28 protein-coding genes are annotated in these 40,420 nt (G+C 49.1%); 25 read left to right on the top strand and 3 right to left on the bottom strand.

Features of this window, described 5'->3' with window-relative positions:
* Nucleotides 1-679: 679 nt before the first annotated feature.
* Entirely contained in the window at nucleotides 680-2,125 is a 1,446-nt protein-coding gene (locus LKK83_RS28490) for a glycoside hydrolase family 13 protein (protein ID WP_324634840.1), read from the bottom strand.
* A 720-nt stretch (nucleotides 2,126-2,845) separates the two neighbouring features.
* Here LKK83_RS28490 and petM point away from each other — a divergent pair.
* Complete coding sequence (gene petM / locus LKK83_RS28485; RefSeq protein ID WP_324634839.1) at nucleotides 2,846-2,947, top strand: cytochrome b6-f complex subunit PetM; 102 nt, start codon at nucleotides 2,846-2,848, stop codon at nucleotides 2,945-2,947.
* A gap of 164 nt (nucleotides 2,948-3,111) precedes the next feature.
* Here petM and LKK83_RS28480 read toward each other — a convergent pair whose 3' ends face one another.
* On the bottom strand, nucleotides 3,112-4,176 hold the full coding sequence (locus LKK83_RS28480) for an AI-2E family transporter (RefSeq protein ID WP_324634838.1): 1,065 nt from the start codon (nucleotides 4,174-4,176) through the stop codon (nucleotides 3,112-3,114).
* 554 nt (nucleotides 4,177-4,730) lie between these two features.
* Here LKK83_RS28480 and LKK83_RS28475 point away from each other — a divergent pair.
* The 6 genes from LKK83_RS28475 (at nucleotide 4,731) to LKK83_RS28450 (ending at nucleotide 12,849) form a co-directional block, all read left to right on the top strand.
* Complete coding sequence (locus LKK83_RS28475; protein ID WP_324634842.1) at nucleotides 4,731-5,480, top strand: MotA/TolQ/ExbB proton channel family protein; 750 nt, start codon at nucleotides 4,731-4,733, stop codon at nucleotides 5,478-5,480.
* A 44-nt stretch (nucleotides 5,481-5,524) separates the two neighbouring features.
* A complete protein-coding gene (locus LKK83_RS28470; protein WP_324634837.1) occupies nucleotides 5,525-6,058 on the top strand; it encodes an ExbD/TolR family protein in 534 nt (177 codons plus the stop codon).
* Between the two features lie 22 nt (nucleotides 6,059-6,080).
* The gene (locus LKK83_RS28465) at nucleotides 6,081-7,430 is read left to right on the top strand and encodes a class I SAM-dependent methyltransferase (protein WP_442957380.1); all 1,350 of its coding nucleotides are present in this window, start codon (nucleotides 6,081-6,083) and stop codon (nucleotides 7,428-7,430) included.
* Nucleotides 7,431-7,538: 108 nt separating this feature from the next.
* A complete protein-coding gene (locus LKK83_RS28460; protein ID WP_324634836.1) occupies nucleotides 7,539-8,072 on the top strand; it encodes a type IV pilin-like G/H family protein in 534 nt (177 codons plus the stop codon).
* A 254-nt stretch (nucleotides 8,073-8,326) separates the two neighbouring features.
* On the top strand, nucleotides 8,327-10,522 hold the full coding sequence (locus tag LKK83_RS28455; protein WP_324634835.1) for an O-linked N-acetylglucosamine transferase, SPINDLY family protein: 2,196 nt from the start codon (nucleotides 8,327-8,329) through the stop codon (nucleotides 10,520-10,522).
* A 77-nt stretch (nucleotides 10,523-10,599) separates the two neighbouring features.
* On the top strand, nucleotides 10,600-12,849 hold the full coding sequence (locus LKK83_RS28450; protein ID WP_324634834.1) for an O-linked N-acetylglucosamine transferase, SPINDLY family protein: 2,250 nt from the start codon (nucleotides 10,600-10,602) through the stop codon (nucleotides 12,847-12,849).
* Between the two features lie 19 nt (nucleotides 12,850-12,868).
* On the opposite strand, the gene LKK83_RS28445 is transcribed toward LKK83_RS28450, so the two are convergent.
* Nucleotides 12,869-13,879: an FkbM family methyltransferase gene (locus LKK83_RS28445; RefSeq protein ID WP_324634833.1), complete on the bottom strand. Its 1,011-nt coding sequence runs from the start codon at nucleotides 13,877-13,879 to the stop codon at nucleotides 12,869-12,871.
* A gap of 401 nt (nucleotides 13,880-14,280) precedes the next feature.
* Between LKK83_RS28445 and LKK83_RS28440 the strand changes: the two genes are divergently transcribed.
* From LKK83_RS28440 to LKK83_RS28355, 18 genes are all read left to right on the top strand, one after another.
* Complete coding sequence (locus LKK83_RS28440) at nucleotides 14,281-14,817, top strand: class I SAM-dependent methyltransferase (protein WP_324634832.1); 537 nt, start codon at nucleotides 14,281-14,283, stop codon at nucleotides 14,815-14,817.
* A gap of 149 nt (nucleotides 14,818-14,966) precedes the next feature.
* Nucleotides 14,967-16,112 (top strand): glycosyltransferase, encoded by a 1,146-nt coding sequence (locus tag LKK83_RS28435; RefSeq protein ID WP_324634831.1) that lies wholly within the window; start codon nucleotides 14,967-14,969, stop codon nucleotides 16,110-16,112.
* Nucleotides 16,113-16,127: 15 nt separating this feature from the next.
* The gene (locus tag LKK83_RS28430) at nucleotides 16,128-16,934 is read left to right on the top strand and encodes an aminotransferase class IV (RefSeq protein ID WP_324634830.1); all 807 of its coding nucleotides are present in this window, start codon (nucleotides 16,128-16,130) and stop codon (nucleotides 16,932-16,934) included.
* Nucleotides 16,935-17,118: 184 nt separating this feature from the next.
* On the top strand, nucleotides 17,119-18,954 hold the full coding sequence (gene ftsH3 / locus LKK83_RS28425) for an ATP-dependent zinc metalloprotease FtsH3 (RefSeq protein WP_442957379.1): 1,836 nt from the start codon (nucleotides 17,119-17,121) through the stop codon (nucleotides 18,952-18,954).
* A 1,197-nt stretch (nucleotides 18,955-20,151) separates the two neighbouring features.
* Complete coding sequence (locus LKK83_RS28420) at nucleotides 20,152-22,626, top strand: FG-GAP-like repeat-containing protein (RefSeq protein WP_324634828.1); 2,475 nt, start codon at nucleotides 20,152-20,154, stop codon at nucleotides 22,624-22,626.
* A gap of 483 nt (nucleotides 22,627-23,109) precedes the next feature.
* Nucleotides 23,110-27,948, top strand: coding sequence for a TIGR03032 family protein (locus LKK83_RS28415; protein WP_324634827.1), 4,839 nt, complete (start codon nucleotides 23,110-23,112; stop codon nucleotides 27,946-27,948).
* A 617-nt stretch (nucleotides 27,949-28,565) separates the two neighbouring features.
* Nucleotides 28,566-29,027 carry an ATP synthase subunit I gene (locus tag LKK83_RS28410; protein WP_442957378.1) on the top strand — a complete coding sequence of 154 codons (462 nt, stop codon included), beginning with the start codon at nucleotides 28,566-28,568 and terminating at the stop codon, nucleotides 29,025-29,027.
* A gap of 47 nt (nucleotides 29,028-29,074) precedes the next feature.
* Nucleotides 29,075-29,827, top strand: coding sequence for a F0F1 ATP synthase subunit A (gene atpB, locus LKK83_RS28405; protein ID WP_324634825.1), 753 nt, complete (start codon nucleotides 29,075-29,077; stop codon nucleotides 29,825-29,827).
* A gap of 151 nt (nucleotides 29,828-29,978) precedes the next feature.
* On the top strand, nucleotides 29,979-30,224 hold the full coding sequence (gene atpE / locus LKK83_RS28400; protein WP_324634824.1) for an ATP synthase F0 subunit C: 246 nt from the start codon (nucleotides 29,979-29,981) through the stop codon (nucleotides 30,222-30,224).
* 107 nt (nucleotides 30,225-30,331) lie between these two features.
* Nucleotides 30,332-30,820: a F0F1 ATP synthase subunit B' gene (locus tag LKK83_RS28395; RefSeq protein ID WP_324634823.1), complete on the top strand. Its 489-nt coding sequence runs from the start codon at nucleotides 30,332-30,334 to the stop codon at nucleotides 30,818-30,820.
* 106 nt (nucleotides 30,821-30,926) lie between these two features.
* Nucleotides 30,927-31,463 carry a F0F1 ATP synthase subunit B gene (locus LKK83_RS28390; RefSeq protein WP_324634822.1) on the top strand — a complete coding sequence of 179 codons (537 nt, stop codon included), beginning with the start codon at nucleotides 30,927-30,929 and terminating at the stop codon, nucleotides 31,461-31,463.
* Nucleotides 31,460-32,008: an ATP synthase F1 subunit delta gene (gene atpH, locus LKK83_RS28385; RefSeq protein ID WP_324634821.1), complete on the top strand. Its 549-nt coding sequence runs from the start codon at nucleotides 31,460-31,462 to the stop codon at nucleotides 32,006-32,008. The genes LKK83_RS28390 and atpH overlap by 4 nt, the downstream gene beginning before the upstream one ends.
* A 113-nt stretch (nucleotides 32,009-32,121) precedes the next feature.
* Nucleotides 32,122-33,639: a F0F1 ATP synthase subunit alpha gene (gene atpA, locus LKK83_RS28380; protein ID WP_324634820.1), complete on the top strand. Its 1,518-nt coding sequence runs from the start codon at nucleotides 32,122-32,124 to the stop codon at nucleotides 33,637-33,639.
* A 119-nt stretch (nucleotides 33,640-33,758) separates the two neighbouring features.
* Complete coding sequence (locus tag LKK83_RS28375; protein ID WP_324634819.1) at nucleotides 33,759-34,712, top strand: F0F1 ATP synthase subunit gamma; 954 nt, start codon at nucleotides 33,759-33,761, stop codon at nucleotides 34,710-34,712.
* 383 nt (nucleotides 34,713-35,095) lie between these two features.
* Nucleotides 35,096-35,401 (top strand): AAA family ATPase, encoded by a 306-nt coding sequence (locus tag LKK83_RS28370; RefSeq protein ID WP_324634818.1) that lies wholly within the window; start codon nucleotides 35,096-35,098, stop codon nucleotides 35,399-35,401.
* On the top strand, nucleotides 35,352-35,909 hold the full coding sequence (locus LKK83_RS28365; protein ID WP_324634817.1) for an AAA family ATPase: 558 nt from the start codon (nucleotides 35,352-35,354) through the stop codon (nucleotides 35,907-35,909). Before LKK83_RS28370 ends, LKK83_RS28365 begins: the two co-directional genes overlap by 50 nt.
* The gene (locus tag LKK83_RS28360; RefSeq protein ID WP_324634816.1) at nucleotides 35,902-36,678 is read left to right on the top strand and encodes a hypothetical protein; all 777 of its coding nucleotides are present in this window, start codon (nucleotides 35,902-35,904) and stop codon (nucleotides 36,676-36,678) included. Before LKK83_RS28365 ends, LKK83_RS28360 begins: the two co-directional genes overlap by 8 nt.
* Before the next feature lie 388 nt (nucleotides 36,679-37,066).
* Nucleotides 37,067-40,192, top strand: a complete 3,126-nt coding sequence (locus LKK83_RS28355; protein WP_324634815.1) for an SdrD B-like domain-containing protein — start codon at nucleotides 37,067-37,069, stop codon at nucleotides 40,190-40,192.
* Nucleotides 40,193-40,420: the final 228 nt, after the last annotated feature.

The following is a 40,420-nucleotide window of genomic DNA, read 5'->3' as shown; positions in this document are numbered from 1 at the left end:
TTTGGGGCTGTGTTCCTTGCCCCGCTTACGTTTCGGGCATTTACCCTCCACTTTTGCGGGAACGAATCGCACTTTAGGTCTTGATTATAGCGTTTTTCAGATTGATGCGATCCGCAGGAGTTTCTGTGATTCCAGCACAGGTACCTCGTCAGTGAAACATTCTCTATCTGGCTCATATGAGACCTGCTATAACCATTGGATGTTCGCAACGGTTTTTTCCCCGCCTGATTAACTATTAGATGTTCGCAACGGTTTTTTCCCCGCCCTGGAACCTGGTAGGGAAATTAACCATTGGATGTTCGCAACGGTTTTTTCCCCGCCTGATTAACCATTGGATGTTCGCAACGGTTTTTTCCCCGCCTGATTAACCATTGGATGTTCGCAACGGTTTTTGTCCCGCCGTGGGGGCTGGTGGGGAAATTAACTATTGGATGTTCGCAACGGTTTTTGTCCCGCCGTGGGGGCTGGTGGGGAAATTAAGCAGGTCTGTTGCTTGATGCGATCCGCAGCGGTTTCTGTGCCAACCGCGTCGGCACCTCCGAGGTGAAAAAGTTTCTACCTACTCCATATGAGAACTGCTATAAAAGCAATTTTGCATATTAATCTGAAAATCCTATAGCCGTAGGGTGGGGAATGCCCACCCAAGCTGATTTTAATCCGAAGGTTCGGCGTGATGAATTTAACCTAAGATGCAACCGGTGCGCGCCGGAATCGTTAACGTCAGATTATCGTTACTCCAAACGCACTCCGCATTGCCGTATAAGAGGCGATCGCACCGAGTTTTCAGACGGGTGGCATCCACGGTAATTTCACCCACAGTGGTTCCCACATTAACCGCCACAATCGATTCTTCTTCTGGTAACTGACGGGCGAAGACATAGACCGTGCCTTCTGCGGATAAAACCTGGTAAGTGCCGATTCGCAACGATGGGCGATCGTGACGCAACGCAATCAATTTTTTGTGGTAATCGAGAACCGGACGATTCCAATCTGGTTCGTCAGGAAAACCGCGACGGGAGTCAGGATCCAGACGACCCGGTAAGCCAACTTCATCGCCATAGTAGACGCTAGGAGGACCCGGGAAAGTCATTAATAATAGAGTAGCGAGTTCCACCGTTGGTTCATCGCCACCTGCAATCGAAATCAAGCGTGCGGTATCGTGACTGGCGAGTAAATTCAGTTGGGTAAGTTGGATTTCCCAGGGGTACATTTCCAGCAAATGTTGGATTTTTTCCGCATAATCCCCAGCGAAAAGCGGGGGGTAAGGTTGGTAATCGCGTCCTTCAACTTGTTCGAGGTCCACGCGATCGCCGGCGGTAAAGGCAATTGTGGAGCCGGTAAAGAGATAATTCATCACCCCATCAAACTGAGTCCCATCCAACCATTCCCGGGAATCTCCCCAGACTTCACCGACAATGTAGGCATCGGGGTTAAGCGCTTTGACGCGATCGCGAAATTCCTGCCAAAACCCTTCCGTTTTCACCTCAAACGGCACATCCAAACGCCACCCGTCAATCCCAGAGTTAATCCAATATTCCGCAATTTCCATAATGTATTCGCGCACTGCGGGATTGTTGTGATTAAATACTGGCAGTGCCCGGTTATCTGCCCACCCCAAATAATTTGCCGGTTTACTGCCATCATAAGCAGACAGTGGCCAATCTTCAATTTGGAACCAATCCACATAGGGTGAATGGGGACCATTTTCTAAAATATCGTGGAAAAAGAAAAAGCCGCGACTGGCATGGTTGAAGACTCCATCCAAAACCACCTTCATATTACGTTTGTGCGCCGCCATCAACAGTTCCCGAAATGCAGCGGTACTCCCCAACATCGGATCCACTTGATAGTAATCGTGGGTATGGTAGCGGTGATTGCTCGCCGATTGAAAAATGGGAGTAAAGTAAATGGCATTTACCCCTAAATCTTGCAAGTAATCCAGTTTTTCAAGTACCCCCCACAAATTGCCGCCCTTGTACCCTTGAAGGGTAGGAACCGCAGACCAATCTTCCCAGCGAATATGGTCTAACATCGACTTGCCCGGTTGCTTCCCCTTGGCGAAGCGATCGGGAAAGATTTGATAAAATACTGCGTGCTTAACCCAATCTGGCGTGTGAATTTCCATAACCTTTTATTTGCCCTGCATCGACAATGCTACAATCGTAGCTGAGGTTTTTGGATCTAACCTGCGGTAGAAACTCCCCGCTACAAGGTTGCGATTTTAACGAACATTCAGTTTTTATTCACTTCTGCGTTAACGCTTCGGGTGGATATGAAAACTCGGAAATCTACAATGTAACGGGGTGATAAGTTGTAGGTTAAATTCACGAATATGCGGGTTCCAGGGAAAAGCGATCGCTGGAGGGATGGTGTAAGAAGAAAAAATCCAGGAATTGGGTTAAATTTCTCTTTATAATCGGCTTTCACTATGGGGATGAGTGAGGGGAGTATCATCTCGGCGATGTCCGACTGTTCGAGGGAGGGGAAGATAGAAACCGCCCATAAATTTGCATCGGCTTTTGGAGAAAAACATCGATTCCGAAGCGCGATGGATTGGTTGGGAATTGGATTGGATAGGGATACCAATCAACCCGCTTTAGGCGATCGCAGATTGGGGGGGATGGATTCAGATGATGGGGTGATGGGGTTGAGATAGAACCCGCCCCCACAGAGGCGATCGCCCCAATCGACCCGTTTCATTCCACTTCTAGCACAGATTGAGACCGAAAGTGTTTTACAATACTCCCTGCGGGTGTCACCACCCCAGAATTGAGCTGACTTGCGCGATCGCCCGAGATTGCGGCGGTCAATAGAACTTATTTTTATCCCATTAGGAGAAAACGCGATGACCGGTGAAATTTATACCACAGCCTTTTTGTGCTTTTCCTTAGTCCTGGTAGGATTAGCCCTCGGTTTTGCCTTACTCAAAATTCAAGGAGCGGAGTAAAGCGCAGGGTACTGAGGCGCAGTACCCCTAATGCAAACCCAGTGCAAGCGCACAAAGCAAGCGATCGCCCCCGAACTTATCCAGAAGGCGATCGCTTTTTTCGAGCGCAACCCGCGAAAACCAGTTCGGGGGTTGGTTCCTCGAACTCCGAAAAATTGACCCTTTCAGTGGGCGCTAGATACCTCAACCGGGGAACTATCGGAATCCGCGCGCAAGCTATCCGACGTACTTTTAATAAAACTCGCCAAAGGCACAGCAATCAACAGACCCAGCACACCGCCCAGCTTGGCACCCAGAAGCAAGGAGATTAAAACCCATACCGGATTGAGACCTGTAAAGCCCCCCAACAAGCGCGGCGCGATCCCATTTTCGATGCCTTGTTGGATCGCCAGGGCCACCAGCAGGACTTTAACCCCCAGCCAAAAATCGTTAAACGCCACCAGGACCGTCACCAGAGCAATACTCAAACTGCCCCCAAACGGCACCAAGCTAAACACTCCCACCACAAGACCGAATAACAGACCAAACGGAACTCGCAGCAGTAAAAAGCCCAGAGTCATCGACAGGCCCATCAGAGAAGCAACCGTGACTTGTCCGACGAAATAATTATGGAAATTTTCGCCTAGGGAGAAGCGCAATTCCTTTGCCAGACGGGGAGGAAGCCAGCGTAAGAGACCTTCCCAGAGATTGCGTCCGCGCCACAGCAGGTAGAAGGTTAAGACAACCGTGAGGATGACATCTAAGAGTCCGCCCACCGTACCTACGGCGAAACCGAGGGCTTGACCGGCGATCGCCTGGGCTTGACTGGACAAGCGCTGGGTGAGTTCGGTGGTCAACCCGGTCAAATCGATCGGCCAATTGCGAGCGATCGCCAGATTTTGCAGCGCTTCGAGTTGGGTAGCACCAGACTGGATCCAAGTGGGAAGTCGGTTGGCTAATTCCCTTAACTGAGTCAGGGCGATCGGCACCAAGGTGATGCCGGCACCCACCAATCCGAACAACGTCACCAGAAAAATCAACACCACGGCGGGGGTATGTTTGACGCCATATTTCTCTAGGAGATTGACTGGATAATCCAAAACGAAAGCCAGTAACGAGGCGGCGAGCACCACGTTGAGGATCGTGTGAAAATAGTTAAACACCACCAACAACAGCCACCCGTTGAGGAAGATTAGAGGAAACGCTAATCCTAAAGCCACCCATTGAGGTAGTTTTTCCGCAAATTTCATCGTTAACTCTCGATAAAAGCAATGAGGCATCTTGGCCTCAGAACAGGCAACGGTATTAATAATGTTGTCTATCGTAGATCGCGGGGGAGGCTTCTAGGAGAGGCGGGGAAGATTTCAAAGCAGCGATCGCCTCGGTGGATAGATTGCCCGCCACAGTCCCCCTCATTTAAACCTCGGGCAAGCCAATGCCCACCTTCTACCCAATGGGTGGGAGAATTGCACAACCGAATTGGGGGATCGCGCACCGACAATCATGGCTACAGTTTATTGAGTCGCGCGATGTGGATTATTTCAAAAAAAAGGTTGACATATTAAAAATAGTGTGTTATAATAATTGGATTTGCAAAGTGGGCAGCACCCTACCCCCCGATGCAGGGAGAATTCTACTGAATCGTCCTCGGGTGGTTGTAAAGTAATCGGAATTTATAAAATGGGAATAACAATAGGATGGGTTGAGAACCGTCCGTAGCCCAGGGGCGAGGAACCAACGGAGGAAGGCAAACACAGTGAATTTAGAGACAATCGAACAAATCTTTGACAAAGGCGGCGTTTCCATGTGGCCGCTGTGGCCGTTGCTGGTTTTGTCCGTTCTAGCTGTCGCCACAATTTTAGAGCGCAGTTGGTTCTGGGCCACTGTGGTCAGTAAAGAACGAGAAGTAGCCTCGCGGGTACTCGAAGCCGCGCGATATGATTGGCGAGTCGCCCAGGAGATTGCCAGACAAGCCAGCAAGCGACCCATCGGGCGCGTGCTGTATTCCCCCTTGCGACTGCAAACCCCCGATCCAGAAGTGTTTCGACTGGCGCTAGAAGCGGGAGCCGATGATGAAATTGCCGCTATGCGTCGCGGGGACAAGGTTTTAGAAGCTGTGATTGCCTTGGCTCCTTTGTTGGGATTGCTCGGTACCGTGTTGGGGTTGATCGAGTCGTTGGGATCGATTCGCTTGGGAGATATCGGCACGGGAGCCACTGCAGGCGTGACCACCGGGATTGGTGCGGCGCTGATCAGTACCGCATTTGGCTTGATTGTGGCAATTACCAGTTTGGCCTTTTATCGCCTGTTTCAAGGGTTATTGTTCAAGCAGGTGAAAATGTTCCGCAAGTGCGGGAATGAATTAGAATTGCTTTATCGTCAGTATTGGTCGCAACTGAGCCAAAATCCAACGCCAATGCCCGAGACGCCAGTGTCGTTGAAGTCCCCGGGAAACTTCGGCGATCGCCCCCTGGACTCGAAGAACTCCAAAGAGCCAAAGGGAGAGTCTGAGGATCCCGGAAAGATAGATGGCTTCAATCCCTCGGAATCCTAGACTTGCAGACTCACTCGCGAATTGAATCCCTCCTCACAGGACAAATGAAGATTAATTATGATTCTCCCACGGAAGAAGCTCGCATTGAGCTGATTCCTTTGATTGATGTGATATTTTGCATTTTGACCTTTTTCCTGCTCGCCGCACTGCAGCTAACGCGACAGCAGGCGGTGAACGTGGATTTGCCCAAGGCAGACACCGGAACCGTGCAGATGCAAGAGATGAAACTGTTTGTCAGCATTGACCAGATCGGTCAGACCTACGTGGACAAACAGCCGGTCAGCCGAGAGCAACTTTATCAGTTGTTGGTGGCTTATAAAAGGAATCAGCCCGAGGGGTTAATTGTACTCTCAGCGTCCAAGATGGCCAGTTACAATGACGTGATGCAGGTGTTGGATTTGCTCCGGGAAGTGGGGGGCGATCGCGTTGCCCTCGCTACCCTCCCCGGTACCGGCGAAGTGCAGGAAAATCCGCAGGGAACCCCAGGGGGCGATCGCTTTGGTCTGCCCGATTCCCCGGATTCTGAACCGGGGGGCGAAAATGGGCCCGAGCCACCAGCGCCGGAAAATGGAGGGTAATGTTGGCGCAAGAGTGATAAATATGCTTAATCAGGAACACTACCAAATGAAAATACCAAATTCTCAATTACAAGAAAAAATTCGCCAGCAGTTTGAAGCTGGACCTTATCCCCGGAAACCGTTAGAAGAATCTCCCAAAGAAGATTATGACTTTCTGTTTATTCACAACTTGGTTACGCCTTTTTATCTGAGAAATAAAGTCGTAGTGGATTGTGAAGGAAAAGTCATTTTAGATGCTGGATGTGGTAGTGGATACAAAGCATTAGCATTAGCTTTAGCCAATCCAAAGGCCAAAATCATTGGGATAGATATTTCAGAAGAATCGGTGAAGCTGGCGCAAAAGCGTCTCCATTATCACGGGTTTCAGAATGCCGAGTTTCATGTTTTGACAATTGAAGAGTTGCCCGAACTGGGAATCGAGTTTGATTATATCAACTGTGATGATGTTTTATATCTACTCAGCGATATAGTTGCTGGCTTAAAAGCCATGAAAGCAGTTTTAAAACCCGATGGGATTATTAGGGCGAATCTTCATAGTTTTTTTCAAAGAAATTTTTATTATCGCGCCCAGACGGTTTTTAGAATGATGGGGCTGATGGATGACAACCCGGGGGAACTAGAAATTTCAATCGTTCGGGACACCATGAAGGCGCTCAAAGATGAGATATTGATCAAGCAATACACATGGAAACCCGCGTCGGAAGAAGATCCAGAATATTATCTAGCCAATTATTTATTGCAGGGAGACAAAGGGTACCAGATTCCAGAAATGTTTGCTGCTTTAAAAGCAGCCGAGCTAGAGTTTATTAGTATGGTGAAGTGGCGACAGTGGGAACTAATAGATTTGTTCAAAGATCCTCTCGATCTGCCGGCATTCCTGGCGATGAGCTTGCCCGAAATAGAAGAGGAGGAAAAGCTTCATCTGCTTGAACTACTGCATCCAATCCATCGCTTACTGGATTTTTGGTGCGGTCATCCCAACGCAGCCAAACCAGTGGTTCCTGTGGATGAATGGACCGATGCCGACTGGAAAAAGGGGCGAGTGTACCTGCATCCTCAGCTAAAGATACCAAAATTACGCGAACATCTGCTGCAATGCATTACATACCAGCGTCCGTTTGAGATCTCTCGCTACGTTCCTGGGTCAACAATCAATCCGGTAAAATTAGGCAATGGAATAGCGGCTTGTCTGCTACCTCTGTGGGAGGAACCGCAGCCCATGATGTCCTTACTAGAGCGCTGGCTGAAGATCAGACCCCTCAATCCCATCACCCTAGAGCCAGTCAGGGAGAACGAGGCGATCGCGGAAATCAAGGCCGTTTTGCGCGAGCTGGAAAACTTTCTGTACTTGCTTTTGCAGCGTTCTGGCTAAAAATCTGGAAAAAATTTTGCCCCAGGTGATATGAAATTCTCAGAGGGTGGGTAAGTTATGTTCAGGAGTTAGAAATCACGCATTCCACACCTCAAGGAGATCCCTATTATGAAGACCGAATTTCAAGCCAAGTTCCTGCAACACATCAACCACAAAAAAGCCCAAGAAGGTTTCACCCTGATTGAACTGTTGGTTGTGGTTATCATCATCGGGATTCTGGCTGCGGTGGCGTTGCCCTCTCTGCTCAGCCAAGCCAACAAAGCCAAGCAAGTTGAAGCGCGCAATAATGTGGGTGCAATGAACCGGGCACAACAAGCCTACTTTTTGGAAAAAGGTCGATTTGGTGCTTATAGTGAAATCGGCGTTGGCATCCAGACTCAAACCACTAACTATGAATATACATTCGCGCCAGACGCACCCAATACCAGCAACACAGGTCTTGCTGTTATTGCAACCACGAGAACTCAAGGACTCAAGCCTTACACGGGTCTGGTGTGGTCAGAAGTAGACGCTACCACATCTCAAGCCACAACCCGCGCTCTCCTGTGCGAGGAGCAAAAAGCTCTAGCTACCCCGGGTGGTCCGTCAGTCACAGCCGCAGCAAAAACTTGTGGCGGGAATATGGTGACTCTGGGAGAATAATTCTAGCACGATTAGCGCGGCTTAACTTACCCCCCAAAGCCGTGAACCTTTGGTTGAAAAGAGTGGATAGCGTTTCTATCCACTCTTTCTCAAAAAGCAAAGGAGATAAATTATAGGAAACTGTACAATTTTGGTTTAATGGTGATTCACAACCCTATGTTGGGAATGGGAAAATAACCTAGGTTTTACGTCACTTGGCGTTTTTAGTTTAGCTAGTCATTATCACAGGAAATTTTTTCGCGAGCAGTTCTTCGGTGCAGCAGCAAACTCATCAATTCTTCATCCAAGGAGACTATGGCAAGGCGGCGAAATTTTATCAAGCAGCGATAAAAGCCGAACCCGAGGCTATGTCTCACTACTGGTACCTAGCATTGGCGTTAATGTTGCAAGGGAAGGAAGAAGCGATCGCCAGTAGCTTGCTGCAAATCGTGGAGGCAGACCCGCAACAGCCTGAGGTGTGGACAACACAACTCACAGAAAGCTTGGAAACGGAAGCGAAGCGACAAGAAGCACGAGAAGACTACAGTCGAGCTGGGTTGATTCGGGAACACATCAGAGAAATTGAGCAAACCCATCTTATAACGTTACTGTCTTTGATGCAACTAGCCCTTTCTCAAGGCAGATTTACGGGAGAAGAACTGACACAGTGGGGAGTAATTAGACGGCTACAACAGGAAACCCCCGCTCCTTACATCAATGCCGATGAGTTACTGCAAATCTTAGAAAATATTTTACAGGCTCGTCCACTGCACCCATCCGCAATAGAATTCGCCCAAGGGTGTCTGCCTCATCTACAGCACCATCGCAATTTTATCGGCATGATGCTATCAGCCGCCCTGGAAATGGGGCATTTGCTGTTAAAGCCAGCAATGGCGGCATCGCTTTTGGAGTTGTGTCGGCAAGTAGAACCGCGAAACACAGAAGTCTTGCTCAATTTAGCAGCTTTTTATCAAAATGGGGTAGACTACACCAAAGGCATAGAACTGGCAAGAAGCTGCTATTCGCTTGTGGAAACAGTACCCGAGCGAATTTTTGCCAATCACTTGCTGCTACGAGGATTAATGAGCGCAGGCGGGTACTGGGAAGAAGCCCGCGAGGTCTTGCAGCATCAAGAGTCACTGCTGTTGGCGCTAGAAGAAGAAGACCTGAGAAAAGTAGAGCCAGCAACAGTGGCACGCTTGCTGAGTACAGACTCTTTTTTCCCGTATTTTCAAGATCGGGGGCGGGAAAATCGAGAAATTATTAATCACGTCTCCCGGCAAGCTCAGTGTTATTTTTACGAGCGTGCAATCGAACAGGTGCAGCGCTACGATCGCGGCTTCCGAGAGCGTAAAAAAAGTAGCACGGAAGTTGGCAGCTACCGATTAAAAATCGGATACATTTCTCATTGCCTGAGAAGCCATTCCGTAGGCTGGTTAGCCCGATGGCTGGTTCAACATCACGATCGCGCGCGCTTTGAAATTCATGCATATTTAATGTTTTATCGGGAACTGGGAGATCCCTTACAAACCTGGTATGTGAATCAAGTGGAACGCTGTCACAAATTAGGGGCAGATGCGGGTAAAATTGCCGAGCAAATTTATGAAGATGGAATCGATATATTAATAGATCTCGATAGTCTGACCCTATGCAATACCTGTAACGTCATGGCACTCAAGCCGGCACCCGTTCAAGTCACTTGGCTGGGTTGGGATGCTTCGGGATTACCGACAATTGATTATTTTATTGCCGACCCTTATGTTTTGCCGGCGTCGGTGCAGGATTACTATCGAGAAAAAATCTGGCGCTTGCCCCACACTTATATCGCAGTGGATGGGTTTGAGGTAGCTGTACCCACTCTGCGGCGCGAGGAGTTGAATATTCCGAGCGATGCAGTGGTTTATTATAGCGGACAGAGGGGGTATAAGCGGCATCCCGATACGGCACGACTGCAAATGCAGATTGTCAAACAAGTGCCGAAAAGCTACTTTTTGATTAAAGGCTTTGCGGAGGAAGAGTCAATTATCCGCTTCTTTCGCGAACTTGCACAATCAGAAGGAGTAGAAAGCGATCGCCTAAGATTTCTGCCGATGGAAACCGAGGAAGCAGTGCATCGCGCTAACTTGGGCATTGCTGATGTAGTGTTGGATACCTATCCCTATAATGGAGCGACAACAACCTTAGAAACGCTATGGATGGGCATTCCGCTGGTGACCAGAGTAGGCGAGCAGTTTGCCAGTCGCAACAGCTACACCATGATGGTGAATGCTGGGGTAACGGAAGGAATTGCTTGGACAGATGAAGAGTATGTAGAGTGGGGAATTCGCCTTGGAAAAGATCCAAAGCTGCGACAGCAAATCTCCTGGAAACTGTGGCAATCTCGCCAAACTTCTCCTTTGTGGAACGCCAAGCAATTTACCCAGGAGATGGAAAAAGCATACCTAAAAATGTGGCATAATTCTTGCCGATAAACCTGGGCGAATAAATCAGGCGCTAAATTCAGTATAACCTAGAGGAAATACAAGTTGATGGCGATTGAGTGATTATTATGACTTTTTTAAACTCCCCCAGCAATCCAAGTTCATGGGAAAAGCAAGCTCATACATACTTGCTGCAAGGCCACTATAGCAAAGCGGAAACCTGCTACGAAGAAGCGATAAAAGCCGAACCTGATGTCCAGGAACACTACTGGTATTTGGGATTGGCATTGCTGTTGCAAGGAAAAGAAGAAGAGGCAACAACAACCTGGTTGCTGGCAATGGTGGAAGGAGAATCGGAACAGCTAGAACTGTGGACAGCACAACTGGCAGAAATTTTGGAGACTGAAGCAAGGCGACAAGAAGCAAGAGAAGATTATTCGCAAGCATGGCTAATTCGGGGGCATATCAGAGAACTACAGCCAACCAATCTGGGGAATTTATTGGCTCTGATTCAACTGGCAATTTCTCGCGGGTTATTTACGGGAGAAGAACTCACAGAGTGGGGGGCGATCGAACTGATCCAAGCTCACCAAAGCACTGAGCTAGAGATAGATGAGTTACTCCAAGTTTTAAACGCCATCTTACAGCATCCGCCACTGCATCCATCTGCGATCGAATTCACAGAAGTGTGTGCCCCCCACCTACAGCAGCATCCAGATTTTATGGAAGTTATACTCACGGCGGCAGTGGAATTAGCTTACTCGGGCGGCCAAGTGACAATGGCGCTTCGTCTTCTAGAAATAGGTCGGCACGTTCAGCCAAGTAATCTGGAAATTTTACGACATCTCGCCGCTATCTATCAAAATGGGATTGATTATGCCAAGGGAATCGCTTTGGCAAAAGAAATCTACTCTGTAGTGGAAACTCTACCCGAAAAAATTTTTGCCAATCATTTGCTGCTGCGCGGGTTAATGGGCGCAGGCGGATATTGGGAAGAAGCTGCTTGTGCGATTAAGCACCAAGAATCACTGATCTCTTCACTAATCGGACAAGAACCGACCGAACTCGCCCAAGCTACAGTGGCGCGCTTGATTACTGCCGGTTATTTTTTCCCTTACTTTCGCGATCGGGCGCGGGAAAATCGACAGATTATGAATCAGTTATTGGAACGCTGCCAGTGTTATTTTCAATTTCAAACCTATGAAGTAGAACAAGTCAAACATTATTATCAGCAGGGTAAAAATGTAAAAAAAATTAACGCGGATGAGCAAGGCAGACGGATAAAAATCGGATATCTATCTCATTGTTTTAGAAGTCATTCGGTAGGCTGGCTCGCGCGATGGTTGTTTCAATATCACGATCGCCAACGGTTTGAAGTTCATGCCTATATGATATCGAATCAAGACATCGGCGACCCGTTAAATGAATGGTATATCAATCATGTCGAATTTACTCAAAGGATGGGAAGTAAAAATGTGGAAATAGCCGAAAAAATTTATCAAGATGACATCGATATACTCATCGATCTGGATAGTATCACAATGGATCTGGCTTGTGAGGTCATGGCACTCAAGCCAGCTCCCATTCAAGTGACTTGGCTGGGGTGGGATGCTTCTGGATTGCCGACGATTGATTACTTTATCGCCGATCCTTATGTGTTGCCAGAATCAGCGTCGGATTACTATCGAGAAAACATCTGGCGACTCCCACAAACTTATATTGGAGTAGATGGATTTGAGGTGGGAGTACCAACCCTGCGCCGAGAGGATTTGAACATTCCCAATGATGCCGCGATCTATTTCAGCGGACAGAAAGGCTACAAACGCCATCCCGATACGGCACGACTGCAAATGAAAATTATCCAAGCAGTGCCGAATAGCTATTTTTTGATTAAAGGTTTGGCGGATGAAGCATCAATCAAAAACTTTTTTATCCAACTTGCGGAAGACGAGGGGGTAGATCCAGATCGCCTGCGCTTTTTACCCCCAGCTCCATCCGAAGCGATTCACCGAGCAAATTTGGGGATTGCGGATGTGGTGTTGGATACCTATCCTTACAACGGCGCGACAACAACCCTAGAAACCCTGTGGATGGGCATTCCTTTAGTGACGCGAGTCGGGGAGCAATTTGCCGCCAGAAATAGCTATACCATGATGATGAATGTCGGTGTGACGGAGGGAATTGCTTGGACAGATGAGGAATATGTAGACTGGGGAATTCGTCTGGGCAAAGATGCGGCATTGCGGCAAGAAATATCCTGGCAACTGCGGCGATCGCGGCACACTTCTCCTCTGTGGAATGGTAAAGAGTTTACGCGCCAGATGGAGAAATCTTACCAGCAGATGTGGCAAATTTATCTCCAAAATCAGGCGAGTTAACTCGTAACCAATACGCCCTTTAAGCGTTTTTTTCCTCCTGCAATAGCTCCAGAGCGCTACCGAAGGCGCGATCGCGAATTTTCTCAACTATGGGAAGAGCATTTAACCCTTTAGGAATGAGTTGTGGAAATTTAGCTAAGCCTTCTACGATCGCATTAGCACAATTGTACTGAGATTCGTTTCCATAGTTGAGAGTCAAATACTCCAACAGTTCTAATGCATAGTCGGGAAAGCCCATAATATCAGCAATACAGGCAACTTTGAGAATGCGCTCTGGGGTTTTAAATTCGATTTGTAGGTTTGGATCGATCGGATCGCGGATATAAAATGCATCTCCCCAAAGGAATTGTCCGGGTTGTTCGGATGAAACAATCGGGGAGCTAGCGCGGGGACGGCAAGCTGCTGTCAGTTTAAACAAGCTAAAACCCCACTTTCTGAGAAAAGTATCCACCTCAGCAAATAAAGGTTGACCGACATATAAAGGGGCAAATTCCACTTCAACTTTAACCGCAAGAATGCTGCGTTCTAGCAGTCGAGAGCTTCCTTCCAATACCAGAAGATCTGCACCTTGAACGTCGGTTTGCAAAAAATCAATTTCTTCGATTCTTTCTTGGTCACAAAACTCATCTAAAGTCGTCGTTTCTATCTCCACCGTAAAATCCAGTTCCATTAAATCTGTGACTGTATTATTAAAGCGTCTTAAATAAACTTGGTTTGGTGGATATAACGAACTACACTGGGGGTTTCTGGTGACGTAAAGGGTACGTTCTCCCGACGCATTGGCAAATGCTAAAGGAATGTGTTGTTCGCTCCAATTGATTTGTCTCGCTTCCAGGTCGGCGTTGGCTGCTTCACAAGCATCTGCATCCGCATCAAATCCATAGATAGTTAACTGAGGGGCGAATAAATCCCACCCTTGGCTTGCCAAGTCATCTTCTCTTTCGACTTTACGCGACCCTACGTTAAACAGAGTCATCTGAATTTGGTCTAAGTGACCGCCTTTTTTTAAGAACGGAACAAAAAGCGCCATTTTATCTGGGTTCCTAAAGTTTACATAACCTCATACAAGCAGGGTGGATATTCCATTAAACTTATCGGTTGGAATTTCACCCCCGATTAATAAAGATTATAGAATAAAGTTGGGTGAGTTACTCTCTTTAGACTCCCACTTATTATCTGCCTCGGATGAGAATAGCTCCACCGACGAAGAGTTTTTAAACTCCCTGAATGGCCCGTCCCTCGACAGGTGGGAATCTCTGTGATGTTATTATACCACCTCATTACTTGCGCTTCTCCTCTAAATCTTAATTTTTTTTGAAATTTCCGTCAAGGAGGCGTCTTCTGTGTTAGGATTGGATACCTAGTTGGTAAACAGCAATATTTTTCAATTCGAGCGAGCGGAAACTGAAAGGGAATATGACGCCACTTAAATTGCATATTGGAGGGAAAGAACCTCACCCGGAATGGAATATTTTAGATATCGAGCCTCGTCCGGAAGTGGACTACGTTGGCAATGCTGCTGACTTGAGTCAGTTTGAAAGTGATTCAGTGGACGCTATTTATGCCAGCCATGTTTTAGAACACTTTCATCACACACTAAATGGCGAACTCATCAACACTCTCAGCGAATGGCATCGGGTTCTAAAACCCGGGGGTAAGCTTCTGATTAGCGTACCGGATTTAAAAACTTTGTGCTGGCTCTATTTGCATCCTAATTTGATTCCGATAGAACGGCTGCATTTAATGAGAATTATGTTTGGCGCTCATTCCAATGAATATGACGTTCACAAAGTCGGATTTGATAGCGAAACTTTAGCCATGTATCTGGCAGAGGTGGGATTTGAAGAATACGAACAAGTATCGGAATTTAATTTATTTGATGACTGTAGTAGTTTACGCATTCTAGACACTTTGATTAGTTTGAATGTTGTGGCCACCAAATCAACACCAGCCTCAGATGAAAGTTGAGTGGATTCACATGAGTAGCAATCCCTCCCTCTTCGATCCCTAGAACTATAACTGAGTTGGTAAGTTTCGCAGGAATACAGGCATCCCTAGCCTAACCCCATGTTAGGCTAGGGAATATAGCTTTTTAATTTTAGAAAATTATAACATCTATGAACCAGCCTTTTCTTTCCTTCTGCGCCATTGTCAAGAATGAAAAACACAATCTTCCTCGCTGTTTAACCAGCGTTAAACCTTATGTGGATGAAATGATTGTGGTGGATACCGGGTCGGAAGACAAAACGCCGGAAATTGCTCGCGAACAGGGTGCCAATGTCTTTTCCTTTGAGTGGTGCGATGATTTTGCAGCTGCTCGCAATTATGCTGTATCCCAAGCATCTGGAGAGTGGATTTTAACATTAGATGCAGATGAAAAACTCATTGTTGAGGCAGAAAATTGGCGAGACATCCTAGCGACCAATTCCCAAGCGCTCGTTTATTCCCTCGACTTAATTAATGTAGGCGAGAACTGCTCGCAACTTGGGGGTAAGCTGCAAAGAATCTTCCGAAATAGTCCGGAAATTCGATATCGAGGGCGTTTGCACGAGCAGTTAATCTATCAGGGTCACGCGATAACTGGCGATCGCCGACTCTATTTAGATAGGGTCAAAATTTTGCATTATGGTTATAGCAATCCAGCATTTACACAACACAAAGCCCGAGAACGAAATATTCCGCTACTCGAACGGATGCGTGAGGAAGAGGGGCTGAGTTTACCCAATCTCTATTGTCTGGCAAGTCTGTGTCAAGATGTAGGAGAGACAGAAAAAGCCGAACTCTATTATGGAGAAGTGTTTGAAAATTTGCTGCCACATATTTTAACCGGACAACCTCCAGACGAATTGGTGCGCGTTGCAACGATGCTTCATTTTTTTGCGTCTCAAGCATTGAAACAGGAAGATTATGAGACCTCAAGGATGTTTTGTCAGCGCGGACTTGAATGGTTTCCCGATTTTCCTCCTCTGATTGCCTTGGCGGGGGATATCCTCATGCAGTTAGGATTTTATCTCGGGGCAGTTCCTTATTTTGAAAATTGCCTTCAACTCGATCGCGAAGGCAATTACTACAAACGCGACCCGTTTTCCGTAAGTTATCTTCAAACTTATCCCGCCTATCGGTTGGGGTGTGCCTACATGAATCTGCAACGATGGCAGGAAGCCAAAAAATACCTTGAACTAGCGCTTTCTTTTGATGCCAATTACACGCTGGCTCAACAACTTTTAGAGCAAACCAATGGTTTTTTACAAGAAAAAAGATAGGGCTAAATTGGGAAAATGTTTTTCTACAACGGAAACCTACACCACTCCACCACCCTAGAACTCCCGATCGCCGAACCCGGTTTGCTTTACGGTGCAACGGTATTTACCACCCTGCGGGTTTACGACAATTCCTTAGACCATCACCTGACCCAGTGGGCGGGGCACTGTCGGCGTCTGAAAACCTCTCTGGATGACTTTCAGTGGCCTCAGCCAGACTGGCAGAGCTTGCGAGAGGGTGCCGAAAGGATGATGGAGCACGGGTCGGTGCTGCGAATTGCAATTTTCCCGGACGGCAGAGAATTAATTACGGGACGCATTATACCACAAGACTTGGCCAATCGTCAAGAGATGGGAATTAAAGCCTGGGTCGCGGACGATCGCATGTATGTCCGCTCGCTCCCCACCCATAAAACGGGCAATTACCTCTGCTGCTGGTTAGCGCTGCAAGCGGCGCAACGGCAGCACTGTCAGGAGGCGATTCTCATAAATGGGAAAGGTGATTGGCTCGAGACCAGCACCGGCAATCTGTGGGGGTGGAAGGATGGACGCTGGTGGACGCCACCAGTGGAGGCGGGAATTTTACCGGGGGTGATGCGATCGCAGCTTTTCCAGTGGCTCGAAACCCACCATTACCCTGCGATCGCCCAACCGTGGACCGCCGAGGTAGTGGCTGGGTTTGAAGCGATCGCCTATAGCAACAGCGTCGTCCAAATCATTCCCCTGCGGGAAATCCAGCATCAAAACAGCCACCTCACCTACGATCCGCATCATCCCGCCCTGGCAAAATTGCGAAAACTTTTCCCCGCCACCCGCCCGGGTTAAAATTTCCCATTTCCCTGACCCAGAAAGGGTTTGAGCCATCCAGTTTTCCTCCATGCTCCCCAATCTGAAGCCTCTAACTATACCACGGCTTGCACGGTCAGTGGTAAAGAGTGTTAACATTAATTAACAGTTCAACTAAGAAAAGCGCAAATCCCCCCAAAACCAGAACCTAGGAGGAATGCCGGTGAATAAAAAATGGAGAAACGCCGGACTATATGCATTACTGGCGATCGTTGTCATCGCATTGGCAACGGCATTTTTTGACAAACAACCCCAGAACAAAGAAACCTGGCGCTACAGTCAGTTCATTCAAGAAGTTCAAAATAACCGGGTAGCCAAAGTCAGCATCAGCGCCGATCGCAGCAAAGCGCTGGTCACCACAGGAGACAAAAAAGTTCTAGTCAACCTGCCCAACGACCCAGAACTAATCGACATCCTGACCGAAAACAACGTCAACATCGACGTCTTACCCCAAAGCGATGATGGCTTCTGGTTTAAAGCCCTCAGCAGCCTATTCTTCCCCGTCCTCTTATTAGTCGGGTTAGTCTTCTTGCTGCGGCGCGCCCAAAGCGGTCCGGGTTCGCAAGCCATGAACTTCGGCAAATCCAAAGCTAGAGTGCAAATGGAGCCGCAAACCCAAGTCACCTTTGGCGATGTAGCGGGTATCGAACAAGCGAAACTGGAACTGAGCGAAGTCGTAGACTTCCTCAAAAACGCCGATCGCTTCACCGCCATCGGAGCCAAAATTCCCAAAGGCGTCTTGTTAGTCGGCCCTCCGGGAACCGGGAAAACCCTGCTCGCCAAAGCCGTAGCCGGTGAAGCAGGGGTGCCGTTCTTCTCCATCTCTGGCTCGGAATTTGTGGAAATGTTCGTCGGTGTGGGTGCCTCTCGCGTCCGCGACTTGTTCGAACAAGCCAAATCCAACGCCCCCTGTATCGTATTCATCGATGAAATTGACGCCGTAGGTCGTCAGCGCGGTGCCGGTTTGGGCGGCGGTAACGACGAGCGCGAACAAACCCTGAACCAATTGCTCACCGAAATGGATGGGTTTGAAGGCAACACCGGCATCATTATTATTGCTGCCACTAACCGTCCCGACGTACTGGACCAAGCCTTGTTGCGTCCGGGTCGCTTCGATCGCCAAGTGGTGGTCGATCGCCCAGATTATGCCGGTCGTCTGGAAATTCTCAAGGTTCACGCCCGGGGCAAAACCTTGGCCAAAGATGTGGATCTGGAGAAAATTGCCCGTCGCAGTCCCGGTTTTACTGGCGCAGACTTGTCCAACCTGCTCAATGAAGCCGCTATCTTGGCCGCACGGCGCAATTTGACCGAAATCTCGATGGATGAAATTAACGATGCCATCGATCGCGTCCTGGCCGGTCCGGAGAAAAAAGACCGGGTGATGAGCGAAAAACGCAAGAGCTTGGTGGCCTATCACGAAGCGGGTCACGCTTTGGTGGGTGCCCTGATGCCGGATTACGACCCGGTGCAGAAAATTAGCATCATTCCGCGCGGTCGTGCTGGCGGTCTGACTTGGTTCACCCCGAGCGAAGAACGGATGGATTCGGGTCTGTACAGCCGATGCTATCTACAAAATCAGATGGCGGTAGCCCTGGGCGGTCGGATCGCGGAAGAAATTGTCTTCGGTGAAGAAGAGGTGACCACCGGTGCGTCGAATGATTTGCAACAGGTGGCTCGCGTGGCACGACAAATGGTAACGCGCTTTGGGATGAGCGATCGCCTCGGTCCGGTAGCCCTGGGCCGTCAGCAAGGCAATATGTTCCTCGGTCGCGATATCATGGCCGAGCGCGATTTCTCTGAAGAAACAGCAGCGGCGATCGATGATGAAGTCCGCAATTTGGTGGAACAAGCCTATCGCCGCGCCAAAGAAGTGCTGGTGGGCAACCGTGGAGTTCTCGATCGCTTGGCAGAAATGCTGATCGAGAAAGAAACGGTTGATTCGGAAGAGTTGCAGGAATTGCTGGCTGAGAGTGATGTGAAGATGGCCGCGATCGCCTAAACCCCATTCTGAATAGAGCGCGATCGCTTCGGTCTTCATTCTCGATCGCGCTCTATTTTGAATAAGGTTCGCCGTACTCTCCTTTTCTCGCGTAGCAGGTTGATGCTCAGGCGAGGTTTGCAGGAGCCTCATCCACTCTATTCACTGAAAAGCAGTGAGTGGAGTGGATGAGCGACGAATCACCAACAGGTTTGTGGTACAATCATTTCATCTCGACCGGTACGGTAAAGGGCGCAACACTGATTCCGAGCTACCCGGAGATAGGGCCTCTTGAGAGATGGAGCAACATCCTGTAAATCCTAGAGAGTCGGTTCATACAGGTCGCAGTCCCGGTCAAAGTTTCACTACAGTCCCCATAACGGAAACCACTTGGGGGTGTTGCTGGGCTAACGTTCCCAGAACAGGGCGATCGTGGCTCCTGTGGGGAGGGATAAGCCCTTCCAATCAAAACACCACCACCTGGCGTAGCAGGTGGTGGTGCATTCATGTCGAGGAAATGCTGCAATGACAATCATGTGAGGACTTCTTCATCGTCGAGTAATCCAGTAGGGGAGGTGCGAAACGCACTTCCCCTAGTTTATTTAATATTGGCAATCTGCAAGATTCATAGGTTCTAGCACTTGACAAATTGGTAAATTCGTGGTATGGGAAAAGGAAGATAACAGGCAGTAGCTCTGGCAGGGGGTCCGTGCTGAACCCTGGAAACGAGCAAATTTCTCCAATGACCCATGAGTCATGGGGTTTGTTCTTTGTCATTAGTCCTTTGTCATTTGTGGAAGTACCAATGACAAATGACCAACGACCAACGACCAATGACCAATGACAAACCCGTTAAGATTAGGTTAAAAATGTTACCGTTTCCTGACTTTGCCTGGATTGATTTTATCCCATCAAAGTGTATAACTGCAATTGCAATGAAGACCCCAAACCAGGGCCAAAAGGGTTGCCAATCCCAATGGGAAAGCTTTCTGCGCGAGAGGTGTAGTTTTTGCATAGGTTGCGGTCAATCCCAATTCTCAACATTAATTCAATTAGCGATCGCAGCAGAATCTACGGGAGTTCACTGAGGTTGATGTCCGGGTAGCCGAGTTAAATAGAGTTAACCGTTGACAATACTCGAACGGCTGTTTAATCGTGTTAAAAAAATAACAATCGAGCTGACCCAATCACTCAAAATCGATCGCAGAGGAATTGCAGATGAGTATCCTAAATTACACAAGGCATCAACCGATACAATCCCGAGAGCAAGGCGAGACACAGACCCAGGGCGTAGGTGCCCGGGAATTGGTGGTGATTGACGCCCAGGTTAACCAATGGGACGCGATCGCCGCCGGAGTGCGTCCCCACAGTGAAGTGGTGGTCCTCCATCCCCACGAAGATGGCATCGCGCAGATTGCTGAGCTGTTCTTCAAAACCGGGCATTCCCCGGTGCCAACCACGCTCCACCTGATTTCCCACGGGTCTCCCGGCACCCTTTACCTGGGCAACAGCATTCTCAACCGCGAAACCCTGACCCGCTACGCCACCCAACTGCAACAGTGGCCCATTGACCGACTTTACATTTACGGATGCCAAGTCGCCGCCGATTGCGAGGGACAAGAGTTTTTACAACAGCTATACCAATATCTCCCCATCCCTATCTACGCCAACCGCCATCCCACCGGCAACCCTGAAGCAGGGGGCACCTGGAACCTGCAAGAAATTTTTCCCCAGTGGGAACAGGCACATGGGAAGGGGGAATGGCTCATGGGTGATGGGACAAAAGACCAAGGACCAAGGACAAACGACTTCTTACCCCTTTCCGCCACCACCCTCGCCACCTATCCCCACACCCTGAATTTTGCCGCCCAAACCACCTTCAGTGTCGGAGACTCTCCGCTTGTTGCTGCGGTGGCAGACTTCAACGGAGACGGGAACTCCGACGTAGCCGTAGCGAACTCTTCCGACAACACGGTGTCAGTGTTGCTGGGGGATGGGGCGGGGGGTTTTGGCAACCAAACCACCTTCCCTGTGGGCAGCGAGCCGTACTCGATCGCCGTAGGAGACTTCAACGGGGACAACAATCCGGATGTAGCGACGGCGAACATCGGCAGCAAGGACCTCTCAGTGCTGCTCAATGACGGGTCGGGCAGTTTTTCCACCACCACCGTCACCGTGGCAAACGATCCCTACTCCGTCGCCGTAGCTGATTTCAACGGGGACGGGAACGCTGACTTGGCAGTGGCGAACTATTATAACAACAGCATCTCAGTGCTACTAGGTGAGGGGTCGGGCAATTTCGGTAGCGAAACCAGCTATACCGTGGGAGGCGGTCCGTACTCGATCGCCGTGGCAGACTTCGACGGCGACGGAACCCCGGATTTGGCAACGGAGAATTATATCGATAATACCGTTTCCGTGCTGCTCAATGACGGGTCGGGTAGTTTCGGCAGCCAAACCAGCTACGCGGTGGGTAGCGATCCCTATGTTGTGGCTGCGGGAGACTTCGACGGCAATAATCGCCCGGACTTAGCTGTAGCGAACTATAGCGATAACACCGTCTCCGTGCTGCTCAATGACGGGTCGGGCAGTTTCGGCAGCCAAACCACCTTCCCCGTGGGCAGCGGGCCGTACTCGATCGCCGTGGCAGATTTTGACGGGGATAACAATCAAGATTTAGCCGTAGCAAATTATCTAAGCAATACAGTTTCCCTGCTGCTGGGTGACGGGTCGGGCGGTTTCGGTAGCCAAACGACCTACGCTGTGGGCAATGCAGCGGCGTTTGTCGCCGTGGGAGAGTTCGGGGGGGATAGCAACCCGGATTTGGCTGTGGCGAATTATAACGACAATAGTATCTCACTATTAGTAAGCACTCCTCTGGATACTCTCATCGGCACTAATGGTGCTGACGAGCTAACGGCTGAAGCCGATCGTACCTTTATACAAGGGTTAGAAGGCAACGATCGCCTGTTTGGCAATCAGACTAACGATACCATCCACGGCAACCAAGGCATGGACTCTATCCAAACAGGTCTGGGGGATGACTTGGTTCACGGGGGCAAGGATGACGATAATATCCTCGGTGGCGATGACCGCGATGCGTTATACGGCGACCTCGGCAACGATACCTTGGTTGGGGAGGCGGGCAATGACTTCGCCAATGGCAACCAAGGTATGGACTGGGTTAACGGCGGCGAGGGCGATGATGTGCTGCATGGCGGCAAAGATGACGATACCCTGAACGGCGGCACCGGCATTGATGAATTATTCGGGGATTTAGGGAACGATACTCTATCTGGTGACGCTGATGGGGACTTCATGTATGGCAACCGAGGCGAGGACTCCCTGGATGGCGGCGATGGCAATGATGTGCTGTGGGGTGGCAAGGATAATGATATCCTCACTGGTGGCGGCGATCGCGATTGGTTGCTGGGGGATTTGGGTAACGATACGGTGACGGGAGGCGGCGATCGCGATCGCTTTGTCATCGGCGAAGGTCGCGGTACGGATACCATCCTCGACTATACCGATGACTTTGACTTAATCGGGTTGGTTGACCTCACTTTCGAGCAACTGTCGATAACCGGTAATGGCACGGATAGCTTTGTCAGTTACAATGATGAGCTGCTCGCGATTCTCACTGGCGTCGATGTCAATACCCTGGGATTGGAGGACTTCTTCATCGTCGAGTAATCCAGCAGGGGAGGTGCGAAGGGCACTTCCCCTCGTCTATCTACTGTTCTGAATCTGTAATGATTGGGTGGAGGCGGAGCCTCAGGAGGGGCGTTCCCAGGCGGTCGCCTGGGAACGAGTGAACGAGTGAACGAGTGAGGATGAGTGAGGGCGGGTGAGGGGGAGTGAGAGCGTATGAATCCGCGTCGGGGGACTATAGCTCGCTTCGGGCATGGCTTCGCTAAGGCTAGCGGAGGCGCGATGTCAATGGCCCGCTTTTTATTGACAAATTTATTGACAAAACAGGATTTTTGTGGTATGTTGCTGCGGGGGTTCTGAATCGCGAGAGAAAGAGAATTCTTGTGATTTGAGAAGCGCCAAACCATTGCCGATCGAAAATTGTATGAATCGGGGGGTCGATCGCATAAAATAGACAGAGGGGCAAATCTTCCTAAAAAAAGGTCGATCGCCTGCCTTTGTATTGTTATCAGAAGCGTTAGTGAAATGCCACAAAGCACTCCATTTTTAACCAGCGATCGCGAATTTATTCCGTGGTTGCAACAACAGCAAATCAGTCTAGCATTCACCACCTACCAAACCGGTTGGTTAGCCCTGATTGGCGTCAATCCCGAAAGCGGGCAATTTTCTGCCTTTCAGCGGCGATTCGAACGGGCGATGGGACTGTATTGTAGTCGAGATCGGCTTTATCTAAGTTCCAAATATCAATTGTTGCAATTAGATAACGTACTCGCCCCGGGGCAATTGTACCAAGGGTATGACAAACTGTACGTTCCTCGGATAGGCTATACTACGGGCGATTTGGACGTGCATGACGTTATCGTAACCGAAGCGGGACAACCGATTTTTATCAGTACCCTATTAAACTGTGTAGCCACCACCAGCGATCGCCACAGTTGCAAACCGTTGTGGAAACCGCCCTTTATCAGCAAAATGATTAACGAAGATCGCTGTCACCTAAATGGGTTAGCAATAGTAGAAGGGAAACCGCGCTACGTCACCGCCTGCAGTCGGTCCGACGTAGTAGATGGGTGGCGAGACAAACGGCGCGATGGCGGTATTGTCATCGATATGGAAAGCGATGAAATTATCCTAAGTGGATTGAGCATGCCTCATTCCCCCCGCTTTTATCGCGGCAAATTGTGGGTTTTGAACTCTGGCGCGGGAGAATTTGGCTATATAGATTTAGACACCGGTAAATTCGAATCGGTGACATTTTGTCCCGGGTATGCGCGGGGATTGGCATTTTGGGAGAATTACGCGATTGTGGGACTATCCAAACCGCGATCGGGGGATGGCACATTTTCCGGATTATTGTTAGACGAACGACTGGCGCAGAAAGATGCCGAGGCGCGCTGTGGGTTGCTAATTATCGATTTGAATAGCGGGGCGACGGTACATTGGATGCGGATTGAGGGAACGATAACCGAGTTATATGATATCGGGGTTTTGCCCGAAGTCAAGCGCCCGATGGCGTTGGGATTTCAAACCCAAGAAATCGAGCAGTTGATTACCTTAGAACCGCTGGAAAGTAGCACATCAGAACCCACCAGCGATCGCCCCTCTCGCAGTTCCATCACCCCGGAAGCAAACCGGGAAAAAAAAACGGATTTTCCCAGTCAAAAACCGATCGCATTTCACCCCGGGGATAGGGAGGTAATTTGGCGCGATATTGTGCCAGAACCTACTCCCATAGCGGTAGAAAAAAAAGGCGATCGCGGGGGAATTGTATCCGCAGAAAATCTCCTGGGGCAATCTGCATCCACTCAAAAAACTGCAATGGGCGGCGCGTCTTTTCCCACTTTAAACGTGCTGTTATTTTTTCAAGGCTCGCGCAGCTTCTATCGGCCCATTTTATTCTCGCAGAACGAGATTTTTTGTAGCCCAGACTGCGAAACCATTATAGAAGGCGATCGCTTTCGCACCATGAAAACCCCGGTAGGGCAATTTGACGCCACCGAAATTATCCAGCAGATTCCTACTTCCCAAAAACCGGATTTAGTCATCGTCAAAGCTGACGCGACTCAACGAGTGCTTCCGCAAAACCTACAGGCGATCGACTGTCCGAAAATTTTATTTTGTGCGGATACCCACCACTTAAATAACCCAATTACCCGCTTACTCGATTATGCTGCGGCTGAATCCTTTGATTTCTATTTATTCAGTCGCGATCGCCACCACGCGCATTATTTCCAAGAAGCCGGCTTTGCCAATCTCTTCTGGATGCCCGTGGTTCATATTTACCCGCGTCCCCAATCCCCCCGCACTTCCTACAAATATCCCTTGTCATTTGTGGGACAAGCCGGAAAATTTCACCCTTATCGCCGTTATGTATTAAACTGGATTCGCCAGCATAACTTTCCGCTGAATCAGCAGCAGACTTCCCACGAAAAAGCCGCCGAAATCTATGCCGACTCTCTGATTAATCTCAACGTCAGCTTAAATGGAGATTTGAATTTGCGGAGTTTTGAAGTAATCGCCAGTGGCGGATTTTTGCTGACGGATAAAATTAGTCCGCAAGCGGGGTTAGAGTTATTATTTGCCGATGGAAAGCATTTGGTCACTTACGCCAATGTAGAGGAATTAGGGGAAAAAATTCGGTATTTCTTAAATCAGCCAGAGGCGGCGAGAGAAATAGCCCGCCAGGGGTATGAAGCCTTTTGGCGCAATCATCGCCCGGAACAAAATGTCTGGCGGGTGATGGATTATCTCGATGGCAAACCGCTGGATGCGATTTATCAAATTGAAGCCGAAAAGCGCAGTATTTATTTGACGAAACCCAGCGATCGCCGATGGCCCAGTGAAGAGTTACATCAGCGGATATCGATTTACCAATACCTGCAAGAAATGCACCGAGTTACGCCTACTCTGCGGGGGTTATTTTGGCGTGGCGTGGATGCGAAAATTATCTGCGATGCGGTAGATTTACCGCGATTGCAGGTTCACTTGCTGCAAGATGGAAATACCCCCATCGATTCGCTTTACGATCGCTGCGAAGTCAGGGAACAAATTCAGTTGATTTCCCCCACACAACTCCACTGCATTCGCGAAACTTGGGATGTGGTGGTTATGACTCAGGCGCAATTGCAGGCGATGGGGGTGGAAGAGTTTTGCGAGCGCCTCAATTTTCGGGTTTTGATATTGAGCGATATTGTAGAAAATGCCGATTGCGATCGCAGTTTAACGCAGTATGGATGGGTAAAAATTTGCGATCGCCCGCTGGTATATTCCGCGCAACCCAACCCTGCTGCAAAACCGGATATGGGGCAAATTCTCAATACCGCTATCACTTACCAGAAACAGCAGCAATACGAAGCAGCGATTTCTCTCTATCGACAAGTTTTAAACCTCGAATCCGACAATGCGATCGCCCTTACCAACTTCGGCAAATCCCTGCAAAAACTAAACCGACATTCCGAAGCGATTCCTGCTTTTCGTCGCGCCATCCAACTCAACCCAGAAACGGGTGAATTGCAGTTTTATTTGAGTCAATCTCTCAAAGCGATCGGAGACATTCAAGCCGCTGCAAAGTGTTTGCGCGAAGCCATTCGCTTGCAACCGGATTTTTGGGGTGCTTACAATAACTTAGGGACAATTTTGCAACAGCAAAACAACCTTGTAGAAGCCGCCCAATGCTACGAAAAAGCCCTGGAATACAACCGTAATTTTGCCCAAGCACAAGCGAATTTAGCTAGTATTTGGCAAGTGCAAGGGGATTTAGAACGGGCAAAAATTGGCTTAACTCGGGCGTTGGAACTGCAGCCGAAATACGTTCCGGCGCTGTTAAATTTAGGCGGTATATACAAGCAACAGGGAAATCGCAATAAGGCAATTTCTTTGTATCAGCAAGTTTTGGCACTTTCACCTTGCCCGGAAGCTTATTATAATCTGGGCGAAATTGCTGAATATGAAGGGAATGTGGATGTAGCATTACTGTTTTATCGCAAAGTTCGGGAACTGGATGCGGCGAATTATAATATTGTGGGTCACATCAATTACTTGCGCTTAAAACTTTGCGATTGGGAAGAGTACGAACGCTGCGTTTGTAGTTTTATCGAATCCCTGGAACAGTATCTGCGAGGAGAAACGGAATATTCTCCGAGTCCCCTCGCCGTGAGTAATTTTCCGGTTCCTTTGCAGTTGCATCGGCAATTCGCACAACGCTATGCGAGGCAAATTGCCGAAAAAATGGCGCAAAGCAAACAATCTCTTGATTTTTCCTATCCGAATAGCGCGTCGGAGAGATTGCGAATTGGTTATATTTCGCCGGATTTTCGGGAATATGCGGTGGGTAAAATCGTGAAAGATATGTTCCGCGATCGCGATCGCACCCAGTTTGAGGTGTATGCTTATTCTACCCTCGATTATGCGGATGAGATTACCGAGACGATTCGCGCTGGATGCGATCGCTTTGTGGATATTTCTGGGATGAAACCCGAAGATGCGGCGCGTCAGATTAATGGCGATCGCATTCACATTCTTATCGATTTAGCGGGAAGGACAATTGGTAATGCGATGGAAGTGTTGGCGCTGCAACCCGCCCCGATTCAGGCGCAGTTTTTGGGGTATCCGGATACGATGGGTGCGGATTTCATTCAATATGCGATCGCTGATTCTTGGTTGATTACCCCAGAAATTGCCCAATCCTACACTGAAGAGATTGTTTATTTGCCTCACGCTTTCTTTTCCTCGCCGATGGAAATTTGCGATCGCCCCATGACGCGATCGCAATTTGGCCTGCCCGAAGAGGGGTTTGTATTTTGTTGCTTCAATTCTCATTATAAAATTACCCCAGACTTGTTTGATGTCTGGATGCGAATTTTGCAAAAAGTCCCGAATTCCGTGTTGTGGTTAACTCAGGGTAGCGAAACCGTGATGGCGAATTTGCGACGGGAAGCCCACCAGCGCGGAGTGGAGGCAAAACGATTGATTTTCGCCGAAAAACTCCCCAATTCTGAATATTTAGCCCGCTATCGATTGGCAGATTTGTTCTTAGATACTTTTATCTACAATGCCGGTTCTACTGCAATTAGTGCCTTGTGGGCGGGATGCCCCGTTTTGACCCGCGCCGGGAATACCAACGCCTCGCGCATGGGGGCGAGTATCTGCGCTGCTGCTGAATTAAATTCCTTAATTTGTAATACCAGCGACTATTACGAACAGCGGGCTATTGATGTGGCCAATAATCCGCAATTGCTGGCATACTACCGCCATCATCTTACCACAAAGCGCGACCAATTACCGTTATTTAATCTGCCAGGTTTTGTCGGCAATTTAGAAGCGGCTTTCCGGCAATTGTGGGATGATTATTTGGCTTCTAAATAATGCGAGAAATACTTCATGGTTTGCCAGTATCTTGCTCGCACCTTATCAATCTCAAGCCTCAAAATAGTCCGCGTAGGCGGAATTTACCTGTATAGGCGCGATTTCAATCGCCCGCTCGAATTAATGTCTACTTTGGCTATGCCTCGGCACGATTTCCATTCCCCGCCATTTGTATAGGCGAGATTTCCATCCCCCGCTTAATCAATCGGCTTGATAAAATTAACCTTTTATGGTATTTTACGCCAAACCCGATCGCCATTGCCTAGAGAAGCAGGACAAATGCCACCCCCATCCGCCATCGACCTTGGCTAGGGTTAGCAATCTGCAATCGGAATCCTAGGTCAACCGGAATGGATCCGAGAGAGAGGGGAGGAATTGGGTAGAAGAAAAGGTTGACAAAAGAGACGAAGTGTGTTGTGCGAAAGCGGGGGTGGGAGTGGGGGTGCGCGCCTGGGGCGAAAGAGACAGGGGAGGGGCAGGAGGGATCTGCCGAGAAGAGAATAAAGAAATCTGTGGGGATTGATTAATTAATTTTTAAGGAATGTTACCCGGCGTGATATGATTCATGTTGGCCTGTAGCATCCAGGTTGAAATATCTGGAGAGAAAAGTACAGACGGTGAACTTGTCAGACCCATCTCCCGAAACCAACCCAGAAAGGCAGGAGCCATCCGAAGAGCAGGAGCGCGTAGAAAGCGAGACTGCTAAAGAGAACGTAGATCGCTCAATGGAGGAGTACCTACAGCTCAAAAACCAGTTGTTGGCCTACACCTTTGTAATGAGCGCGATCGCGTTTGTGTCTGCATGGTTCTATTACTCCTTAAACGTCGCCTTGAATTATGCGATCGGGGCGTGCGTGGGTGTGGTTTACTTGAGAATGTTGGCAAGAGACGTCGAGCGGCTAGGGAGGGAGAAAAGCAGCCTAAGTAAATCCAGGCTTGCATTATTCGCTGGGTTGATTATAGTTGCAACCCAATGGAATCAGCTACAGGTATTGCCCATATTTTTGGGTTTCCTGACATATAAAGCCGCATTATTCGTCTACGTCCTACAAACGACCCTTCTGCCTGATGCCGAATAGGCTGTCGTCAGGTTGGAAACCTCAACTGAAAGGGAGAAGGTTCCTAAATGCACACCATCGAGGGATTAAACCAATTGAGTGGTATTTTCCTTGCCGAGTTGGAAGTAGGCCAACATTTTTACTGGCTCCTTGGCAATTTTAGACTGCACGGACAGGTGTTCCTCACCTCCTGGTTTGTGATTGCCGTGCTAGTGGTGCTTTCCATGGTAGCGACTCGGAACCTGCAAAGAGTGCCGAGTGGCGTGCAGAACTTCATGGAATATGGCCTGGAATTCATCCGGGACTTGGCCAAAACCCAAATCGGCGAGAAAGAGTATCGTCCGTGGGTGCCATTTATCGGCACGCTATTTCTGTTCATTTTCGTGTCCAACTGGTCCGGGGCACTAATTCCCTGGAGGGTATTGGAATTGCCATCAGGGGAATTAGCAGCGCCGACGAGTGACATTAACACCACCGTGGCATTAGCGCTGTTGACCTCCTTAGCGTATTTTTACGCAGGAATCAGCAAGCGAGGGTTGGGGTATTTTAAGCGGTATATTGAGCCGACCCCGATTTTGTTGCCGATCAATATTCTGGAAGATTTTACGAAGCCGCTTTCCCTAAGCTTCCGTCTATTTGGTAATATTTTAGCCGACGAACTGGTGGTGGCAGTATTTATTCTGTTAGTCCCCTTATTCATTCCGTTACCGGTGATGATACTGGGATTGTTCACCAGTGCAATTCAGGCTCTTATTTTTGCCACATTGGCAGGTGCCTATATAGGCGAAGCAATGGAAGGACATGGGGAAGAGCATGAGTAGAGAAAAAGGGCGATCGCGATCGTAAAATAGGGAAGGAAAGCGATTGCCTGTGTGCTGAGAGTGCGACCGCGCGAAAACTCGTGTGGAGAGCGCCAAGCGCAAGACCATCAAACTCGTTTTGTCGTTCAACTCGTAAACTAAGGAAAAAATCATGGATTCATTAACTGCTGCTGCGTCCGTTATTGCTGCTGCGTTGGCCGTTGGTTTAGCTGCGATCGGCCCGGGTTTGGGTCAAGGTAATGCAGCGGGTCAAGCAGTAGAAGGGATTGCCCGTCAGCCAGAAGCCGAAGGAAAAATTCGCGGCACCTTGCTGTTGAGCTTAGCCTTCATGGAAGCGCTGACAATTTACGGCTTGGTTGTGGCGTTGGTGTTGCTGTTTGCGAACCCCTTCTCCTAAGAAATAGACAGCCAGTTGTAGGAAAGCGCCCGCTTTTCTGCGACTGGCGAAAATTTTCTGGTCTTGATAGAAATTTGACCCAAACAACCACAAGCGGCTGATTGAATATGATGCATTGGACAATCCTGCTAGCCGCTGAAACAGCGGTAGAAGAAGGTGGCCTGTTTGATTTTAATGCCACCTTACCCCTAATGGCGCTGCAATTCTTGATTCTGGCGGTAGTGCTCAACGCCATTTTTTACAAGCCTCTGGGAAACGCGATCGACGAGCGAGCGGATTATATTCGTTCTAACGAACAGAATGCGCGAGAGCGCTTGTCCAAAGCGGAAAACTTGGCGAGAGAATACGAAAAAGCCTTAGCGAAAAGTCGGAAAGAATCGCAAGAGATAATTACCAAAGCGCAAGAAGAAGCGCAGGAGATCGTCTCTGAGAAAATTGCCGAGGCACAACGGGAGGCCCAAGCGCAACGCGAACAAGCGCAACAAGAAATCGAACAGCAAAAGCAAGCGGCGATGAGTTCGCTAGAGCAGCAAGTCGATGCCTTGAGTCGCCAGATTCTCGAAAAGCTATTAGGCTCTGAGTTAGTCAATAGTTAGAGGGTAGTAATTAACGGTTAAATATTAACGAGAACCTTTCCTCTAACCCGCAAAAAACGTCCCAGAGAACCAGTGAATTTAGAAAAGGAAGTTATCGAAGAGAATCATGGGAACTTTTTGGTGGATCGCTTCAGTAGAAGAGGCGGCAGAAGGGGGTTTCGGTCTAAATCTAGACTTATTTGAAACCAACATCGTAAACCTGGCGATCGTCATCGGCGTCCTGATTTACTTTGGGCAAAAAGTATTAGGGAAAATTTTAGCCGAAAGACGGGAAAATATAGAAAAGGCGATCGCCGAAGCCGAAAAACGGCAGAAAGACGCGGCAGCACAACTAGCCGATCGCGAGAAAAAACTCGCCCAGGCGCAAGCCGAAGCCCAAAGAATCGTCGAGCAAGCCCAAGAAAGAGCCAAAGTGGCCAAAGAAGAAATTTTGGCCCAAGGGCAAAAAGACATAGAGCGCTTGCAAGCCGAAGCCGGACAGGACCTCAGTGCCGCACAAGAGCGAGCGATCGCCGAATTGCGGCAAAGAGCCACACAACTGGCATTAGAACGAGTAGAAAGCCAACTGAAAGCCCAGCTTGACGAAGGCAAACAGCAAAAACTTGTAGATAACAGCATCTCCATGCTTGGAGGGTCTCGATGAGTATAGTCCAAGCGGAAATTCTCGAACCATACGCGCAAGCCCTGATGTCCGTAGCGCAAGAACACAACCTCACCGATGCGATCGGCGAAGACATGCGCGGCATCATCGAAGTGCTGAAAAACTCAGAAGACCTGCAGCAAGTTCTCAGCAACCCCTTTATCAAAGACCAAGCCAAAAAAGACATCTTGGGGCAAATTATGGGCGAGGGGGTACAGCACTTCACCCGTAACTTTGTCATGCTGCTCGTCGATCGCCGGCGCGCGATTTTTCTCGAAGGAATCGCCCAACAATACCTCGCACTGCTTCGCAAGCTCAATCAAACCGTCTTAGCCGAAGTCACCTCCGCCGTAGAACTCAACGACGGACAAAAAGATGCCATCCGCGACAAAGTACGCGCCATCTCATCCGCCCGCGACGTGGAACTCGACACCAAAATCGACCCCGAAATCATCGGCGGCGTGATTATCAAAGTTGGCTCTCAGGTGCTCGATGCCAGCTTGCGCGGACAACTGCGGCGAATTGGGATTAGTCTCAGTAGCGTCTAACCCAGAAGCGTTGGTTTCCGGTTGAGCGGTGAGCGATCCAGCGCCAAAATCAACCCTCAACCCCCTTAGATCTACAACAAACAACCCAAGAGAATTCATAGCGAAAAACTGCCATGATCAGCATCAGACCCGACGAAATCAGCAATATTATTCGCCAGCAAATTGAGCAGTACGACCAGGAAGTTAAAGTTTCCAACGTCGGTACCGTATTGCAAGTTGGTGACGGCATTGCGCGGATTTACGGCCTAGAAAAAGCAATGGCCGGCGAACTGTTGGAATTTGCAGATGGAACCATCGGCATCGCCCTCAACCTCGAAGAAGACAACGTGGGCGCAGTGCTGATGGGAGACGGGGTGGAAATCCAAGAAGGATCCAACGTCACCGCCACCGGCAAAATCGCCCAGATACCCGTAGGCGACGCCCTCAGCGGTCGCGTCGTAGATGCCCTCGCCCGTCCGATTGACGGCAAAGGCGAACTCGACACCAGCGAAAGCCGCCTGATCGAATCCCCCGCCCCAGGGATTATCGAACGGCGGTCCGTGTACGAACCCCTGCAAACCGGCATCACCGCCATCGACTCCATGATTCCCATCGGACGGGGACAGCGCGAGTTGATTATCGGCGATCGCCAAACCGGGAAAACCACCATCGCCGTAGACACCATCATCAACCAAAAAAATGAAGATGTGATCTGCGTCTACGTGGCGATCGGACAAAAAGCCTCCACCGTGGCGCAAGTCGTCGGCACCCTGCAAGAAAAAGGCGCGATGGACTACACCATCGTCGTCGCCGCCAACGCCAACGAACCGGCCACCCTGCAATATCTGGCCCCCTATACCGGTGCGGCGATCGCCGAATACTTCATGTATAAAGGCAAGCACACCTTGGCGATCTACGATGACCTCTCCAAGCAAGCCCAAGCCTACCGCCAGATGTCCCTCCTCCTGCGTCGTCCCCCCGGTCGCGAAGCCTATCCCGGCGACGTCTTCTACCTCCACTCTCGCTTGCTCGAACGCGCCGCCAAACTCAGCACCGAAATGGGCGAAGGCAGCATGACCGCTCTGCCAATCATCGAAACTCAAGCCGGCGACGTTTCCGCCTACATTCCCACCAACGTGATTTCGATTACCGACGGGCAGATCTTCCTGTCTTCCGACCTGTTCAACTCCGGTCTGCGTCCCGCAGTGAACGCCGGGATTTCCGTGTCCCGAGTCGGTTCCGCCGCCCAAACCAAAGCCATGAAGAAAGTGGCCGGCAAAGTGAAACTGGAATTGGCTCAGTTCGCCGAACTCGAAGCCTTCTCTCAGTTCGCCTCCGACCTGGATGCGGCCACTCAGAAGCAATTGGCCCGGGGTCAGCGCCTGCGCGAACTACTCAAGCAACCACAATATTCTCCCCTGTCCGTCAGCGAACAGGTGGCCATTATCTATGCCGGCATTAACGGCTATTTAGATGATGTTCCCTTGGATAAAATTACCCAATTTACCAAGGGTCTGCGCGAATATCTGCGGACGAACAAGCCCAAGTATGCCGAAGTGATTCAAAGCTCCAAGAAGCTGGAAGAAGAAGCCGAAAATCTGTTGAAGGAAGGCATTAACGAATTTAAGCAATCCTTCATGGCAGCCGCTTAGTCACCTCGAGAATGAAGAATTGAGTCGCATAGAATTCACCGAGGCAATGGTGATGCCGGCTCGATTCTTCATTCTTCATCATTAGGGAATTCTTAAGTCTTCATTCTTGATTTTTTGTTATGGCAAATTTAAAAGCGATTCGCGATCGCATTCAGTCAGTTAAAAACACCAAAAAAATTACCGAAGCCATGCGCCTCGTCGCCGCCGCCAAGGTGCGCCGCGCTCAAGAACAGGTTCTCGGAACTCGCCCGTTTGCCGATCGCCTGGCCCAGGTCCTCTACGGCTTGCAATCTCGCCTGAGATTCGAAGACGTGGATTTGCCCCTGTTGCAACAACGGGAAGTCAACACTGTGGGCTTGCTGGTGATTACCGGCGATCGGGGTCTGTGCGGTGGCTACAACACCAACCTAATCAAACGCGCCGAAGCGCGCGCCAAAGAACTGCAAGCCGAAGGACTCGATTATAAATACGTCCTCGTCGGGCGCAAAGCCACCCAATACTTCACCCGTCGCAACGCCCCCATCGACGCCAACTACACCGGCTTAGAACAGATTCCCACCGCCGCAGAAGCCTCGGAAATTGCCGACGAATTGCTCTCCCTGTTCTTATCCGAAAGCGTCGATCGCGTGGAATTGGTCTATACCAAATTCGTCTCCTTGATCAGTTCCAAACCCGTGGTGCAAACCCTCCTGCCCCTCGACCCGCAAGGTTTAGAAGCCGCCGACGATGAAATCTTCCGCCTCACCACCCAAGGCGGATCGTTCCAAGTCGAACGGGAAAAAGTCACCACCCCCTCCTCCGACACCTTCCCCCGCGACATGATTTTCGAGCAAGACCCCACCCAAATTCTGGAAGCCTTGCTCCCGCTTTATCTGAATAACCAACTGCTGCGGGCACTGCAAGAAGCCGCCGCCAGCGAACTCGCCGCGCGCATGACCGCCATGAACAACGCCAGCGAGAACGCCAGCGAACTAATCGGCACCTTGACTCTCACCTATAACAAAGCCCGTCAAGCCGCCATTACCCAAGAAATCCTCGAAGTGGTCGGCGGTGCCAACGCCCTGGAAGGGTAAATTACACTTGACAATTTAGCAGTTTTATGCTATGAGCGTCTGAGACAACTCAGGCGCTTTTTTATTGGAAATCTCCCCAGTTTAAGGTTTGGTTCGATTCACCGTGCTTCTTCTTTTACGTACACTACTGAGCTGGGTTTCTGTAGACAAAAAAGGCATTTTGCTAGAATAAAAGCACAGAGTTTTCCCTCCCTCCAAATGTTACCTCAATGAAAATGCCAATGCACTGGCAACATGGATAATCAAGAGAGGTAACGGAATTTGAATGGCTATTGCAGGGGGTCTGGATTGGGAGTGGCGATCGCCACCGCTGTTCCCCGTTCCCCATTCACCGATTCCCTACCTATCCGTAAACACCCAGACAAGAGAATGCAAACACTTCCATGCTGGAAAATGTAAAACTTCAGAACTTCAAAACTCATCACGATACAGAACTGAATTTAGATGCATCGCGTCTTCACGCACTGGTGGGACAAAACAGTTCTGGTAAAACCTCCGTGTTAGAAGCTCTCCATTACCTGAGTAGATTGGCGAATTCCCCCTTTAAAACTATTTTTGGATATCAAAGAGCGCCTGAATTTTTAACCACCCGTGAACAAGACAAACTGTTGGTGAGTGCTAGGGGTTTTTCAGGAACTATTGCAACGAATTGTTCCACCGGTACGGAAAATAGGCATAAGGCGAGCTAAGGTCAAAGTCAATCGCCAACGCTTAATTGAAGTGGATGGAAAAGCCATTTCCTACGACGAAACTCAGGAAATGGTCGGACAAGAAGTTATCCTCGATATGAATACCGGCGATCGCATTCCAGCCCATGCCATTAGCGAAGGCACAATGCTCGCTCTCGGATTATTGACTGTTTTCATGAATCCTCCACAACCCAATTTAGTCTTACTCGATGACGTGGAACAGGAACTTCATCCCAAAGCACAACGAGAACTCATCGCTGTTTTTCAGGAAATTATCCTCTCTAATCCTAATTTGCAAATTATTTTTTCCACTCATTCTCCTTATATCTTTGATGAACTTACCCCGGCTCAAGTCCATGTATTTAATAATCCAAAATCAGGATTTACTCCTGTCAAACGATTAGACGAACATCCGGATATAGAATGGGCACAACAAACTTTAACTACTGGCGAAATTTGGGATGCGGAGGAGGAAGACTGGGTGCTTGAAGGGGAAAACCATGATTGAGTTTATTGTCATTGTAGAAAGTAGTGCAGACGCAAGAACTGCTACTTATCTAGCCGAACGAGTGTTCCTCGAAAAAATCGATTGGCTAGAGCGCGAACAACTTCTATATCTATTTCGATGGAGCGGTTTAAAAGAAAATTCCGCTCATTCTTGTTGGAAAGATATTGTCGATATCCTTAAGTGGGCAGAAGAACGAGGAATTCAGATGCCAAGGTTTCGCGGTCGTCGTAAGAATAGAATGCCCCCATTGAAATATGATGCAGCTAATTCTATTAAAATTCTTAATTTGATTGGTTATTTTCAAAGAACGCCAGAGATTAAAGCGGTGCTTTTTATTCGCGATTTAGATAATCAACCCGCGCGCAGAGCAGCGATAGAACAAGTCCGCAACGAACGCAAAAATACACAAAATTCATTAAAAATTGTTATTGGCACAGCAGACAAAATGCGGGAAGCCTGGGTTTTAAATGGGTTGGTTCTATCTAATCCAGAGGAAATCCAACGGTTAGCAGAACTAAAGGCTCGATTACCGTTCGATCCTTATGAGGAGTCACATAGACTTCGTTCAAATTCAAAGGAAGAACCCAGTCGCATTAGAAATCCTAAATTTGTGGTAGAAATGCTGACAGATGGAGATATGGAACGCAAACGCCAGTGTTGGGAAGAGACGAGTTTAGAAATTTTACGACAAAGAGGAATTCATACAAGATTAACAGCCTATCTTGACGAAATCGAGCGATTCTTGATTCCCCTTATCGGAGCTGAGTAAAATAGTAAAGGAAATGCCTACAGTCTAAGGCGATCGCTCCATTCTATATCGGTCAGAATACGTCAGAATAATAATCACGCAACGCCGATCGCATCACTCTGAAAAACGCTCTAATCCAGGTTTTCAAAACTAATGATGCCGATGAAAGGAAGTTCTCCGGCTATGCCTGTCTTTACAGGCGGTAGTGCTCCATCACGGGTAAGCGAAAATGGGGATTAAGCCCCATCTCCCCCGCCAACTGTATGGAATATTTCCCTTTCCCTAAAAAATAAAACCAATCGCCATCCATCTGCGAGAAAATACGGAAGCCGAAAATTTTACCTCAGCCAAGGGAACTCCCCGGGCAAAAAACCAGACAACACTGCCAAAGTCAATTTAGGGGGATTGTATGAGCCTTTCCATCGAAGTGCTTTTCGACGAAAACTACTACCTATCGGTGAATACCGACGTTGCAGCAGCCATCACCCGGGGGGAATTTACCAGTGCAGAGCAACACTACCGACTGTTTGGAGAAGCCGAAGGTCGCGACCCCGGTTATTGGTTCGATCCGGAATTCTACGCCCAGCAAAACCCCGACGTTGTTGCTGCAGTGCAAGCCGGACAGGTGAGTAGCTTAATCGAGCATTTTATCACATTTGGAGCCGCCGAGGGGCGCAATCCGTTTGCTTGGTTCGATTCTAACTTTTATCGCTTGGAAAACCCCGAGGTTGCCACTGCAGTGGCCCAGGGAGAATTCAGCAGCCTATTCGAGCATTTCGTTACATTAGGGGCCGAACAACAGCGATCGCCCAGCTTCTTATTTGACGCCGAATATTATTTAGCGCAAAATACCGATGTCGCCGCCGCCGTTAGCCAAGGCGAAATCAGCAGCGCCTTAGAACACTTCCTCCAGTTTGGACTAGAAGAAAATCGCGAATTTTCTCAATTTATCGATTTAGACTACTATCGAACCAACTACAGCACTCAAATCGCCAGCTTCTACAACGTCACCAGTCTGTCCGAAATCAGTTTCGAGCAAACCGTCACCCACCTGGTCGAAGTCGGACTCTCCCAAGGACTCAATCCCTCCCAGTACGTCAATTTCGACTATTATCGCGAAACCTTTGCCCAAAACCTGCGGGAATTTTATCAAGTTGAGTCCATCTCGCAAATTAGCTTCGAGCAGACCTTTTCCTATCTAACCACCATTGGATTGTCATCGGGCTTCAATACCTCCGAATTTATTGACTTCAACTTTTATCGCGATCGCTTCGCCCAACAAATCACCAACTTTTACCAAGTTGAATCCCTCTCGCAAGTGAGCTTCGAGCAAACTTACGAATTTATGATTAGTGCGGGGTTAGCCCAAGGCTTAAGCACCTCAAGCGTGGTTGATTTTGAATTTTATCGCACCAACTTCGCCCAAGAAATCAGCAGTTTTTATGGCGTCGAATCCATCACCCAAATTAGCTTCGAGCAAATCATCCAATATATCGCGATCGCCTCTCAAACCCAAAACACCAGCAGTAGCATTAGCGGCTTAAAATGGAACGACCTGAATGGGAACGGCATCCGAGACGGCGAATTCATCCAAGGAGACGAACCCGATGTGGTCTTCGTGATTGACGTTTCTGGCAGTACCAATGCCCGATTTCGCGGAACTCCCGTGGGCGATGTCAACGACGACGGCAAATCCAACCGGATTCTCGATGCCGAACTCGCCGGTTTTCTCGCCTTAAACCAAGAACTCATCGACCTGGGATTTGGCGATACCGCCGATGTGGGCGTGGTAGTCTTCGGGACCAATGCCGCTTCCGTAGATATGGATCCGAGTACCGATGGCGTGCAACTCAACGCCACCCCCCTCGCCGACGCTGATGGTAACGGCACGTTAGATGTGGAAGATGCCCTCAAATCTATCGAAGTTGCCGATTTAGGCGTCGGACGATTTACCGATTTTGAAGATGCCTTAGAACAATCCCAAGACATCTTAAATGCCTTAAACACCCCCACTGGAGAAGGTAACATCATTTTCCTCTCCGATGGTAAGCACAACCAAGACCCCTATGAAGATGAAGTAACTGCCCTGAAAAATCGCGAGGTGAATTTACGAAGCTATGGCGTGGGAAGCTCTGCGTCATTAGCTGATTTAACCAAAATCGACCAAGGTGCAGAAATTTTCACCACCACCGATGAGATTTTAGACGTCTTCGGCGATTTGAACCCCGGAACCGGTGGGGGTAGTGGGGGCGCTAGCGACCCAGCGTTAGAACCCGGACTCGGTGGAATTACTATTTACCTGGATTTAGATAACAACGGACAACTCGACCCCAGCGAACCGAGTGTGGTCACCGATGAGGAAGGGCGCTATGAGTTTACCGGTTTAGCGCCGGGAGAGTATATCGTCCGCGAGGCGGTGAATGCCGGCGTTTCGCAAACTTTCCCGGAATCCGGCGATGGATATTTGGTGCAGCTTGGATTGAACGAAACGGTGGAAAATCAGGATTTCGGGAATATCCTGGAAGGCAGTGCCTCGGTAAGTGGAACTAAGTGGATTGATTTTAATGGGAATGGGGTGCGCGATCGCGGATTGATTGCTGGCAATTCGCCGGATGTGATTTATGTGGTGGATGTTTCCCGCAGTACCCTGGATGCAATTGAAGGGACGGAAGTGGGGGATGTGAATAATGATGGATTGGCCAATACGGTGTTAGATGCTCAGTTGGCCGGTTTTCAGGCATTGAATCAACAGTTGCGCGATCGCGGTTTGGCTCAAACGACAAATGTCTCTCTGGTGGTGTTTGGCAAAACTGGCGCGCTACTGGATATGGATTTGGCTACCAGTGGCATGCAAATGGCGATCGCAGCCGGTGCAGATGCGGACAATAACGGCATCAATGATGTAGACCAACTCCTGCAATCGATTACCGTAGAATCCTTTGGCGTTGAAGCGGGAACCAGTTTTGAGGCAGGATTGCAAGCGGCACAGAATGCGATCGCCTCTCTGGGCACTCTCCCGGGCAATGCCAATGCAATTTTTATGTCCGACGGCGAGGATGATAGCTTGGACTATCTCGATGAAGTCACCGGATTGCGAGCTTCTGATGTGAACCTGCGCGCGTTTGGCGTCGGGCCGAATGCATCGTTGAGCAGTTTGCGCGAAATCGATTCCCAGGCGCAAGTGTTTGCAACCACTGATGACTTGCTTGGCGTGTTTGGCCCGGATACCGACGGTGGTACTCCCGATGGCACTAACCCACCGATTCTTACTGAACCGGCGTTTGAGGGGGTAACGGTTTATTTGGATGTGAACGAAAATGGCTTGTTCGATCCGAACGAACCCAATGCCGTTACTGATGAGCGCGGTGAATATGAAATTGCCAATTTGCTCCCGGGTACCTACAGTTTGCGGGAAGTGCTGCCGACTGGTTTTTCCCCCAGCTTCCCGGAAGCAGGCGCTTACACTGTTACCCTGGATGTGGCCGAAAGTCTCGAAGACCTGGATTTCGGCAATCGCAACGTAACTGTGGTGTAACCCCTGTGGAATCGCAGCGTCTCGTTCCTTAACTCAAACCATGACCGGGCCTGGGTTTCAATCCACGCCTCGTCATGGGTGGGCCGGCAAATTCTCCCATCCCTTGACAAAGGAGAGGGCGATCGTCTATACTGAACCCGTGGCGGCAACTAGGACTTAAATGCAATGCAAATATTGCTTAAGTGCCCTGCCCCGATGATTGAATTTCGCTTCTCTTAGCATATCATT

Source organism: Phormidium sp. CCY1219 (assembly GCF_035615515.1).
Classification (GTDB): Bacteria; Cyanobacteriota; Cyanobacteriia; order Cyanobacteriales; family Laspinemataceae; genus CCY1219.
The sequence above is the reverse complement of the archived record's forward strand: the minus strand, read 5'-3'. Positions and strand labels throughout refer to the sequence as shown.

Excerpts from the sequence above, each read along its gene's own strand:
- LKK83_RS28395 (WP_324634823.1), top strand. The coding sequence starts at position 30,332 with ATGATGCATTGGACAATCCTGCTAGCCGCTGAAACAGCGGTAGAAGAA.
- LKK83_RS28450 (WP_324634834.1), top strand. The coding sequence starts at position 10,600 with ATGACTTTTTTAAACTCCCCCAGCAATCCAAGTTCATGGGAAAAGCAA.
- LKK83_RS28460 (WP_324634836.1), top strand. The coding sequence starts at position 7,539 with ATGAAGACCGAATTTCAAGCCAAGTTCCTGCAACACATCAACCACAAA.
- LKK83_RS28375 (WP_324634819.1), top strand. The coding sequence starts at position 33,759 with ATGGCAAATTTAAAAGCGATTCGCGATCGCATTCAGTCAGTTAAAAAC.
- LKK83_RS28445 (WP_324634833.1), bottom strand. The coding sequence starts at position 13,879 with ATGGCGCTTTTTGTTCCGTTCTTAAAAAAAGGCGGTCACTTAGACCAA.
- LKK83_RS28480 (WP_324634838.1), bottom strand. The coding sequence starts at position 4,176 with ATGAAATTTGCGGAAAAACTACCTCAATGGGTGGCTTTAGGATTAGCG.
- LKK83_RS28360 (WP_324634816.1), top strand. The coding sequence starts at position 35,902 with ATGATTGAGTTTATTGTCATTGTAGAAAGTAGTGCAGACGCAAGAACT.
- LKK83_RS28470 (WP_324634837.1), top strand. The coding sequence starts at position 5,525 with ATGAAGATTAATTATGATTCTCCCACGGAAGAAGCTCGCATTGAGCTG.
- LKK83_RS28490 (WP_324634840.1), bottom strand. The coding sequence starts at position 2,125 with ATGGAAATTCACACGCCAGATTGGGTTAAGCACGCAGTATTTTATCAA.
- LKK83_RS28465 (WP_442957380.1), top strand. The coding sequence starts at position 6,081 with ATGCTTAATCAGGAACACTACCAAATGAAAATACCAAATTCTCAATTA.
- LKK83_RS28430 (WP_324634830.1), top strand. The coding sequence starts at position 16,128 with ATGTTTTTCTACAACGGAAACCTACACCACTCCACCACCCTAGAACTC.
- LKK83_RS28355 (WP_324634815.1), top strand. The coding sequence starts at position 37,067 with ATGAGCCTTTCCATCGAAGTGCTTTTCGACGAAAACTACTACCTATCG.
- LKK83_RS28390 (WP_324634822.1), top strand. The coding sequence starts at position 30,927 with ATGGGAACTTTTTGGTGGATCGCTTCAGTAGAAGAGGCGGCAGAAGGG.
- atpE (WP_324634824.1), top strand. The coding sequence starts at position 29,979 with ATGGATTCATTAACTGCTGCTGCGTCCGTTATTGCTGCTGCGTTGGCC.
- atpA (WP_324634820.1), top strand. The coding sequence starts at position 32,122 with ATGATCAGCATCAGACCCGACGAAATCAGCAATATTATTCGCCAGCAA.
- atpB (WP_324634825.1), top strand. The coding sequence starts at position 29,075 with ATGCACACCATCGAGGGATTAAACCAATTGAGTGGTATTTTCCTTGCC.
- petM (WP_324634839.1), top strand. The coding sequence starts at position 2,846 with ATGACCGGTGAAATTTATACCACAGCCTTTTTGTGCTTTTCCTTAGTC.
- LKK83_RS28475 (WP_324634842.1), top strand. The coding sequence starts at position 4,731 with ATGTGGCCGCTGTGGCCGTTGCTGGTTTTGTCCGTTCTAGCTGTCGCC.
- LKK83_RS28415 (WP_324634827.1), top strand. The coding sequence starts at position 23,110 with ATGCCACAAAGCACTCCATTTTTAACCAGCGATCGCGAATTTATTCCG.
- LKK83_RS28420 (WP_324634828.1), top strand. The coding sequence starts at position 20,152 with ATGAGTATCCTAAATTACACAAGGCATCAACCGATACAATCCCGAGAG.
- LKK83_RS28370 (WP_324634818.1), top strand. The coding sequence starts at position 35,096 with ATGCTGGAAAATGTAAAACTTCAGAACTTCAAAACTCATCACGATACA.
- LKK83_RS28435 (WP_324634831.1), top strand. The coding sequence starts at position 14,967 with ATGAACCAGCCTTTTCTTTCCTTCTGCGCCATTGTCAAGAATGAAAAA.
- atpH (WP_324634821.1), top strand. The coding sequence starts at position 31,460 with ATGAGTATAGTCCAAGCGGAAATTCTCGAACCATACGCGCAAGCCCTG.